This window comes from Lichenicoccus sp. (assembly GCF_965277665.1).
Taxonomy (GTDB): domain Bacteria; phylum Pseudomonadota; class Alphaproteobacteria; order Acetobacterales; family Acetobacteraceae; genus Lichenicoccus.
In genome coordinates this window covers 3610001-3663818 of sequence record NZ_OZ255835.1, presented here as the reverse complement: position 1 = coordinate 3663818, position 53818 = coordinate 3610001, and the positions used below count along the sequence as shown (strand labels likewise).

Sequence of the window (53818 nt, the reverse complement as noted above, 5' to 3'; positions counted from 1 at the left end):
CGGCCGCGATTGTCCACCTTGATGCCGAGCACCTCAAGCCCGAGCCCGTCCACCGTCACCTGCCGCCCGGCCGCATACATCAGCATCTCCGAGCGGACCACGCGGCCGCCATCCAGGCGCACCACCACCTTGCCGTTCTCGATTGCGATCTGGTCGACCTTGGAACCGGTGCGGAGCGCCACGCCGCGGTCGCGCAGCTCGTGGGTGAGCTCGTCGATGATCTCGCGGTCGATGAAGTCGAGGAAGGTGTCGCGGCTCTCGACCAGCGTCACCTTGACGTCGAGCGCACTGAAGATGGTGGCATACTCGACGCCGATCACGCCGGCGCCGATCACCGTGAGGCTGCGCGGTACATGGTCGAGATTGATGATCTCGTCGCTGTCGAGCACCTGGCGCCCGTCGAACGGCACCCCGTCCGGCCGGCGCGGCTGCGTGCCCACGGCGATCAGTACCTTGTCCGCCGTCACCTGCCGGGTCTCGCCGGCGCTCATCGCGATCTCGACGGTATGCGGGCCGACGAAGCGCCCGGCGCCGTGCAGGATCTTGACGCCGTTGCGGTTGAACTGGTGCTCGAGCCCGTCCACCTCGAACCCCAGTGTCTTGCCGAGGCGCTCGGTCAGGTCGGCGGCGCCGATGGCGCCGCGCGCCCGGAACGCGCTGCCGTAGAAGCCGCGCTCGCGAAAGCCGGTCAGGTTCAGCACCGTCTCGCGCAGCGTCTTGGACGGGATGGTGCCGGTATGCACGCAGACGCCGCCGACCCGCTTCTCCTTTTCCACCACCAGCACCGAGCGGCCGAGCTTGGCCGCCTGCACCGCCGCCCGCCGCCCGGCCGGCCCGCTGCCGATCACCACGAAGTCGTACCGGTCGGTGCCTTGCACGTTCATGTCCATCGGCAAGTTTCCTGGCTGAGGTAGCAGCTAGTTCAGGCGTATTTCGCGCAATCGCTGCATCAGGTACTCCTGCGCGGTGATCGGCTCGGCAAAATGGTCGCCGTCCGGCCCGATGCAGCCGGGCAGCGTCCTGATCTCGTATTCCATGTTCGGTGCCAGGAAGAACGGCATCGAATAGCGGCTGACGGCGGCGGCGGCACCGGTCGGGTTGACCACCCGGTGCGTGGTCGAGGGATACACCCGGTTGGTCAGGCGTTGCAGCATGTCGCCCACATTGACCACCAGGGTGCCCGGCGCCGCCTCGATCGGCAGCCAGCGTCCCTCCCGGGTCAGCACCTCCAGTCCGGACGCGGTGGCGCCGACCAGCAGGGTGATCAGGCTGATATCCTCGTGCGCCTCGGCCCGCACCGCCGGCAGGTCGCGCGCCTCGACGGGCGGGTAGTGCAGCGCGCGCAGGATCGAGTTGCCGTGGTCGGTCACGCCCGCGAAGAAATCGCCGGGCAGGTCGAGATCGATCGCGATGGCGGCGAGCACCCGGTCGCCGGCCTGCTGCATCGACGAGTACAGGGCGAGCGCGTTGTCCCGGAACGAGGGCACCTCGGCCGGCCAGATGTTTGGCCGCAGCACCGCATCGTCGGCCGGCGCGCCGTCGCGGCCGACATGGAAGAACTCCTTGAGGTCCGGCACCGTGCTGGTCTTGGCGGTCTCGACCTTGCAGCCGACATAGCCACGCCCGGCCTGCGGCTGCGCATAGGTGCGCTTGGCGGCATCCGGCAGCGCAAAGAAGCGGCGGAAATCATCGTAGGCGGCATCGATGCGGGCCGGCGGGATGCCGTGATGGCTGAAGCAGCAGAAGCCATAGCGGCGATACGCCGCCCCGACTTCGGCCACGAACGCCGGCCGGTCATCCTCGAACCGCCGCATGTCGAGCGTCGGCACCCGCTCCTCGGTCCGCTCTTTCACAGCATCCCCTTCAGCCGCAGCAGGCCAATCGCCGCGATCGACACCATGCAAGCGATACGCCCGTCGCGGATCATCGCCTCGACTTCCGTGAGCGGGATGCGCCGGGTGATCATGTCCTGCTCGGTCACCTCGCGCGCCGTGGCCGCCTGGACCAGCCCGGTCGCCAGGAACACGTGGCCCTTCTGGTTCGAGTAGCCGGCCGCCTGGAACAGCACCCCGGCATGCTGCATGGCGGCGGCCACCAGCCCGGTCTCCTCGCGCAGCTCGCCGGCGGCGATCATCTCCGGGGTCGCGTCCGGCCGCTCCTCCCACATGCCCATCGGCAACTCCCACAGGCGCTGTCGCACCGGATAGCGATATTGCTGCACCATGGCGAGCCAGGGTTCGCCCCCGGCTTCGTCCCCATCCAGGCCGACAGCGGCGATCGCCACGAAGTCGTTGCGCTCCACCACGCCATACAGGCCTTCGGACCCGTCGCGCCGACGGATGATGTCCTCGCGCAGCCGCAGCCAGCGGTTCTCGTAGGCGACCCGGCTGGACAGGGTGACGATCTCGAAGCCCATGCTCGATCCTGCTCCGCTCGCATCCGCTCGCGCCACCCTGGGCCGCACTATTCCAGGGGGATGACGCACTGCCATGCACCCTGCCGACATTCGCAGCACTTGTCCGCACGCTTCGCACGCTCGGCGCCAGCCGCGAGGCCTCGCTGCGGGCGGCTGGCCGTCGATCAGCATTCGACCAAATTTTCGTCGGCCTGCTAAAGCTGATCCAACCGCAGCCGACAGGAGCCGCCTCGACGATGCCGTCCAACGCGTCCCAAACCCTCTGCGTCGCGGTGTTCTGCGGCTCGCGCTTCGGCAGCCGGCCCGGCTACCTGGACGCCGCGCGCGAGACCGGTGCGGGCCTGGCACGCGCCGGGATCAGGCTGATCTATGGCGGCGGCCGGGTCGGCCTGATGGGCGCGCTGGCGGATGCGGCGATCGATGCCGGAGGCGCGGTCAGCGGCATCATCCCGCATTTCCTGTCGACCCGCGAGGTGATGCACGACCGCGTTCCCGATCTCACGGTCACGGACTCCATGCACACCCGCAAGCAGGGCATGTTCGCCCAGGCCGACGCCTTCCTGGTGCTGCCGGGCGGCCTCGGCACCTTCGACGAGACCATCGAGATCATCACCTGGAGACAGCTGCGGCTGCACGACAAGCCGATCCTGATCGCCGACATCGCAGGCTGGGCGACGCCGCTGATCGCGGCCATCGAGGCTTCGATCGAGGACGGCTTCGCCGATCCCTCGGCGCGTCGGCTGTTCGAGGTGGTGCCGGATGTCGCCGCCGCGCTGACGCGCCTGGCCGGCCTCATGCCCCGGGATGCCTCGGCCGGCGGCTCGGATGCGTCCCGGCTGTAGAGCCGGACCCGGTGGCGTCTTGCAGCGCCGAAGTGCCGCCTGTATAGGGCGCTCCAGCCGGAGTGTAGCTCAGCCTGGTAGAGCACTGTGTTCGGGACGCAGGGGCCGGAGGTTCGAATCCTCTCACTCCGACCATGAAAGACCGCAGGAAACTGCGGTTTTTCGTCCCTTGGGACCTTGGTAGCGCGGTCGCTTGGTCGTGCGCATGGACACGGGCCGGGAGTTCACTCGCAGATACCCGCCGGTCTTCCAGCCGAACGCGATCGCGCCGAGACGTATCTTAAGCTCGCCAATCTGCAGGCCGGTACAGCGCTCAAGGTCTCGGACCGCACGGTGCGGGGCTGGGCTGCCGGGATGAGGTTCCTCGGGCAGGCGTTCTGTCTGATGTTCGACAGCTGATCCTTGGGAGGCAGGCCCAGCTGGTAGAGCTCGACCACCTGATGCAGCACGCGGTCCACTCGGCACCGACAGCTGAGGCTGCCGGCTAGATCACGCTGAACTTGGAAGGAGCGTTGTACGCTGCTCAATCAGGTCTTCCAGGCCGTCGCGCAAAATGCCCGCAAGGTCGCCATCGGGTCGTGTCTCAGTTTGGCTCTCGCCTTAGCAGCAATCCTCGTAAGTAGTCATTGCGAGGCCGCGCTTTGGCCAATGACTCGGGGCTCGCGCACATAGCCGAAGTCGGCCCCGCCCGACCAAGCCCGTCCGTCAGGGTAACGAAGCTCGATTCCGACGAGATCGCTTTCATCTGCCAGCGACATATTAACGCCCGTCTGGACATTGCCGAATCTCGATATGGCGCTCTGCGTCAGCGTGAAATGCGTAGTCGAACCACATCGGCCGCAGAAGTTGATTTCTGCGGCCGGATCGTCTTTGTCTTCCCGGCTATATTCTCTGGTCGCGCCCTCGATGCTGACTTCGGAGGGGTGGAAATAGGACCAGCGAGCGCCAGACTTGCTGCATAGCGTGCAATTGCACTCGTTGATGAAGTCCGGCCGCTTTGCCACTTCGATGCGGACTTGACCGCAGAGACAGGTAAGTTTCAGCATTAAGTCTTATATCAGGAGGTCCGCTCGCCTGATAGCTGCCGTTGGCTCCCGGGCAGAGCTGAACTTCAAACTGAGACGCGACCCGGCATCGCCAGCCTTTGCGCAGGGCTGCCTGAACTGGTCTTTCAAACAAAACAGCACTCTGCGCTGTCGAGGGTCTATGGCTTCCTGTTCACCTGCCTCTATCTTGTCATCGGCAGTGGTGTGTTCTGGCTCGCGTGGCTCACCCTCGTCAAAATCGGTCCGGCGCCACTGGGGGTCTGTCCGGCGCGGCGGGTGTCAGTTTTTGGCGAGATCCTGGGCGCGCTTGAACTGCGCCTGGGTGATCGGGATCATCTTGATCGCCAGCGCCTCGAGTTTGACGTTGTCGCCGAGCAGCATGTAGTCGGCATAGAGGGTCAGGGCGTTGGAGTGGATTTCAGCCTGATCGGCGACGTAGGCTTCGTCGAAGTCCCTGCCGGACTTGCCTTGCAGGGCCGTCATGCTCGCCTGATGATCCGCGTCCGGCGTCGTCGAGACCGCGGCCCCGGAGCCTGCTGCCGCAGCCTGCAGCGCCGCTTCCGCCGCCGCATGGGCCTGGACCAGCTGGCTCGCGAAGGCTCTCACCTCGGGACTGGTGGTCCGATCCAACGCCAGGCGGGACTCCGCCGTCGCGACGAGATTGCCGATGGACGCTCTGGTGACGAAGTCGATCTCGTCCCTGGCATCCCGGGCCGATGCCGAGGTGATCGACAGGACGAGCCCGACGACGCCGATCGAAACAGCCCGCATCACGTTGCAGATCCCCGGAGTGGTGGTGGTGTTGAGTGCCTCGGTCATGCTGCTTCTGCCGTCGCCGGGCAAGGTGTGGCGTTTGATCGAGGACACCTATCGGCACCACAATGCCGGGCGGCTCGCCGGACCCCCCGGGGGGCGTGCATTGCACCAGTACCTGGATGTCGGGGTGAACAGAAGGGAGCAGAAACTGGCGGGATCCCATGGCGCGATCTGTGCACAAGCCTGTGTGCAGAATCGGCTAAACACTAGATTTTGCACGCCGGAGCGCTGTGTTGCTCCGGCCACCGCCTCGCTGGCCGGAGCGGTGGTGCTGAACCTGCTCCATGCCGCAACGCCCGGCTGGGCCGCACTGCTGGTGCTGTCGCTCGGGGCGCTCGCATCGCCGGCGAGTGCCGCCACGCTGCCCTCGTTCATGCAGCAGATGCTGCGCGCGGAATTGCCCGACCCCTATCCCGCACCTGCCGACATGCCGCCGCTCGGGACCATCCGCGTCGCCGGCGTGGCCTTGGCGTTCGGCCGTACCGGGATCGACCGCCTCGCCGCCGGCCTCGGCATTGCGGTGCGCCACCAGGGCGATGCCGGCGACAGCGTGTACTGGACCTGCGCGCGCCTCGATGTCCCGGCCGGCAGCAGGAACCCACACGACGAGGCGCCGGCGCTGACCCTGTGGCTGCTCTCCGATGCCGAGGCGACCGGCCGCTCGCATGCGGTGACGGCGATCGCGCTCGACGGCATCCGCCAGGATGGCAGCACTTGCCCGGTCCCGGAGCGCGAACCGGATCTCACCCTCGATGCGCGCATCATCCGCCCCGGCACGCAGGCCGAGCGGATCGCCGGCATATACGGCCATGTCCCGAAGCGCGACGGACGCACCGCGTTCGCGCTGCCGGCGGGTGACGCCGCCTCGGGCTCGTTCACTCTGACGGTTTCGATGCGCGACGGCCGTGCCCAGACCGTCTGGCTCGCCAACACGCCGGACAACTAGCTAGACCTTCTCCCGCCCCGTTAACCGCTGCTTCACGCTTGCAGCGCAAATTGACGACGTCCAATGCAGGCCAGGAGGGTTTCGATGAGCATCGCCAGCGTCGCGGCAGCCGGATCGGCGGTTTTGACCCAGCAGATCCAGAAGCTGCAGCAGGCTGTTCCGGCGGAGCAGACCGGCATGGTGCGCGGCCATCATCATGGTGGCCACAAGGCGCCCGCACTTCCGGCAGCCGCTCAGACGGCCGCTTCCACCGCCGGCTCGACCGCGTCCTCGACCGCGTCCTCGCTGCTCGACCTGCTGGCCTGAACCCGGGCGCGCCCGCTTGGATCGGCAACCGGCTCGGCACGATGCAGCAGGAACAGCGCCTGCTCGCCGAACAGGTTGGCGAGCTGGATGGATCGCTGCCAGGGCGCCCGGTCGCCCTTGTCATCGACCGCGAGCCAGCGCTGGATCGTATAGCCCTCGCTGCCGCACAGCGAGACGAAGTCGCGGATCGTGCAGGGATGGATGTTGGGCGTTTCGTACCAGCAGGTCGCCCAGGTGTCGGTCATCGGCATGCGGCCGCGCAGCAGGAGTTGCCAGCGCAGTCGCCAGTGGCCGAAATTGGGAAAGCTGACGACGGCACGGGTGCCGATACGCAGCATCTGTCGCAGCACCTCGCGCGGCCGCTCGACCGCCTGCAGGGTACGCGACAGCACGACATAGTCGAAGGCACTGTCGGGATAATGGGCAAGATCGCTGTCGGCATCGCCATGCATCACCGGCAGGCCGTGTGCGACCGAACGTGTCACCTCCGCCATGTCGATCTCGATGCCGCGTGCATCGCAGTCGCGGGTGCGGAACAGGTGCTCGATCAGCGACCCGTCGCCGCTGCCGATATCGAGCACCCGCGAGTGCGGCACGATCATGTCGGCAATCAGCTTCTGGTCGAGACGCATGCCGATCCCTCAGACGACGAAAGGAGCTTGATCGACCGGCTGGTGCTGCAGCCCGGCATGTTCGGCGGCTCCAGCCAGGAATCCACGTATCGTCCGATCCAGCGCCGGCTCGTCGAGCAGGAACGCATCGTGGCCCTTGTCGCTGTCGATCTCGACGAAGCTGACATTGGCCGCGGCCCGGTTGAGGGCGCGTGCCACCGTGCGCGATTGCGCGGTCGGGAACAGCCAGTCCGAGGAGAACGAGATGACGCAGAAGCGTGTCGCGGTTTGGCGGAAGGCAGCCGCGAGATCGCCGTCATGATCCGCGGCGAGATCGAAATAATCCATTGCCCTGGTGATGGTCAGGTACGAATTCGCATCGAACCGGGATACGAAGCTGCTGCCCTGGTGGCGAAGGTAGCTTTCGACCTCGAACATCTCGCCGAACAGGGCGAGCGGCGCCTCGGCGTTGTACGGATCGCGCCGGAGCCGGCGGCCGAACTTCCGTGTCAGGGCCTCCTCCGACAGATAGGTGATGTGCGCCATCATGCGCGCCACCGCGAGACCGCGCGACGGGATGCGGCCGTCCGACCAGTAGCGGCCTCCCTGCCAGTCCGGATCGGCAAAGATCGCCTGCCGGCTGACCTCGTTGAAGGCGATGTTCTGGGCGGAATGAAACGGCGCGGTCGCGATCGGCACGGCGGCGAACACCAGGTCAGGATAGGTCGCGGCCCACTGCAGCACCTGCATGCCGCCCATCGAGCCGCCGACCACGGCGAACAGGCGGGCAATGCCCATCTCGGCGATGACCAGCCGCTGCGCGCGCACCATGTCGCGTATGGTGATCGGCGGGAAATCCGTGCCCCAGGGCTCGACGCCATCGCCCGGCCCGGGAGATCGGCCGCGCGGCGAACGCGGTCCGGTCGACCCCATGCAGCCACCCAGCACATTCATGCACAACACGAAGAAGCGGTCGGTATCGATCGGCCGGCCGGCGCCCACCATGCGCGACCACCAGCCCGGCTTGCCGGTCACCGGATGCGGCTCGGCGGCATACTGATCGCCGGTCAGCGCATGGCAGACCAGGATCGCGTTGTCGGCCGCCTGGTTCAGCGTTCCATAGCTGCATACGGCAATCTCGAGGCATGCCAGATGCACGCCGCAATCGAGCGTCAGGCCGCCCGGCAACGAGATGCAGCGATGAACGGTCGTGGTCGGAGCGGTCGGCTGATCCATCCGGAGGGTCTACAGCGGCAACATCGTGGGCGCATCATGCCAGATGCGGCCTGCACCGTCATCCGGGACGCACGGCTCGCCCAATCGCTGCATTGCTCGCATGACAGCACTTTACCCACAGGCTAATCACGCCTACGTTACCTAACGAATTGTTAGAGACCTCCAGCCCGGTCGGATCACGATCATGTCAGCGGAAACGGCAAGCCGTCCAGTCGCCACGGCCCCGCTCGTCGCCGACGATCCGGCAGCGCAGGGTGGCGGCGTCGCCAAGCCGCCATTCGGGGCCCTGCAGGTGATCGGCCATTCCGGCCTGTTCGACTGCGACTTCTATCTCGGCGGCAACCCGGACCTCGCCGGGCTCGGTTCCGAGGCGTTGTCGCACTACCACAACTACGGATGGCGCGAGGGCCGCAAGCCCAACCTGTACTTCGACCCGCGCTGGTACCTCTCGCAATATCCGGACGTGGCCGCCGCCTGCATCGATCCGCTGCTGCACTACATCGCGCGCGGCGAGACCGCCGGCAACCGCCCGATCGCCTGGTTCGATCCGCTGTGGTACCTGCGCACCTATGCAGTGCCGGACGGCATGCTCGGCCTGCGGCACTTCCTGCTGCATCGGGCCGACGGCGCGGTGAGCGCGCTGCCGGAGTTCGATGCCGGCTTCTACCTTCGCGCCTATCCGGATGTCGCCGCCGCCGGCCTTGATCCCCTCGAACACTACATGGTGCAGGGCTTTCGCGAGGCGCGGCGTCCGTTCGAGGGATTCGATCCGGCCTTCTACCGCAAGCGCTACCTGCGCCACGACAACGCCACCAATCCGCTGCTGCATTATCTCTCGCATCGCGACGATCCGGAGGTGCATCCGGCGCTGCCGCGCAACGAGACCAGCATCCCGCGCGAGATGCGCCGCACCACCCAGCCCGGTGCCTATTTCGAGCCGGTGCGCCCGCTGCCGAGCGGTGCCGCACGGCGGGTGCAGATGCTCGCCTACTACCTGCCGCAGTTCCACGCCGTGAAGCAGAACGACGAGTGGTGGGGCGAGGGTTTCACCGAGTGGACCAACGTGGCCCGGGGCCTCCCGCGCTTCGCCGGGCACTACCAGCCACGCATCCCGCGCGATCTCGGCCACTACAGCCTGACCGGTGTGCAGACGATGCGGCGTCAGGCGGAGATGGCGCGCAATGCCGGCATTGCCGGCTTCGTGTTCTATTTCTACTGGTTCAACGGCACCCGGCTGCTCGATGCGCCACTCGAGGCCCTGCTCGCCGACCGCTCGATCGACATGCCGTTCTGCCTGATGTGGGCCAACGAGAACTGGACCCGGCGCTGGGACGGCTCGGAGCACGACATCTTGATCAGCCAGGATTTCCGGGCCGAGGACGAGCCGGCGATGATCGACTGCTTCGGCCGGCACTTTGCCGATCCGCGCTATATCAGGCTGCAGGGGCGTCCGCTGCTGATGATCTACCGCGCCGGTCTCGTTCCGGACACAAAACGCACGATCGGACGCTGGCGCGAGCTGTTCATGCAGCGCTGCGGCGAGGACCCGATCTTCCTGATGTCGCAGGCATTCGGGGACAGCGACCCGCGCCCGTTCGGGATCGACGGCGCGATCGAATTTCCGCCGCACAAGGTGGTCGACGGGCTCGCCACCATCAATGCGCAGCTCGACCTGCTCGACACAGAGTTCACCGCGCAGGTCTATGACTACGACCAGATCGTCGAACGATCCCTGGCGGCGGCGGTGCCCGACTTCCCGCTGGTCCGCACCGCCTGCCCGTCCTGGGACAACGATGCGCGGCGCCAGGGCAGTGGCCTGGTGATGCACGGCTCGACGCCGGCGAAATACCAGGCCTGGCTCGAGGGGCTGATGCGCCAGGCGCTGGCCCACCCGTTCTTCGGGAGTGCGATCGTCTGCATCAACGCCTGGAACGAGTGGGCGGAGGGCGCCTATCTCGAGCCGGACCTGCACCACGGCGCCGCCTATCTCAATGCCACCGCGCGCGCGGTGAGCGGATACGGTGCGGCAACCAGGCCCGGGCGCATCCTGCTGGTCGGCCACGACGCCTTCCAGGCCGGCGCGCAGAGTCTGCTGCTGCATGTCGGGCGGCAACTCGCCCGCGCGCATGGCGTCGAGATCAGCTTCCTGCTGCTCGCCGGCGGCCCGATGCTGGAAGGCTACCAGGCGATCGGACCGACGCGCGTGCTGGCCGCTGACGACCCGGCGTTGCCGGGCCATCTCGAACGGCTGCGACGCGACGGCTTCGACAACGCGATCGTCAACTCCGCGGCGTCGGGCGCCGCCGGCGCCAGGCTACATGCCGCCGATATCGGTTTTGCGCTGCTGGTGCATGAACTGCCCGCGGTGATCGCCGAGAAGCACCTACAGCCGCCGCTCGCCGCCGCCGCCGCCCTCGCCCGCATTGTGGTGTTCCCCGCGACGGTGGTGCAGAACGCCGTGGGGCGCCTGCTGGCGATCCCCGACGCAAGAACCCGGCTGCTGCCGCAGGGCCTGTATCGCGACTGCCGGTATTCGGCACGCATGCGCCTGGCACTCCGCGCCCGGATCGGCATTCCGAAGGACGATCTGCTGCTGGTCGGCATGGGATATGGCGACCTGCGCAAGGGCTTCGACCTGTTCCTGCAGCTCTGGCGGACCTTGCAGGTCCCGGCGCAGGTCCCGGCGCGCAGCCGTGCGAGGTGCGGCCAGCGCGTGGCGCGCGTGCATTGCCTGTGGCTCGGCGATCTGGACCCGTCGCTGCGTCTCTACCTGCAGGCCGAGCTGGATCTGGCGCTGGCATCCGGCCGCTTCCATCTTCCGGGCCATGTGCAGAACGCGCCGGACTATCTCAGTGCCGCCGACGCGTTCGTCCTGACCTCCCGGGAGGACCCGTTGCCGAGCGTGGTGATGGAGGCGATGGCGGCCGGCCTGTCCTGCGTCGCCTTCGCCGGCAGCGGCGGCATTCCGGAGTTGATCGAACAGCATGGCGGCGGCGCGCTGGCGCCGCTCGGCGACCTTCAGGGCATGGCGGGACACGCCCTGGCGCTGGCGGCGCGGACCCACGCGCAGAGCACCGCCGCCCGGGCCGCGGCCGGCCGGCGGGCCGCGGCAAGGTTCGACTTCGCGGCCTACGTCGCCAGCCTGATGGCGCTGGCCCAGCCGGCGCTGCCGCGCATCTCGGTCGTGGTGCCGTCCTACAACTATGCCCGCTACATGAAGCAGCGGCTGGCCTCGATCCTGGCGCAGACGCAGCCGGTCCTGGAGGTGATCGTGCTCGATGACGCCTCCACCGACGACAGCGTCGCGGTGGCACGCGCCGCCGCCGCGGAATGGAACCGCGACGTGCGGGTCGTCGCCGCGCAACGCAATTCCGGATCGGTGTTCAGGCAATGGCACCGGGCGGCGACGGAAGCGCGCGGCGACTGGGTCTGGATCGCGGAAGCCGACGACGCCGCCGAGCCGCTGATGCTCGAGCGCCTGGTCCAGGCGATGCAGCAGGCCTGTGCGATCGGCCGGGAGGTGACGATGGTGTTCTGCGACAGCCAGGCCATCGACGAGGAGGGCACGCTGACGTCGGACAGCTACAAGCCGTATTTCGCCACCACCGCCGGAACCACGCTCGACCAGGACGGGCTGCACGAGGGCGCCGATTTTGTCCGCGACTGCCTGAGCGAGCGCAACCTGATCCTCAATGCGAGCGGCGTCCTGTTTTCCCGCGAAGCGCTGCGGCAGGCGCTGGCTGCCTGCGGGGAGGAGCTGTTCGCCTTCCGCATGGCCGGCGACTGGCGGCTGTATATCGAGATGCTGCGCGCGCCGGGCGCCCGGATCGCCTATGTCGCGGCGCCGCTCAACATCCACCGCAGGCACGCCAGATCGGCGACCCATCGCCTCGCCGGCCAGAAGCATCTGGGCGAGGTCGCGCGCATCCACCGTCTGGTCGGACGCGGCCCGAGCCTGCTGGATGCCGACCGGACACGCCAGCGGACCTACCGCGACCAGCTGGCGCGCCAGCTCGGACTGCGTGTGCTCGGGGAATAGACGACGTGGCAGATCGTTGTGTTCCGCCGGGCGGCCAGCGCAGGGTATGCTCGGCGCCATGACAAGCCCTCGCCGAGCATGGTTGCTCTCGCTGATCGATCTCGCCTGGCGGACCGCCTTCAGGATCGGCTTCCCGCTGGCGCGCCTCTGGTGGCGGCTGCGCCGGCCTCCGCACGAGGGCGCGCTGATCGCGATCCATGTCGGGCGCGACCTGTTGTTGCTGCGCTCGTCCTACCGCAGCCAGTGGAACTTCCCTGGCGGCGGCCTGCGGGCCGGGGAAGCCCCGGAGGCGGCCGCGCGTCGTGAACTGCTCGAGGAGATCGGTCTCTCGGCCGGCCCGCTGCACCCGGTGGGCGTCACCTCGGGGATCTATGACTGCCGGCCCGATCGCGTGCACTTCTTCGAGCTGAGGCTCGACAGCCTGCCCGAGCTTCGCCTCGACAACCGGGAGGTCGTCGGCGCCCGGCTGTTCGCGCCCGAGGATCTGCGCGGTGTCGGGCTGACCAGGCCGGTCGTGCAATATCTGGAGGCGCGCCGGGCATGACGGAAAATGCCGTGACGGAAAGCGTCTGGGACTACCCGCGGCCGCCGGCGCTGCAGCCGGTCGGACGCCCGGTCCGCATCCTGTTCGCAGGGCACACCATCGCCGCGACCACGGCAGCGTGGCGGGTGCTGGAGACCTCGCACCCGCCGGTGTACTACCTGCCGCCGGACGCCTTCACCGGCTGCGTGCTCGAGCCGGCGCCCGGGCGCAGCCTGTGCGAATGGAAGGGCGAGGCGCGCTACTGGACGATACGGGTCGGCGCGGCACGCGCGGAGCGTGCCGCCTGGAGCTATCCCGATCCGGCGCCGGCCTATGCCGCGCTGCGCGACCATCTCGCGGTCTATGCCGGGATGATGGACCAGTGCTTCGTCGGCGACGAGGCGGCAACCCCGCAGCCCGGCGGGTTCTATGGCGGCTGGATCACCAGCGATCTTAAGGGGCCGTTCAAGGGAATCCCAGGCAGCATGGGCTGGTAAGAGAGGCTGCTTGCAAACGCCTGCTGCTGGCGATCCGACGCGGCTTTCCTGCGCTACGGTGCTCACGGCCATTAAGGCCGCTCCGCTCCGGTGCTCGGAAAGTCACGCCGGGCGCGGCCCAGAAAAGGGCCGCTCTCATCCAGCATCAGGCGTTTGCAAGCAGCCTCTGCCACGGGATCAAACGGTTCGGAACCTCGGCACGCCGTCGACCGCCTGGTTCCACATTGCCAGGGGGCGCACCCAGTAGTCGCCTGTTGCGTCGCTGCGATAGGTGACGAGCCACTCCTCGGTCTCGCTGTGGCGGCCGACACAGATCACCGTGTAGAGGCCGCCCTTGTAGTGGCGGTAGGGTCCCGGTTCGGGAGGCTTCGCTGGTGCGGGCGTCATGTTTGTCTCCGTCCCGTATCGACCAGGCTGCTTGCCGGTCCTAGAATGAGCGCGTGTCGCCGCAGCCGGGATGATCGAGACGCCATGCCTTCTGTCCGCCCGCTGCTCCTGGCCGCCCTCCTGCTGTTGCCTGCGCTGCACGCCCTCGGTGCCGCAAGGCGCGTCCACCAGACCGGCGCCCCGGTGATCCTGACGCGCCAGCCCGGCACGGCGCTCGACAAGGCGGCGCGGTCGCTGAACCGGGAGGACCTGCAGGGTGCCGCAAGGCATGGCGAGGAGCCGCTGGTGCTGGTCGGCTCGGCGCCGTTGTCGGAGCACCGGGCGGACGAGGCCCTGTTCGTGCAGTTGCAGTCGGCGAGCCTGTGCGGATCGGCCGGCTGCTCCACCTCGGTCTATCTCAGGCACGACCGAAGCTGGACCAAGGTGCTGGATTCCGTCAGCGGGCCGATCCGGGTGATGGCGCAGAGCCATGACGGCCTGCATGACCTGCTGGTCGGCCGCAACGACCGCTGGAGCTGGGCCGGACACGGCTATCGCGACACCCTCGCCGCCCCCGCCCTGCTGGGCCTGAAGCGCTCCGTCGAGCAACACCGCGCGGCCGTCAGGCGCCGCGAGCAGCACGCGACGAACTGAACCCCGGCTTCACGTTGACAAACCACCAGACCGTCTGAAAACGCCTGATGCTGGATGAGAGCGGCCCAGAGGGCCGCGGCCGGCGTGCCTTTTCGAGCATCGGAGCGGAGCAGCCTTTCCGGCTGTGAGCACCGAAGCACAGAAACGGTGCGTCGGATCGCCAGCAGCAGGCGTTTGCAGGCGGTCTGGAGCGGGTGAAGGGAATCGAACCCTCGTGTGCAGCTTGGGAAGCTGCCGTTCTACCATTGAACTACACCCGCCTGAGTTCACAGAGTAAACGCGGTCTGGCACCGAGGCAACCTTGACCGCCAGCGCCGCAGGCACCACCGTATCAATGTTCCGACGTCGATGGCGCCAGGGTCCTCGTGATTTGTCCGGCCGGCTTGCGGCGAGGTTAAACAAGTGCGCTAAAGAGGCATCGGCGAGCTCTCCAATCCCCGGAGGTTCGCCCTGTCATCCGTGGCCGGCGACGTGAACGCGACCGGGATACGCATGATGAGCGACAACCGTACTCTTAAGGATGGCAGCTACCGCACCGCCACCCGCCTGATCCATGCCGGCACCGAGCGCAGCATGTTCGGCGAGACCAGCGAGGCGATGTTCCTCACCTCGGGCTTCGTCTATGACAACGCCGAGCAGGCCGAGGCGACCTTCAAGGGCGAAGCCGAGCACTACCAGTACAGCCGCTTCGGCAACCCGACGGTCGCCATGTTCGAACGCCGCCTCGCCGAGATCGAGGGCGCCGAGTCGTGCCGGGCGACGGCGTCCGGCATGGCGGCGGTGCATGCGGCCCTGCTGAGCCACCTCAAGACCGGCGACCGGCTGGTGGCCTCGCGCGCGCTGTTCGGTTCGTGCTTCTGGATCGTGTCCACGCTGCTGCCGCGCTACGGCATCGAGAGCGTGTTCGTCGATGGCCACGATCTCGACCAGTGGCGCAACGCACTCGCGATCCCCACCGCGATGGTGCTGCTGGAAAGCCCGTCCAACCCGATGCTCGACATCGTGGATTTGCAGGCGGTCGCCGACCTGGCGCACGCGGCCGGCGCCCTGGTGGTGGTGGACAACGTGTTCGCCACCCCGCTGCTGCAGCGTCCGCTCGAGCTCGGCGCCGACGTGGTGGTGTATTCCTGCACCAAGCATATCGATGGCCAGGGCCGCGTGCTCGGCGGCGCGGTGCTCGGCCGCACGCAATGGATCGTCGAGGTGCTGCAGCCGTTCATCCGCAATTCCGGCCCGACGCTGTCCGCCTTCAATGCGTGGGTGCTGCTCAAGGGGCTGGAAACGCTGGCCTTGCGGGTGAACGCGATGTGCGCCAACGCCGCCTGCATGGCCGACTGGCTGGCCTTGCAGCCCGGCATAAGCCGGGTCTGGTATCCGGCGCGTTCCGACCACCCGCAGCAGGCGCTGGCGATGCGGCAGATGAGCGCCGGCGGCTCGCTGGTGACGTTCGAGCTGGACGGCAAGGAGGCGGCGTTCAAGGTGATGAACCGGCTGCGCCTGATCGCGGTCTCGAACAACCTGGGCGACAGCCGCTCCCTGGTGACGCATCCCGCCACCACCACGCATATGCGCATCGGCGCCGAGGAGCGGGCCAGGCTCGGCATCACCGAGGGCGTGGTGCGGCTTTCGGTGGGGCTCGAGGACCCGCTCGACCTGCAGGACGATCTCGGCCACGCTCTCGGTACGCTATCCCGCCTGCAGGCGGCAGAGTAATGACCTGCCGCCAACCCCTGGTTGCTGCTAGGTAGGCATAAATGCCCGGCACGGCAGAACCGGGCGCCAGAACGGGAGGGACGCCGGCATGAAGGATAACGACCCCGCAGCCGCAGGGCTGGCGATCGGGGCCGCGGCACCCGCCGGGGAGACCAACGGACCGAGCTACGCTGCGGTCACGCGCGGCATCCGGGTCACGGTTCGGCCGTTCTTCCTCGAGGACCAGTCGCAGCCCGAGGAGCGGCAGTTCGTCTGGGCCTACCGGGTCCGCATCGAGAACCAGGGCGCCGAGGATGTCCGCCTGCTGCGCCGCACCTGGCACATCACCGACAGCCGCGGCCATACGCAGCATGTCGAGGGCAGCGGCGTGGTCGGCGAGCAGCCGCAGCTGCGTCCCGGCGCGGCGTTCGAATACATCTCCGGGGCGCCGCTCGAGACGCCCTCTGGTTTCATGACCGGCGCGTACCACATGGTGTCGACCGCAACCGGCGAGACCTTCGACGTGCAGATCCCGACCTTCAGCCTCGACAGCCCGCACCAGTCGGTCATCCTGCACTGATGGACCAGGTTGTCGTTCCGGGCATGCTGCCCCGCCATGCCGACCGGCCATCCCAGGAGGAAGCCGAGCAGGCCGTCCGTACGCTGCTGCGATGGGCGGGGGAGGATCCCGGCCGGGAGGGCCTGCGCGACACCCCGCGCCGTGTCGCCCGGTCGTACAACGAGTTCTTCCAGGGCTACGACACCGACCCGGTGGCCCTGCTGGCCACCACCTTCGCCGAGACCGACGGCTACGACGAGATCGTGCTGCTGCGCGACATACGCATCGAGAGCCATTGCGAGCACCACATGGTGCCGATCATCGGCAAGTGCCATGTCGCCTACCTGCCGCGCCGGCGCGTGGTGGGCATCAGCAAGCTGGCGCGCGTGGTCGAGGTCTATTCGAGGCGGCTGCAGATCCAGGAGCGGCTGACCGCGCAGATCGCCAACACCATCAACGAGGTGCTGGAACCGCACGGTGTCGCGGTGATCATCGAGGCCGGCCACCAGTGCATGAGCACGCGCGGCGTGCACAAGCCGGGCGTCTCGATGGTGACCAGCCGGATGCTGGGCGCGTTCCGCGACAACCCGACCACCCGAAGCGAGCTGCTGTCGATGATCAACCACAGCTCTCCGATGGCGGCATTCGACTAGAACCTGTTTCACTCTGTAGAGGCTGCTTGCAAACGCCTGCTGCTGGATGAGAGCGGCCGCTTCCGGCCGCGCCCGGCGTGACTTTTCGAGCACCGCAGCGCAGCGGCCTACTGGCCGTGAGCAGCGGAGCGGAGATAACATCGCGTCGGATCGCCAGCAGCAGGTGTTTGCAAGCAGCCTCTCAGTCGTGGCCCTTCTCGGTGATCTTGTAATCCACGATCGCATGGTTGGGCTGCGGATAGGTGGCGCTCGGCATGATCTGCGCGCCGACATTCTTCTTCTTGTACAGCGCCAGGATCGCCTGCATGTTGGTGGTCACCTTGGCCTCGTCCACGGTATCGCCCGGACGCAGGGTGATGACGCTGTCGATCGCCTCGGTGGTGATCAGGCTGTTGCCCTCGACCGTGACCTTGTCCACGCGAAGCACCGCCGGGCCTTGCGGCGCGGGGGCGGCCTGCTCGGTGATCAGGTAGGCGACCGTGGCGGCCCCCGACGGCTGGATGGTCAGGCGCTGCTTCAGGCTGGCCCCGACATTGGCGTGGCGATAGACGTCGACCACGGCGTTCTCGTTGGCCACGAGATCGGCCCGCGTCACCTTCTGGCCGACATGCACCGTCATCGCACTGTCGATGTCGGTGGTCGGGACCCGGTGGTTGCCGATCACCTCGATGCGCTGCAGCTTCATCGCGGACGGGACGCCCTGGGCGAAGGCAGGAGTCGATGCCAGGGCCGACAGCATGGCGGCACGCACGAGCAGACGATCGATCTTCACTGTGGCCGGTCCCCGGGTCGGTTGCGGAGGGCAGCATACAGACGCCTGCGATGCGGTCGACCCTTGCAGGGTTCAAACCTGCAGGTCCTGGATGAACTCCGACACCGGCCGGACCCCGGATACCAGCAGAAGGTCGCGGTAGTTCACGCTTAGCCTCGAGGGTAGACCCGCGAGCGGACGCCTCATTCCGCCTCCTGCGCCGCCCACCGCCTTCCTGCACGGATGCTCCAACGGGTGAGCAGGATCGGCAGGATGACCCAAAGGATCTGCGTCGCAGCAACAAGTGTCGCATCGGGCCAGATCGCCGCCAGCCCCGCTCGCAGCGCTGCTTCCCCGCCGAGGAACACCGCCCACACCACGGTCAGACGGCGCATCGATCGGCGAAAGATCGCCGACGCCCACTGCGCTTCGAACGCCCGTGCCTCCTCCGGCGTCGGGCATGTCGTGTCGCGTGCCAGGTAGAACAGCGCCGGCCGCTTGAGGGTAAGCGAAGCCATGAAGGCCAACGCGATCGATCCGGTCACGAACGATGGCCGGATCAGAGCGAACCAGGCCGAGCCGGATAGCGCTGTCGCCCCCAGACTTAGCGCCGTCGCGAAAATCACCAGCAGCGAAAGCCCGTTCATTCGCCTGCGTTGAACGAGACTGACCAGCGCCACGGCCGCGGGCACGACGGCACTCAAGATCAGCGACCGCGCATCGCTCTGTCCTGCGCGCTTGAGCAGGACGTATGCGGCGTAAGGCAAGACCACATTCAACACGATATCGATCGCGATCGCCCGACGGCTGCCACCGGGCCTGGCGGCCGGGTTGCCGTTCGCGGCGCCAGCCACAATCGGGCTGTTCATGACGCCTCTCCCACCCGGTTTGCCCGGAACCGTACGGACCTGCACGGGCTGCGGAGCTCTCTCCTGCGACACCGGAGCATCATTGCTGCGTCCCATCGGCAGACCGCATTCTATACGGTGTACAGATCGGTTGTAGCCTTGTCGCTACCGATCTGTCCAGTGTAAAGTCCTACCGCTCCGGTTTGCTCCTCCTGCCATGGTGTGTCTCGTGAAACGCCCCTATCACCACGGCGACCTTCCGGCCGCCCTCCTGCTCGCGGCGGGCGACATCCTCCGCACCGAAGGCCTGCAAGCTTTGACATTGCGCGCGGTCGCCCGCCGGGTCGGCGTCTCGCACATGGCGCCTACCCCGCACTTCGGCGATCTGTCAGGCCTGCTGAGCGAACTCGCCGCCGTGGGCTACCGGATGTTCAATGACGCCCTCCGGCAAGCGCAGAACAACCCTGGCGCCCGCTCCATCCCGAATGCCACAGCACGCGCCTACGTGGCTTTTGCCCGCGCGGAACCCGCCATGTTTGTGTTGATGTTCCGGTCCGAACGGCTGAACTTCGGCCGCCCCGCTTTGGCAGAAGCCGCTGCAGAGGCTTCCCGCGCGCTCATGTTTAGCGCCGGCCCCGCTGATACGCACCCGTCGGACGCCGGCCGCCTTGCCATCGTCGGCAGGGCCGTCGGCCAGTGGTCCGTCGTGCATGGCTTCGCCATGCTGCTTATCGACGGCCGCCTCGACGGCGTCCTTGCCGTCCCCGAATGCCATGGTGACGTCGACGCGTTGCTGGATATGGCTCTCGCGTCCTGAAATGTGCGGAAGCTGGAGGCGGCCGCCCGGGACGACGTGCTCGACCGAACCGGAAGTAGCTCAATCAGTACGGCTTGTAAGGCAGGAACTTGCCGCTCATCGAGATCTTGACCCGGTCGCCCTGGTTGTCGGGCTCGCGCGCCAGGTCCATGCGGAAGTCGATGGCACTCATGATGCCGTCGCCGAACTCCTCGTGGATCAGCGCCTTGAAGGTGGTGCCGTACACCGAAACCAGCTCGTAGAAGCGATAGATCAGCGGATCGGTCGGCACCGGGGTCGGCAGCGAGCCGCGATAGGGCGGCTCCTGCAGCAGCCTGATCTCGAACGGATCGAGCCCGAGATGATCGCCGATCGCCTCGGCCGCGGCTTTCGGCACCTGCATCTGTCCGAGCAGCCCGGCGGTCACGAACTCCTTTGACAAGTCAGGAGCCAGTTCCGCGAGCCCGCTCCAGCTCAGTGCGCGCTCGATCTTGATCCGCACGATTTTCTCGGTCAGCTCCGCGCGCATGCTCATGAAGTAAGATGCTCCTTCAGGCGTGGCATCAGCTCGACGAAGTTGCAGGGCGAATGGCGGCTGTCGAGCTGCCAGACCAGGATGTCGTCCCAGCCATCGCGGGCGGCGCCGGTGCTGCCCGGCAGCGCGAACAGGTAGGTGCCGTTGGCAACGCCGGCGATGGCGCGGGACTGGATCGTCGAGGTGCCGATCTTCTGGTACGACAGCATGCGGAACAGCTCGCCGAACCCCTCGATCTGCTTCTCGAGCACGCGCGCATAGGCCTCCGGCGTCACGTCGCGGCCGGTGACGCCGGTGCCGCCGGTGCTCACCACCACGTCGATCTGCGGATCGGCGATCCAGCCCGACAGCCGGCCGGCGATAAGCCCGGCATCGTCCGGCTCGATGGCGCGATCCGCCAGCACATGCCCCGCCGCCTCGATCCGGCCGGCCAGGATGTCGCCGGAGGTGTCGTTGGCGAAGCTGCGGGAGTCCGAGACGGTGAGCACCGCGATCCGGACGGGGATGAATTGCTTGCTGAGATCGAGGCGTGACATGCCGAGACTTGACCAGCGCCGACGCGGTGGCGTCAATCTCGGACCGAGGCGACCCCCGGCACGACCGCATGATCGACACCCGCTTCGCACAGGGCCCGCGCATCGGCGTCGGTCGGGGAGAGCCGCACCAGCTTGCCGCCATCGCCTGCCAGCCGCACCAGCAGCGCCGGCGCCTCCGCATCGAGCACCACGACACGCGCGGCATCGCGGCGCGCCACTTCCAGCACCGCCGGGCTCTCGGCCGCGCCATGCACGATGACATCCGCCTCGCCGAGCAGGCGCAGCGCCCGCAGGGTGAGCAGGTCGGCCGGTCCCGGCCCCGGATGCACCAGATGCACGAAGCCGCGCTGCACCGACGCACCACGCGCCGCGTCGTCCAGCGCCCGCCGATACGCCGCCTCGGCCTCCACCTCGCGCCCCTCCAGCACCAGCTCGGCGACCGGCCCGGACAGCGCCGCCTCCAGCATGCGCCGACGTTGCAGTACGTCGGGCAGCACCCGGCGGGTCTCGTCTTGCAGCCGCCCCGCGAGTGCGGCGAGCCTGCCGAACCCCGGCGGGACCAGCGTCTCGATCCTCGCCCGCAGCAGCCGGGCCAGCACCGGGGCGGCGCCCCCCGAGGAGATCGCGATCGACAGCGGCGCACGCTCCACCACCGCCGGCGTGATGAAGCTGCCGAGCTCCGGCTGGTCGACCACGTTGTGCGGAATGCCGCGCCGCCGTGCCGCCGCCGCCATCGCCCGGAGCTGCACCTGCAGCGGATGGTCCCGGGCGCGCGCGTCCTCGTCGGCAGCGCCGATGGCAATCGCGCAGCCATCCAGCAGCGCCTCGTCGAACTCGGTCGCGCGCACCAGCAGCGCGCCGCAGGCGAGCAGGGTGGCGGCCCGGCGCTCGGCCGCCTCGCCCGCGCCGAGCAGCAGCGCGCGGCGTCCGTCGAGATCGAGGAACACCGGCAGGCGGCCCGGCTGCGTGTCGCTCACCGCACCAGTTCCAGGCACTTGCGCATCAGCGACGGCAGCGCCTCGGCGCCCATCGCATCAGGCGCGCGCAGAAAACCGTCCTGCAGTAGTGCCGGCGCCACCCGCCCGACGCTGGCCGCATGCACCTGCAGGGTCAGCGCGAAGTGGGTGAACAAATGCGCCACCGAACCGACGACGCGCCAGTCCGCCGGCAGCGGCGCCGACGCCAGCACCTCGGCCGGTTCCCAGGGCGCATCCCGCCATGCGGTGCCGGGGAACTCGGTCATGCCGCCGAGCAGCCCGCTCGCCGGACGCCGCCGCAGCAGCAGCCGGCCGTCGGCATCCGACAGCAGGAACACCGCGCCGTGACGTTGCGGGCGCACCACCTTTGCGGCCTTCACCGGCAGATCGCCGGTTCGCCCCAATGCGCGCGCCGCACAGGAGCCGATCCAGGGGCAGATCGTGCAGGCCGGATTGCGCGGCGTGCAGAGGGTGGCGCCGAGATCGAACAGCGCCTGCGCGAAGTCCGACGGGCGCGCCCGCGCTTCCGGCTCGGCATTCAGCGTCGCCGCCGCCCGCGCGATCGCACGGCGCGCCAGCGGCAGCGGCGTGTCGATGGCGAACAGCCGGGCGGCGATGCGTTCGACATTGCCGTCCACCGGCACCAACGGACGCCCGAACGCGATCGCGGCGATGGCGGCCGAGGTGTAGGCGCCGATCCCGGGCAGCGAACGCAGCGCCTCGACGCTGTCCGGGAAGCCGCCGAGCGCCGCGACGGCGCGGGCGCAGGCATGCAGGTTGCGGGCGCGTGCGTAGTAGCCGAGACCGGCCCAGGCCGACAGCACCGCGCCATCCTCTGCGGCCGCGAGCGCCTGCACGCTGGGGAACAGCGCCAGGAAGCGGCGATAGTACGGCATCACCGCCGCCACCGTGGTCTGCTGGAGCATGATCTCGCTGAGCCAGACATGGTAAGGGTCGGCGGCATGGCCGGGTCCGGCACGCCAGGGCAGCACCCGCCGGTGCCGGTCGTACCAGCGCAGCAGGGCACCGGCGGGAGGCGCATCGGAATGGGCAACGAGGGCGGCTGATGCGTGCGGCACGGGAGCATCCATGACGAACCATCGGCGCCACGTCTATGGTCCGAGAACACTCGGCACGCTGCTGCCGGCGATCGTGCGGCCGGCGCTGCACAGCCGCAATGCGGCGTCGGCGCAACTGGTCGCGGACTGGGATGCCATCGTCGGCCCGGCGCATGCCGCGACCACCCGGCCACGCCGCCTGTCCGCCGGCACGCTGACGCTGGCCTGCGCCGGCCCGGTGGCGCTGGAACTGCAGCATGTGGCCGACCATCTGATCGGGCGGATCAACACCCATTATGGGCGGCAACTGGTGAGCCGGCTGCGCTTCATCCAGGACGACACCGCGCTCGCCGACCGCACCCCGCCACGCCCGGCCCCGCCTGCTGCGGTAGCGGTGGACATTCCCGACATGCCGGAGGGACCACTACGCGACGCGCTATCGGCGTTGGGCGGACGTATCGCCGCCCGCAAGCGCCGCTGATATAATGCGACAGGCAAGACCAGGGAGAGACCCAAATGAAGACCAACGGCTCGGCAGTCTGGCAAGGCGGCCTGAAGGACGGCAAGGGCGCCATCACCACCCATAGCGGCGCGCTGAAGGAATACCCGTACGGCTTCGCGGCCCGCTTCGAGGGCAAGCCCGGCACCAATCCCGAGGAGCTGATCGGCGCGGCGCATGCCGGCTGCTTCACCATGGCGCTGTCGATGATCCTGGGCGGCGCCGGCCTCACCGCCGAGCACATGCAGACCACGGCGGACGTCACCCTCGACCAGGTGCCGGACGGGTTCTCCATCACCAAGGTGCACCTGACCCTAAAGGCGAAGGTTCCCGGCGCCACGCAGGAGAAGTTCGCCGAGCTGACCGCGATGGCCAAGGCCGGCTGCCCGGTCTCCAAGCTGCTCAAGGCCGAGATCACGCTGGACGCCAGCCTGGAGTCCTAAGTTGCAAAGCAGCGAGCGGTCTGGCGTACTGCGGCGGTTTACGGAGTCGCCTCGACCATGCCGACCGTTCGCCGCCGTTCACTTCTCGGTGCAGCACTCACCCTCGGTGCGGCGCCTGCCCTGCTACTGCCGCACGCGGCCCGGGCGCAGCAGGCGGATCCGCGCATGGCCGAGCGCGCGCTTGGCCGGCCGGACGCGAAGCTCGCGGTGCAGGAATGGTTCTCGCTGACCTGCACGCACTGCGCGCGCTTCGCCGCCGAGACCTTCCCAGACGTCAAGGCGAAGCTGATCGATACCGGCCGCATCCGCTACGTGTTCAAGGACTTCCCGCTCGACCAGGTGGCCCTGACCGCCGCCATGGTCGCACGCGCGCTGCCGACCGACCGCTACGAACCGTTCGTGCTGGCGCTGCTGGCAAGCCAGGATCGCTGGGCGTTCGGCCAGAATGTCGATCCGCAGGCACAGCTGCAGCAGATGGCGGCCCTCGCCGGCATGCCGAAGGCGACGTTCGACGCCACCATCGCCGACGACAGCCTGCGCAAGGAAATCCTGGCGGAGCAGGATCGCGGCCAGAACCAGTACAAGGTCGACAGCACGCCGACCTTCGTGTTCGGCGCCGCCAGCCATTCCGGCGAGATGGACTACGACACGTTCCTCAAGCAGGTGACCGCGGCCGGAGCTTGAGAAATGGACGCTTGACCGGCACGGTCCCTCGATGAGCGTGCGCTTCGCCCGCCTGCGCATTGCCGGCTTCAAGAGTTTCGCCGAACCGGTCAGCGTGGATATCCTGCCTGGCCTCACCGGGATTGTCGGACCGAACGGCTGCGGCAAGTCGAACGTCGTCGAGGCGCTGCGCTGGACCATGGGCGAAAGCTCTGCCCGCTCGCTGCGCGGCGGCGAGATGGACGACCTGATCTTCGCCGGCACCGCGGGTCGGCCGGCGCGCAACCTCGCCGAGGTCACCCTTACGCTCGAGGAGGCGGCCGGCATCGCGCCGCCGCCGTTCGACGACCAGCCGGAACTGCAGATCTCGCGGCGCATCGAGCGCGGCGCCGGCAGTGCCTACCGGGTCAACGGGCGCGAGATGCGCGCGCGCGACGTGCAGACGCTGTTCGCCGATCTCGCCAGCGGCGCGCGCTCGTCGGCGATGGTCAGCCAGGGCCGCGTCTCCACCCTGGTCAATGCGCGGCCGGAGGAGCGCCGCTCGATCCTGGAGGAAGCCGCCGGCATCACCGGCCTGCACGCGCGCCGGCACGAGGCGGAACTGAAGCTGCGGGCGACCGAGGCCAACCTCGCACGCGCCGAGGACCTCCGCCTGCAACTCGAGACGCGGCTCTCTGAACTCGACGTGCAGTCCAGGCAGGCGCGTCGCTATCGGGAGGTCGCCGCGGGGCTGCGCGAGGCGGAGGCCGGGCTGCTGGCGCTGTTGCATGCTCGCGCCCGGGCCGCGGTCGCGCAGGCCCGCGCCGCAACGGCCGCGACGGACGCGGCGTTGTCGGCCGCCGGGCAGCGCGCCGAGCTGGCGACCATCGCCGAGCATGCCGCCGAACTGGCCCTGCCGCGGCCCCGTGAAGCCGAAGCCATGGCCCGCACCAGCCTGGAGCGCTGCCGCATCGCCGCCGAGACGCTGGCGTCCGAGGAGCAACGCGTCGCGCGCGAGCTGGTCGACGCCCAGGCCCGTCTGTCGCGCGCGCGTGCCGAAGCCCAGGCCGCGGCAGCGCGCCTGGCCGATGCCGAGCAGGCGCTGGCGGCGTTGGAGGTGGAGCTCGCCGCCGCCGAGCGCCGCCGCAGCGCGCTGCCGGAGCGGCGGCAGGCGGCGCTGCAGGCGCACCAGGACGCCCAGGCCGGACTGGCGGCGGCGAATGCGGCGCATGCCGAAGCCGTTGCCGGCGAGAACACGCTGCGCAGCCGGAGCGGGCAACTCGAGCGCGAGCATGCGGCGGCAGCGAACAGCCTGGACCGCCTGTCGGCGCAGCTGGCCGCGCTGCGCACCGATCATGACGCGGCGGCCGCGTCGCTGCCTGCGGAGACGGAGCGTGCCGCCCTGCAGGCAGCCTGCGAGCAGGCAGCTTCGGCCCTGGAGCAGGCAGCAGCAGCAGCCGAGCAGGCGAGCGAGGCACGCAACAGGGCGGCGCGGGACGCCGACCTCGCCGGGTTGCAGGCCGCCGATGCGTCGCGGGCGCATGCCGCCGCGGTCGCTTGGGAGGCGGAGGCCTCGCTGCGCGCGGCGCGGCTCGCGGCCGAACTTGCGACGATCGCGTCGGAGATCGCCGGAGCGCAAGCCGGTCGCCTTGCCGAGCAGGATGCGGCGGACGGCCGGCAGGAGGTCTCCGCGCAGGAGACTCGGCTCGAAAGGCTGCGGCACGGCCTGGCGGCGGCCGAGACGGCGCGGGCCGAGGCGCAGGAGGCGCATGCCACCACCCGCAGCAAGGCCGCGGAGGCCCGGGCTCTGCACGAGCAGGCATCGGCCGCCACTACCTCTGCGGCGGCCATGCAGGGCCGCGCCACAGACCAGCACGAGCAGATCGTCCGGGACACGGCTGCGGCGGAGGCGATCCTGGTGCCGCAGGATCGCCTCGATCGTTCTGCAAGCCAGGTAGCAGGGATCGAGTCCGTATTGGACGCGGCGCGCGCCGCGCTGGCAGCTTCAGAGCAGTCACGCGAGGAGGGCGAGCGGGAAAATGCGGCGGCCGGGCAGCGTCTCGCCTCGATCCTGGCGGAGCAGGCGCGTCTGCAGGCGCAGCTCGACGGACTGGCACCCGGGGCGGAGGAACCTGCGCCGGATGCCGAAAACTGGCAGCACCTGGCTGACGTGATGACAGTGCCGCCGGGCCTGGAGCGCGCGATCGGAGCAGTGCTGGCAGACGGGCTGGACGCCGCGCTGGATCCTGCCGCCCCGCGATATTGGCGCGACCTGGAGAGGGGATCTCCGGTCGCGCTGCCGGCGGGCGCCACCCCGCTCGCCGGGTTGCTCGACGCTCCAGCCGCGCTGGTGTTTGCCCTGTCGCATGCGGGCCTGGTCGAGGAGGCGGATGGCTCTGTGCTGCAGGTCGCCCTGCAGCCGGGACAGGCGCTGGTCTCGCGGTCAGGCTCGCTCTGGCGATGGGATGGCTACAGCGACACCGGCGGCCTGTCTGCCGAGACCACCGCCGCACGGGCGGCACGGGCGCTCGAACAGCGCAACCGGCTGCGTGAGACCAACGCGCGCCTGGAGGCCGCGGCCGGCGAAGCCGACGACGCGCGGACGCAGGCGGAGATCGTGGCGCGGACGCTAGCGGACCGCGTGGCGGCCGCAGGCGAAGCTCGCATCCGGCGCGATGAAGCGGAGGCGGCGCTTTCCGCCGCGCGTGAGGACCATCGCGCCCTGCATGGCCAGGCCGACGCCGCGGGCGCCCGGCTCGACGCCCTCGTTCCGCAGCGCGACCGCGCCGGGCAGGCGCTGCATGAGGCCGAGCAGGCGCTGGCGGCGGCGCGGTCGCAGCGCGAGGCACTCCCGGTCGTGGCTGCGCTCGAGCTGTCGCTGGACCAGGCGAGGCTGCGCGAGGCCGAGGCGGTTGCCGCCGAGAGCCAGGCGCGCGAGGCGCGGCGGCAGGCCGAACAGCGGCTTGAGGGCGGCCGGCGCAAGGTCGCAGAGCATCTGGCCCGACAGGCTGAGACCGAGAGCCGGCTCAATGCCCTGCGGCCGCAACATCTGCGCATCGCGGAAGACGAGCGGACGGCACGCGAGGAACTGGCCGCAGCCGGGGAGGCCCTGCCCGGACTGCCCGATCCGCAGACCGGCACGCTCGCCGCCGCGCGCCTGCGGGAGGCGGCCCGGACCGCGGAAGCGCTGGAGTATGCGACGCGTGCGGAATGGCGCGACGTGGCGGCACGCCTTGAGCGGCTGCAGGAGGAACGCTCGCGCCTGAACACCAGGCTGGTCGAGCAGCGCAGCCGGATGGAGGCGCTGGCCCCGCGACTGGCGGCGCTGGCAAGCGAACGGCAGGACGCGCTGGATGCACTGGCTCGCGCGCAGGCGGCGCGGGACCAATTGCCCGGGCTGGATGCGGCCGCTGCAGCCGCGGCCGAGGCGTCGGCCCGCCTGGAGGCGGCATGGGATATGGAAGCGGCGTGCCGCGACGCGCAGCTGCGGCTTGCCTCGGAGGGCGAGGCACTCGAGACCGAGGTGACGCGCCTGGCCGGGGCCCGCGCGGACTGGTCGCGCCGGGCGGCTGCCGCACGCGAGGACTGCCAGGCGGCGCGCGCCCGGCTGGCGGCCGACCAAGCGAGCCATGACGCGCTGGCCGAGGCGCCGGCCCTGGCCGGGCAGCACCGCCGCCAGCACGATGCGGCGCTGGCCGACGCGGTGCGCGAGCACCGGGCGGCGAAGCAGACGCTGGACGAATCCGACCAGGCTTTGCTGGACGCGCAGAACGAGCGCCGCAGCGCCGATGCGTCGCTGATGCAGGCGCGCGAAGCCAGGCTCCGGCTGCAGGGGCGCAACGAGCAGGCCGAGGCGATCCTGGCGCAACTGCTGGCCGAGACGCCGCCAAAAACGCCCCAAGAAGCGCCGCATGAGACGCTGACGCCCGACGATCTGAGCGACAACGCGGAGGCAAGCCTGCGCCGCCGCGTCGCCCGGCTCGCGCGCGAGTGCCACGAGATGGGGCCGGTGAACCTGCGCGCCGACATCGAAAGCGGCGAGGCGCAGGCCCGCGCCGACACGATCCTGCGAGAGTGCCGGGAGCTGGAGGCGGCGATCGCGCGCCTGCGCGGCTCGATCGGCCATCTCAATCGCGAGGGACGCGAACGGCTGCTGGCGGTGCTCGAGCAGGTGGACCGGAATTTCCAGACGCTGTTCGCCCGCATGTTCAATGGCGGCCGGGCGCATCTCGGCATGGTCGGCAACGACGACCCGCTGCAGGCCGGCCTGGAGATCTACGCGCAGCCGCCCGGCAAGAAGCTCGCCACCCTGTCGCTGCTGTCCGGCGGCGAGCAGGCGCTGACCGCCTTGTCGCTGATCTTCGCGGTGTTCCGCTGCAATCCCGCGCCGGTCTGCGTGCTGGACGAGGTCGATGCGCCGCTCGACGATGCCAATGTCGAGCGCTTCTGCGCGCTGCTCGCCGACATGGTGGCCGAAACTGGGACCCGCTTCCTGGTGGTCACCCACCACCAGTTGACCATGGCGCACATGGACCGGCTGTACGGCGTCACCATGCAGGAGCGCGGCGTCAGCCGGCTGCTGTCGGTGGACCTTGCCGCGGCGTCGGAGATGACGGAGCGGCAGCGCGAACCGGCCTGAGAGCCTGTTTGAAAACACCTGCTGCTGGCGATCCCCCTTTTTCCAAGGATGGGCGCCTTTCCTGTGCTCCACTGCTCACGGCCAAACGGCCGCTGCGCTGCGGTGCTCGGAAAGCCACGCCGGGCGCGACCCTTCGGGCCGCTCTCATCCAGCATCAGGCATTTTGAAACAGGCTCTGGGCGACTTCTCTGAGACACCGGGATTTCCTGGACAAGCACGCCGGATGCGCCCACTGCGATCTGCAGGAACCTCCGGTCCCGGCGCCATGCAATGGTACTTCTGCGTAACCGGCAATACGCTCACCGCCAATGTCGAACAGGGTTTCCCGGACATGATCCGGGCCGCGGTCGCCTCCGCCGCCGCGAACACCGACCTGCGGCCGCACATGATCTTCGACGGCGAGGCGTGCGACTTCACCCGGGAGATGGCCGACGCGGGTGTCACGGTGATCTTCCGGCGGCTCTCGTTCTATGCCGAACTGGAACACGCGCAGCGCCGGCTGCTGCCTGGCATGACGCAATGGATGGCGACGGCGGCGGGTGCCTTCCTGCGGCTCGACATTCCACGCATCGAGCTGGTCGAGGACTTCGTGTTGTACACGGACTGCGACGTCATCTTTCTGCAGAACCCCGACCTCGGCCGCTTCCGCCCGACGACATTCGCCGCCGCCAGCCAGTTCGATCTCTACGGCCACGACATCCGCCATCCCAGCAGGCAGAACTATGCCGAGCTCAATTCCGGCGTCATGTTGATGAATGTCGACAGGATGCGGAAGGACCTCCCCGCGTTGATCGACCTCGCCTGCGACATGCTGCATACGATACGCGGCTACGACCAGGGCGCGCTCGAACAGTTCTACATGGGCCAGTGGACTCCGCTATCACCCAAATACAACTGGAAGCCGTACTGGCCGGGGATCGACCCGTGTGCCCGCATCATCCATTTCCATGGCCCGAAACCGGTGGCCGCCTTGAAGCTTCTTGCAGACAGGGACTACCGATTGCACGACGATAGCTTCCACGAATGGCGGGGCCTGTTCCTGCAGAACCCCGAGGCCTATGAATTCTACACCAACGCCTGGTCGGGCTTCCTTGCAGCGGGACGCGCGCCGGGTCCTTGATTCTCGATCATTTCGAGGTGTCGCCCGCGACCGGCAGCTCGACCGTGCTGCTGTCGAATATCCTGATCTCGGCGCGCCGGTAGTCGGACGGCTTGGCGTCGAAGATGTTGGCGACATAGCTCTGCGGGTTGCGGTCGTAGAGCGGGAACCAGCTCGACTGCACCTGCACCATGATGCGGTGGCCGGGCAGGAAGACGTGGTTGGCGGTCGGCAGCATCACGTGCCAGCGCTGCATCGCCCCGGGTGTCAGCGGGCGCGGATGCGCGAAGTCGGCACGGTAGCGGCCGCGCTGGATGTCGGCGCTGATCATCAGCTCGTAGCCGCCGAGGACGGGCTCGCGCCCGGCGACATCGGGATAGACGTCGATCAGCTTGACCACGAGGTCGCCGTCTGTGCCGGTGGTCGAGAGATCGATATCGGCGACCGGCCGCCCGCTGACCCGCAGCGCCCGGGTCAGCGGCGGCGTGCTGTATTCGAGCACGTCCGGGCGCCCGGACACCGTGCGCTGGTCGCTCGCCAGCCAGGTCTGCCAGCTCTCCTCGCCCTTTGGGCCGGACAGATGCACCGGGCGCGGCAGGAACGGCACCGGATTGGCCGGATCGGAGACGTAGCTGCGATAGGTCGGGGCACCGCCGGCGCCCGGAGAAAATCCCAATCCGGCCTCCGGCCCCAGATGCAGCGACTGCATGTGCACGCTACCTGGCCAATCGGCGCGCTGCTCCCAAAGGTCGATGCCGGTGACGAAGTCGGTCACCGGCGGTGTCGCCGGTGCCTGGGTGTCGTCCTTGAGCGTGCGGTCGAAGAACGGCTTGAGGATATGGTCGCGGAAATAGGCGGAGGTGTCGGAGCCGAAGCGGATCGGCCCGATCGCGCTGCCGTCCAGGCGCTCCTGGTGGTGGAACCACGGCCCAATCGCGAGATGCAGCAGCCCGGCCCGGTCGTCCGGCTTCACCGCGTTCCAGACCGCGATGTTGCCGTAGATATCCTCCTGGTCCCACAGGCTGTGCACCAGCAATGTCGGCACGCCGAGGCCCTGCCTGGCCAGCAGCCGGTCGATCGCCTGCTGCTGCCAGAACCCGTCATAGGCCGGGTGCGCCAGCAGCTTGCCGAAGTAGCCGGTCTGCTGCAGACCGTGCGAGCGGCCGAGGGCGCCGGCGGAGCCCGCGCGCATCAGTTCGGTATAGTCGTCGTAGGCGCTCGACCACCAGTGCAGGTCGCTGCCGCGGGTGGCCTCCTGCTCGTAGATGTAGGCCAGCGAGCCGGTGCGGAACGCGCCCTGGTGGAACCAATCGTCGCCCATCCAGCCATCGACCATCGCATTGATCGGCACCGCCGCCTTGAGCGCCGGGTGAGGATGCAACAGCGCCATCAGCGAGGTGAAGCCGTCATAGGAGATGCCGAGGATGCCGACCCGGCCATTGCTCTGCGGCGTGTGGTGCACCAGCCAGTCTATGGTGTCCCAGGCGTCGGTGGATTCGTCCACGCCGGTCGGGTTGAGCGGCCCCGCCAGCGGCCGGGTCATCACGTAGTCGCCCTCCGAGCCGTGCTTGCCGCGCACGTCCTGCAGCACCCGGATGTAGCCGTCCTCGGTCACCAGGCGGTCGACGACGTCGCCATCGCCGAGCACGCCGGCCAGGCTGGAACTGGGGTTCTCGCTCACCTTCTCGAGGGCGTCGTATGGCGTGCGGGTCAGCAGGATCGGCGCATGCGCGGCGCCGCGCGGGATCAGGATCACCGTCCTGAGATGCACGCCGTCGCGCATCGGGATCATGACGATGCGCCTGCTGTAGTCGAAGCTCTGCTCCTGCGGCTGGAAATGCGACGCCAGCTCGCTCGGCAGCGCAGGCGTCGCGGTCGGGGCGGGAGCCGCCGCAGCGACGGCAAGCAGGCTCAGGGCGGCGAGCGCCGAGGGTGCAGGTCGCGGCAAATCGGTCTCCGTGGCGTAAAGCGGGCGGCGGAAAGCGGGCGGGCGGAAAGCGCGGCCCTGTAGCACAGGTCAGCGGATCGTGCGCGCGGCCGCGCCGCTCTCGCGTTTCGCGGCACCCGCGCCTGGGCTAGAGATGGCGCATGAGTTCATCTCGCCGCCGCCGGGGCTGGCTGGTGCCCGCCGGGCTGCTGGCCATCGTCGCCGTCATGCTGACCATCGTCTCGTTCTCGGTGCCGCTGTACCGGATGTTCTGCGCGGCGACCGGCTCTGGCGGCACCACCCAGCGGGCGCTGGCCGCAAGCGGCACGCTCGGTCGCCTGGTCACGGTGGATTTCTCCACCGGCACGGCGAAGGGCCTGCCCTGGCGGTTCCGGCCGATCCAGGGGCGGGTCCGGGTGCGGCTCGGCCAGGAGAGCCTGGTGTTCTTCGAGGCGGAGAACCTGTCCGACGCGCCGATCGTGGGCCACGCCAGCTTCAACGTGACGCCGGACAAGGTCGGCATCTACTTCAAGAAGATCCAGTGCTTCTGCTTCACCGAGGAGCGCCTCGGCGCACACCAGAAGGTCGAGATGCCGGTGACCTTCTTCGTCGATCCGCGCCTGGCGACGGACCCGTCGACGACCGAGGTCGACAACATCACCCTGTCCTACACCTTCTTCCGCTCCAGCCGTCCGAAGCACGCCGCCGACCTCGCGCGCTTCGCCAATGCGCCGCCCGACGCCGCCGCCGGACACACGCTGTTCGTCTCGAACTGCTCGGGCTGCCATGCGCTCGACCATGCGCCCGACCACGCGACCGAAGGACCGAAGCTGGCGGGCGTCTATGGCCGCCGCGCCGGCTCGGTGCCCGGCTACCCGTACACCCCGGCGCTGGCCGCCGCCCATCTCACCTGGGACAGCACGACGCTGGAGCGCTGGCTGTCGGGACCGCGCGCGTTCATTCCTGGCACCGCAATGCCCGACGCCATCGACGATGCGGTCGGCCGCCGGGACATCATCGCCTACTTGCATAGCCTTTCGCCGGCCAGCGGCAGTTGAGGCGGATCAGCTTGCACTCCGCCTGAGCACGCTGACGACCATGAGGCCGAACAGCGCCGCGGCGCCGGTGAACACCACCAGCACGATGCGCAGGCGCAGCGCGATGTCGCCGCCCTGCTGCTGGAAATGCTGCGTGAGCACGCTGTGCGCGTGCGCGATCCGGTTTGCGATATCGCCCGTGCTGTCGAAGGCGCCGGTGCCATCATCGCCAAGTGCGTCGCGCAGCCGGTCGAGTTGCGCCAGAGCGTCCGGAGCATTCCGGGCGGCATCGAGCCTGGCGTCCGCATACAGGGCGCGTTGGTACGGGAGTTGCGCGGCATAGGTCGAGAACAGGCCGCACAGGCCGAGCACGATGAAGGCCATGACGAGGAAGCCGCCCCAGGCCGAGCCCTGTCTCTTGTTGCTCGTTCCACCCTGCATGCGCGCCATGCGAGGTGCTTAGGGCAGAAGGCGGATGAGGGGAATGCACTTGACCGGGCCAGATGCCGCCGCTAGTCAGCCTCTCCCCCCGGCGCTGCCCGCGCGCGGAACCGTCACTTTTGGCCCGCGCCGGGCTGTTGAACCAGGGTCGTGTCATGAAGATCAGAAACAGCCTGAAGTCGGCGAAGGTCCGCGACAAGGATTGCCGCGTCGTCCGCCGGCATGGCCGGGTCTATGTGATCAACAAGAAGAACCCACGCATGAAGGCCCGCCAGGGCTGAAGGCGGCTTCCTCCGATCCGGGGGCCGGTTCCTCGGGAACCAGAGCATGCGGGCGCAGCCGCACCTGATCGCGAAGCGGGCGTTCAGGTGGCGGCTGTTTGCGCTTGCCGCGATGTCCTGCTGGGGGGCGTCCGCGATCGCCGCCGCACCCGACCCGCCTCTCGCGAGCCTGGCCACCCAATTGGCCCAGGCGCACGATCCCGGCCAGGCGCAGGCGCTGGCCGCCCGAATGGAGGCGCTGCGCGAGCAGGCGGTACAGCCGGCGGTCCGTCTGCTGCTGCGGCGCGCGCAGCGCGAGATGACGGCAGGCCAGCGCCGGGCCGCGATCGGCGACCTCGACGACGCCGTGGCGCTGCAGCCCGACAACGCCCTGCTCTGGCGCGAGCGGGCGGCGGCGTACGATCTCGACGGCAACCTCGACGCCGCGGTGCAGGATCTCGGCGGCTCGCTCTCGCGCGACGCCGGCGACGTGCTTGCCTGGCAGGCGCTGGCGGCGGTCGAGGAGCAGCGCGGCACGGCGGCAGCGGCCTACAAGGCCTGGCAGCATGTGCTGACCCTGGACCCGATGATCGAGGACGGCGGCAAGCGCCTGGACCGGCTCCGGCGGCGTGCCCTGGGGCAGCCGGCATGATTCCGACCGGCCCCCGAGGCGACCGGCAACGCGACTGGCTCGACGCCGCCGCTCTCAGAGTGCTGCCGGTGCGCGATCCGCTGCACGGTCGGGTGCGTCCGCCCGGCAGCAAGTCGATCACCAACCGGGTGCTGCTGCTCGCGGCGCTGGCGCACGGCCCCAGCCGCCTCAGCGGCGCGCTCAAGAGCGACGATACACGCACCATGGCGGCCGCCCTGCGCACCCTCGGGATTGCCATCGAGGAGCCGGACGCGACCTCGTTCCTGGTGCACGGCAATGGCCGGCTGGACGTGCCGGAGGGTCCGCTGTGCCTCGGCAATGCCGGCACCGCCACCCGCTTCCTGACTGCCGCCGCCGCGCTGGTCGCGGGCCCGGTGCTGCTGGATGGCGACGCCCACATGCGGGTGCGGCCGATCGCCCCGCTGGTCGAGGCGCTGCGCAGCCTCGGCGTGCGGGTGGATTGCCCGACCGGCTGTCCGCCGGTGCGCGTGCACGGCACCGGCCGGCTGCCCGCGGGACGGGTGGAGGTGGATGCCTCCCTGTCGAGCCAGTACGTCTCGGCGCTGCTGATGACGGCCGCCTGTGGCGACGGTCCGGTCGAGGTGGCGTTGCGCGGCGACGCGATCGGTGCGCGCGGCTATGTCGAGCTTACACTGGCCGCGATGCGCGCGTTCGGCGCCGACATCACGGCACCTGCACCGGGGGCGTGGCGCATGGCGCCGACCGGCTATCGCGCCCGCGACCTGCTGGTCGAGCCGGACGCGTCGGCGGCGACCTATCTCTGGGCCGCCGGGCGGCTGACCAATGGTGCGATCGATCTCGGCATCGCGGCCGACGCCTTCACCCAGCCGGACGCCGCCGCCGCCTCGCTGATTGCGATGTATCCGGCGATGCCGGCGGTGATCGACGGCGCGCAGATGCAGGACGCGGTGCCGACGCTCGCCGTGATGGCAGCCTTCAACCACCATCCGGTGCGCTTCACCGGGATCGCCAACCTGCGCGTCAAGGAATGCGACCGGGTGCGGGCGCTGGCGGACGGCCTGTCGCGTATCCGGCCCGGGCTTGGCACCGAGCATGGCGATGACCTGCTGGTCGCCGCCGATCCGCGGCTTGCCGGACAGACGCTGCCGGCGCGCATCGACACCCGCAACGACCACCGGATCGCCATGAGCTTCGCGCTGGCCGGTCTGCTGATCCGGGGCATCACGATTCTCGAGCCGGGCTGCGTCGCGAAGACTTATCCTGGCTACTGGAGCGCGCTCGAGACGCTCGGCGTCGAGCTGGAGGAAGGTGCATGATCGTCATCTGTGGCGACTCGCTGATCGATTTCCTGCCGGTGCAGAGCGAGGATGGCGGCCAGGCGGCCTATCTCCCGGTGCCGGGCGGCTCCTGCCGGAACATCGCGGTCGGGCTGGGCCGCCTCGGCGCCACCGTCGGCTTCATGGGCGGCATCTCGAATGACTTCTTCGGCGACCAGATCGTCTCCTCGATGCAGGTCTCCGGGGTGTCGATGCAATATGTCGCGCGTCTCGACAACGCGACCACGCTCGCCTTCGTCAAGCTTGGCGACGGCGAGCCGGACTATGCCTTCTTCGACGAGGCGAGCGCGTCGCGCTGCTGGACCCGGGCGGCGAGCCCGGCACTCGGCGAGGATGTCGGCGCGCTGCATGTCGGCTCGCTCGGGCTGATCTCGCCGCCTGTCGCCGACGAGTGCCTGGCCCTGATGCGCGAGCAGAAGGGCCGGCGGGTGTTGTGCATCGACCCGAACTGCCGCCCGACGCTGACCCATGATCTGGCCGCATATCGCGCGCGGATGGCCGAGGCGCTGGCGCTGGCCGACATCATCAAGCTGTCGCGCGCCGATCTCGACTACCTGATCCCGGGTGCCGAGCCCGAGCGCATCGCACGCGCGTGGATCGCCGCCGGCACCTCGCTGGTGATCGTGACCAAGGGCGGCGACGGCGCCACCGCCTGGGTCGGCGGCGGCTCGGTCGATGTGCCGGTCGGCGAGACGAGGGTGGTGGACACGGTCGGCGCCGGCGACAGCTTCATCGCCGCCGTGCTGTGCCACCTGGACCGCATCGGCCGGCTCCGCGCGAACCGCATCGGCGGCATCGATGCGGCGGATGCCGAAGGCGCATTGCGCTTCGCGGTGCGCGTCGCGGCCTTCACCTGCGGCCGCGCCGGCTCCAACCCGCCCTGGGCGAGCGAGCTGCAGGAGAGCGCCACCCCGGCATGAGCCCGTCTCAGCGGTCGGTCAGGCGCAGCTCGATGCGGCGGTTGCGCGCATAGGCATCCGGTGTGCTGGCGTCATCCAGTGGCTGGTATTGCGAAAAGGCGGTGGCGGCGAGATGTCGCGGATCGACGCCTTGCTCCATCAGCAGCTTCACCACGGTGATCGCGCGCGCCGAGGACAATTCCCAGTTGGTGGCGAAGTGCTGGGCGTTGACCGGCTGGCGGTCGGCATGGCCATCGACGCGCAGCACCCACGGGACGTCGCCGGGGATCTCGCCGGCGATGCCCTTGAGCGTCTGCGCCAGTGCCTTCATCTGGTCCGCGCCGGGCTTCGACAGGTCGGCACTCCCAGGGGGAAACAGCACCTCGCTCTGGAACACGAAGCGGTCGCCCACCACCGCGATGCCGGGGCGGTTGGCGAGCACCTTGCTCAGCCGCTCGAAGAATTCCGAGCGGTAGCGCTTGAGCTCCTCGACCTTGTCGGCGAGTGCCAGGTTCAGCTTGTTGCCGAGGTCGGCAAGCTTGGCATCACGGTCCTTCACGTCCTTCTGCGAGATGTCGAGCGCCTGGGTGATGGCGGCGAGCTGCTTCTCGAGCTCGACGAGCTGCTGGTTGAGCTGGTTGACCTGCGCCTGCGCGTCGGCGCTCAGCTTGTCCTGCGAGGCCTTCTGCGCGGCGATCACGCCGGTTTCCTTCGCGACCTCGGCATTCAGCGCCTGCGCCTGCGCCGCCAGCTGCTGGCGCGCCGCCTCGGTCTGGTTGCGCTGCGCGGTGAGGGTCGCGATCGACAGGCCGAGATCGTGCGTCTTGCCGCGCTCCAGCGACAGCAGCTCGGTCAGTTGCGCCATCTCGTGCTGCAGCCGGTCCAGCACATGCTGCCGCCCGTTCAGCGCCACCGACAGGAACGCCTGCGCCAGCACGAACACCAGCAACACGAAGATGATCACCATCAGCAGCGTGGACAGCGCATCCACGTAGCCGGGCCAGGCGTCGAGCCCGTTATGGACGCTGCGGCGGCGCCTCATTGGTTTGTTCCTGTCAGAAGGGCTCTGCCCTTGACCCGCTGGGGCGGCACGCCCCAGACCCCGATTCGTCCAGAGGCAAAGCCCATGGCCTTAATTGACCGGGTTGCCGCCGATGGCGGCGATCGTTCGGGTCAGCAGCCGGATGTCGCCACGCAGCTCCGTGGTGCTCTGCGCACGGCCCTGCTCGTTCTCGCTCAGCATGCGGCCTAGCAGGCGCTCGATGGCACGCATGTGCTCGCGGGTCTCGCGCGAGCTGTCGCTCTCGACATGGGTGTCCTGGGCATCGGCCAGGCGTCGCAGCACCGGGGCCAGCGCCGCCTGGCCTTCGGCGACGCGCTGCATCAGCGTCTGGTTGACGCGCATCATCTCGGCGAGGTCGCCGATGCGCTCGGACAGCACGTTGAGCGTATGGGTCTGCGACGAGCGCGCCTCGTCGTTGCGCGACAGCACCGTCTGCAAGCCGTCGAGATTTTCCGCGGTCTGTTCGAGGAGTGCCTGAACATAGTGCGGCATCGGCGCCTCGCCCTCGCCGCCGAAGCCGCCGGAGAAGCGGGTGATGCCGGCGAGCCATTCCTCCAGCTCGTTGAAGAAGCGGTTCTGCGCCTGCCCGGCGGTGAGGTCGAGGAAGCCGAGCACCAGCGCGCCGGCGAGGCCGAACATCGAGCCGGAGAACGCCGTGCCCATGCCGTGCAGCGGTCGCGCCAGCCCGGACTTGAGCTGGTCGAACATCAGGTTGACGTCGCCGGTGCTGATCGAGAGGTTGGCGATCACCTCGGAGATGGCGCTCACCGTCAGCAGCAGGCCGTAGAAGGTGCCGAGCAGGCCGAGGAAGATCAGCAGCCCGATCATGTAGCGCGACAGCTCGCGGCTCTCGTCGAGGCGCGACGAGAGGCTGTCGAGCAGCGAGCGCATCGCCGGCGTCGACAGGGTGAGCCGGTCGGCGCGGTTGCGCGACGCGATCATCGAGGCCATCGGCGCCAGCAGCTTGGGCGAGGCCGGCGGGGCGAGGCCGGCGCGCGGATGCCGCAGCGTCTCCAGCCAGCGCACCTCCGGATTGAGCCGTGCGACGGTGACCAGGTTCCACAGGATGCCGAGCGCCAGCACGCCGAGGATCAGGCCGTCCAGCAGCGGGTTGTTGTTGAAGGCGGCGATCAGGGTCGGCCCGAGCAGCGCGGTGACCGCGGCGACCACCACCAGGAACACCAGCATGCGGACGAGATAGGTCAGTGGTTTGGTCATGGCACTTTCGCCGGAGGGTTGGAGACGGCTGTAGCCGTGCTGGGCGCCGGAGGGTTCGAGGCGGCTGCAGCCGTGCTGGGCGCCGGAGGGTTGGAGGCGGCGGCAGCGGTCGTGGGCGCTGCGTCGAGGTCGGAGCGGGTGAGGTCGGTGCGGTCGGCAGGACCGCCATCGCTCGGCCGGCCGATGGCGCGCACGTAGATGCGCGTGGACGGGATGCCGGCATTGATCAGGACCGCCCGCGCCGCGAGCCCCCGGGACAGCGAGAGCCGACGCGGGGTCGAGGGGTCGTCCGGGGTGCCGTTGCCGTAGGCGTCGATCTGCGCGCGGGCTTCGGGGTCGGCCTTCAGGCTAACGGCGAAGTCGCGGATCGCCTGCATGTTGGCGGCGTTCAGGTCGGCGCTGCGGTCGCCGAAGGTCAGTCGGGTGCCGCCGTGGATCGGGCTCGGCTCGCCGCGGGCGCTGGCGACCACCGGCACCGGCGGCGGCGGCGGCTCCGGATGCAGCGGGACGTTGATGACCGGCGCCTTGATGATGGGCGGCGCGGGTGGTGTGGTCGGCACCGGTGGCGGCATCTTGACGCCGGCCGGCATGTGCGAGGCCCCGGTGTCGGCAGCGGGGCCGGCGTTGGCGGAATGTGCCGGATGATGGGCGGCATGGTGATGCGCCGGGTGCGCCGGCTTCGGCTGCTGGGCCGGCTTCGGCGGGGTCAGCGAGTCCAGGGCACGCTGGTCGCCTTTGGCCTGGGCCCGGGCGGGTGCCGCGGCAGAGAGGGCACTGCCGCTCAGCAGGGCTACGAGCAGCGCGCGTCGGACGTTGCCGACCAGGATCATCGATGGACGCATTGCCCTGACGCTAGACGACACCGGCCCGATGCTCAACCGGGCGCAGGAATCGGGGTAGCTACCAGAGCAGGCCGGAGGACAGGCGCCAGCGTTCGCAACCCCCGGACATGCGCCAGCGGCAGGCCGGAGCTCCCGGCTGCGCCATGGCGACTACGGGGGTGCCGGGAGCCTGCGTGACGACCTTAAGGGGGTGGAAGCTGTCTTCATCGAACCGGCCTGGTCAGGGCCGTGCATCAGCATGGTCCGTTCCACCAGTCAGCATGGTCCCCAGACAGCTTCCCAAGCCGGGGCCTGATGTCGTTCCATGTGCCCAGGCGGTTTGCTCTGCCGACCATGGCTTCTATCATGCCTGTCGCGACCGCTATTATCAGGTCCTCGTCGCCGCTCGCCATGGCACCTTCGATTTCAAGTAATAGTTGATCATTTATCGCATCGCCGACAGAAGGAAAGTCGTCGACAATCTGCCTCCCTAGATCAGCCAGCAGTGTTGTGTCTGGCGGCTCGTCAGGATCCCAGTATGCCACAGTCTTACGAAAAGCGGATTGGGCTCCAGGAGATAATGTTAATAGCCGATTTACAAACGAGACTACGTACTGATCCATTACTCGCCCTTTAGCGCGTTTTGCGTGTGATGATCACATTTTCGGCCGCGGCTCGATCACCAGGCGAAGCAGTCGGGTTGTTGCGCAGCCACCTGTTCAGGGTTCGAATGGTGTTGACGGCCTTGACCGAGTGAAAGGCTCCTTTGACACGCTCACCTGTGGCCAATTCATGCCTGACGGCCGCTGCGGTGCTGCCACTGCCTATGGTAGCTCTGTCTCGGTAGAGGTCGTCCATGATCGCTTTGAGATCCGGATCAGAAGTCGCTGGTTTCGTCATCGCAGCTCGCAAACCGTCCTTGTGGGCCTCGACGGTCGTCGGGTTTGAGGCACCTCCCACGACCTCACTCTCGCCAGCTTCCACATCGGATACCGCGCCCGCTGCCTCAGTGGTCGTGCCAAGGGTGCTGCTTCCTTCGGAGGCGGAAGCACTCGCAACCTTCGCGATCTCAGTCGCACGCCCGACATCGCCGACGGCCTCGGCGACTTCCGCTTCGGCGCCGCCCGGGATCATCGCGCCCATCGCCAGCACAGAGCCCTGACCGGCAAGCATGCCGAGAAACTCGGTGCCATTGCCTCGCGCCTCCGCCTGCCGATAGGCCGCCGAGACTTTGTTCCCGGCGCTGCTCGTTGCCTCGACGACCCGACCAACTGCCTGCTTCGGGTCGGTCAGCGCCGTCCGCACGAAATGACCGACCGACTGTGTATCCTCGACGGCGGCGCTCCAGGACTGTTGTCTCGCATCGGCGCTCGTCGCCAGGGCGTAAGCCCCGGTGGCCAGGCTGCCGAACCCCTCGACCGTGTCGGGGGCGCCGTCCCGCAGGCCTTGGCCGAAGCCATGCGCGAACTGGCCGGCCTGTCCGATCGGGCTGACGGATTCGGAGCCGAGCCCGCCGCTCGCGGCTGCCGGGTGCACGCCTTCCGGATCGCCTGCGACCATGATTGCACTGGCGCGGGTGGCGCCAGACGCGGGAGGCACCGCCTCGTCTCGCCCCACTTCCAAAGCCGCTGCCGGCTTGACCTGTGCCGCGCCTGTCGACGAGCTCCTGGCGACGATCCGGGGCAGCTCGACATCCGTGCTGTCGATCGGCTCCACGACCGGCAGCGTCGGGGCGCTTTGGCGCTGCCCGCTTCGTGTCGCCTTGAGCATGTCGCGGAAGGCCGCGCCGCCTTCGTTCGCGGCTGGTGCGAGCATCGTGCGGAAGCTGCTGGCGCTGGTCGCGGAGCCGGCTGAACCTGGAAACCGACCCCGCCTATGCCGCCCGTCGGCTCCGGGGTCCGCCGCGGCGGATGGCGCTCCCGTTCCTGATGCGCCGGCGGCGGTTCGGGTCGCCGCGAGCAGATGCGAGGGGATCATCACGTTGAGGGTGATCGGAATGCGGACCATGCCCGGCTCGTCGGGCCGGAGGGCATCCGCTGCCGGCGCTTCGTGGCTGACCTCGACCTGCATCGTGAACGGAATGCTCTCGCCGCCGATGGACATCGCAAGGTGTCCAGGCACGTCTTGGTCGCCCAAAGCCATCCGCCGCTCCCAGGCTGAGGCGTAAGGCTACCGTGTCCCAACCATCTCGTAGCGAGCCGCGTCGGCGGCCTGCTAGCCGTCCAGGCCGTGCGCCACCGCCTCGCGCAGCTTCTCGTGCAGGCCGGTGTTCGCGGCGACGACGTTGCACTCCATGTCCATCGCGTTCTGCTCCTGGCCGTACGGGTCGGTCGCATAGCCGCCGGCCTCGCGCACCAGCAGCAGTCCGGCGGCAACGTCCCAGGGCTTCACGCCCAACTCCCAGTAGCCATCGAAGCGCCCGGCCGCGACCCAGGCGAGATCGAGTGCCGCGGCCCCGAAGCGCCGGATGCCGGCAACCTGGGGCATCAGCACACCCAGGGTGCGGGCGAACGGCAGCCGGCGCTGGGCCGGGATCGCCGCGAACGGGATGCCGGTGGAGAACACCGCCTCCGCGATGTCGCGCCGCGCCGACACCCGCAGCCGGCGCTCGTTGAGGTAGGCACCCGCACCTTTCTCGGCCCAGAACATCTCGTTCGCGGCCGGGTTGTACACCACCGCCGCCGCGACCTCGGCGCCGCCGTCCGGCAGCCGCTTCTGCAGCGCGATGCTGATCGCCCAGTGCGGCATGCCGTGCAGGAAGTTGGTGGTGCCGTCGAGCGGATCGACCACCCAGCGCCAGGCCCAGTTCTCGGAGCCGGACGCGCCGCTCTCCTCCATCAGGAAGGCGAAGCCGGGGCGCGCGCGGGCCAGCTCCTCGCGGATCGTCGCCTCCGCCCGCAGGTCGGCCTGGGAGACGAAATCCGACGGTCCCTTGATGCTGACCTGGAGCTGCTCGACCTCGTTGAAGTCGCGCAGCAGCCGCTTGCTCGCCTTCTGGGCCGCGTTCTGCATGACGGTGATCTGCGGCGAGAGGCGCGGCGACATCCAACTAGCCCTTGGCGCGTTCGACGTAGGTGCTGTCGTCGGTGCGCACCACGATGCGCTCCCCGGTCTCGATGAACGGCGGCACCATCGTCTTGACGCCGTTCGACAGGCGGGCCGGCTTGTACGAGGAGGTCGCGGTCTGGCCCTTGGTGACCGGGTCGGCCTCGACGATCTCCAGGACCACCGTCGCCGGCAGGTGGATCGCCACCGGATCGTCTTCGACGAGATCGACGATCACGGTCATGTTGTCCTGCAGGAACGGCAGCTGCTCGCCCAGGATGTCGGCCGGAATCAAGGCCTGCTCGAAGGTCTCGGGGTCCATCAGCACCAGGTTGGTGCCGTCGAGGTAGGAGTACGTGTACTCCTTCTCCTCGGTCATCAGCCGCTCGACGGTGTCGGCGGTGCGCCAGCGCTCGTTGGTCTTGTTGCCGGTCTTGAGGTCGCGCATGTCGACCTGGATGAAGGCGCCGCCCTTGCCCGGGCTGATGATCTGCTGCTTCAGCACGGTCCAGCGCCGGCCATCATGCTCGATGACCTGTCCGGCGCGAATGAGGTTGGCCTGCTGCTTCATGGTCCTGGATCTCTGCTGTGCGGAAGGGCCGGCTGGCGGTGCTGACGGAGCGCGGGTGTCTATCCCCTCGGACGGTCCCGGGCAAGCTGATGGGACCTGCCGGAGGGATCGCGCACCAGGCCTGCGGACGCATCGACATAGTCCGGGCCGATCGGAACCTTGCCGTGGCCGCCCGGAATGTCGAGCACATAGGTCGGCCAGGCGAGGCCGGTGACGCGGCCGCGCAGGCCGGCGAGCAGGCGCTGCCCCTCCTCGATCGGCACATGGAAGCGGCTGGTGCCGGGGGCGGCGTCGAGCTGGTGCAGGTAGTATGGCTTGATCCGTAGCCGCACCATGGCGCGCAGCAGCGCCTCCAGCGCCGCCTCGTCGTCGTTCACGCCGCGAAGCAGCACCGACTGTCCGAGCACCGGGATCGCACGGGCCTGCAGCCGGCGGATCGCGCTGGCGGCCGCCGGCGTGAACTCGCTGGCGTGGTTGGCGTGCAGCACCAGCCACATCGCAAGGTCGGTCTGCATCGCGTCGGCCAGCGCCTCGGTGACGCGTTCGGGGTCGGCCGCCGGAACCCGGCTGTGAATGCGTATCGTGGTGATGTGCGACATGCCGCCGAGAGCCCGCACGATCCGGGCAAGGCGGCGCGGCGACAGCATCAGCGGGTCGCCGCCGGTCAGGATCACCTCGCTGATCGCAGGACTGCCGGCCAGCCAATCCAGCGCGCGCTGCAGCGCCGCCTCGCCCAGCACGCCGCCGCCCGGCCCGACATGCTCGCGGCGGAAGCAGAACCGGCAATAGAGCGGGCAGACCAGCAGCGGCTTGAGCAGCGCGCGGTCGGCATAGCGGCGGACGATCCCCGGGACCGGGGAGAACGCCTCGTCGCCGATGGGATCGGCCTGCTCATGCGGAGCGGTTCGCAACTCGTCGGGGTGCGGGACCACCTGCAGCCCGATCGGATCGTCCGGCCGATCGATCAGCGCGCCAAAGGCAGGCGGGATCAGGGTGGCATAGCGGGCGGCGACCGCATCGAGGGCAGCGCGCTGCGATGCAGCCGCGAGACCCGACGCGATCAGGGCCTCGACGCCCGCAATGGAGGTAGCCGGCTTGCTGCTGTGCATGTCCCGCTTGCTGCTGCGCATGGCCCACTTGCCGCTGCGCGTGGCCCACTTGCCGCTGCGCGTGGCTGGGCTGTACTGCCGTGCCCATGTCGCCGCAACCGCCAGCACCCGTCCCGCAGGCCTCGGTCGCCGACCGGCTGCCGCTGCTGCGCCGGCGCGCGATGCTGGTCCGCGGCGTCCGCGGCTTCTTCGAGGCGCGCGGCTATCTCGAGGTCGAGACGCCGTTCGCGGTGCGCACGCCGGGCGAGGAGGTGCACCTGCACCCGTTCGCCACCAAGTGCCTGGCGCCCGACGGCACAAGCGAGCGCCTGTTCCTGCACACCAGCCCGGAATTCGCGATGAAGCGCCTGGTGGCGGCGACCGCGCAACCGGTGTTCCAGCTGGCAAGGGTCTGGCGCAATGGCGAGGCGGGTCCGCTGCATGCCGCCGAGTTCACCATGCTCGAATGGTATCGACCCGGCGCTGGGCTGGCCGGCCTGATGGACGAGACCGAAGCCCTGCTGCGGGCCTTGCTGCCGCCGATGGTCGAGCGGGACGGCGCGCGCTGCCGCATCGATGCGCCGTTCGAGCGGCTGACGCTGCAGGAGGCGTTCGCCCGCCACACCGGCGCCGACCTGCTGGCGACACAGGAGGACGCGCCGGCGCTGGCCCGGCAGGCCGGCGTGCGTCTGCGTGATGGCGAAGGGCTGCGTGATCGGGAAGGACGGGGCGAGACCTGGGAGGATTTGTTCTTCCGGCTGCTGCTGAGCCATGTCGAGCCACAGATCGGGCGGCAGCGGCCGACCTTCCTGACGCATTGGCCGGCGGCGCAGGCCGCCCTCGCCCGGCGCGACCCGGACGATCCACGCGTCGCGCTGCGCTTCGAGCTGTATGCCTGCGGCCTGGAACTCGCCAACGCCTTCGACGAGCTGACCGACCCGGCCGAACAGCGTGCACGGTTCCTGCATGACCGCGCGCGTCGCGCCGCACTGCCGCCCCCTGTACCGGGCTGGACCGTGGGAGAGTGGCCGATGGACGAGGCGCTGCTGGCAGCCCTGCAGCAGATGCCGCCCTGCTCCGGCATCGCGCTCGGCTTCGACCGGCTGGTGATGCTCGCGACCGGGGCCGCGCGGATCAACGACATCCTGTGGCTGGGAGGCGCCCGCTGATTTTTTTGTAACGCACAAACTCGCAGGCCATCCGGATGGCGTGGCAGAGCGTTCACGCCCGGTCTGTCGTTCCCTCCTCGAAGAAGGGCCTGCAACCATGTCCGCTCGAAATCTTGTCTCGCTCGCCGCCTTCGCGGTCCCCCTGCTTGCGCTTGCGGCCTGCGAGACGCCCTCCCCGGCCCAGCGCCGCCTGCTCGATTCCATGATCGGCCACTCGCAGGTCGATCTCGTCCGCGCCTTCGGCGTGCCGACCCGGACCTACACCGCAGACGGCCACAGCTTCCTCGCCTATATCGACAACGAATCGAGCTACAGCCCGGGGATCGGTCCCGGCTGGGGCTGGGGGTGGGGCGGCTATGGCTGGGGCGGCGGCGGCGGCTTCGGCTATGGCGGGTTCGGCGGCTACGGTGGCTATGGCGGTTTCGGCGGCTTCCCGCCGACCTACTACAACTCGGTCTGCGCCACGACCTTCGAGGTCACCAACGACCGCGTCTCGTCCTGGGCGCTGCGCGGTGACGGCTGCTGATCGCGCTCATCCGAAGCGGTCGCGCCTTGGTTGCGCATCCTGTATGAACGCCAGGGGACGGATGGGCCTGATGGCCGGAACAAGAGGGGCAGCATGAGACGTGTGAAGGCGTTGGCAGGGCGGGCGCTCGTGGTGGCTGGCATGCTGGCCGGGCTGGCGGCCTGCGAGAGCGGGGCGCGGCAGGACCCGCTGCCGATCATCGGCAGCTCCGATGACATCGTGTTCGCCGATGTGCCGGTCTATACCGACCGCACGGTCGACGAGAGCATCGTCGGCTCGCTCGAGCTGACCGACTATGCGCTCTGCCTCTACCGGACCGGCCTGCTCACTGTCCTGCAGCGGAACGGTCCCTTCACCGTGTTCGCGCCGCCCAATACGCCGCTTGAGCAGCAGCAGCAGGCGGCCGGCGGCCAGTTGCTGGCGCCCACCGATGCGCCGTTCCTGCAGCGGCTGCTGGCCTACACGATTGTGCCCGGCGCGTATTCCGAGCAGCGGCTGCGGACGATGATCGCGCACCAGCACGGTCCCGTTGCCTTGCGGACGCTGAACGGACGCGACGTGCTGACCCTCTCCATCGAGCCCGCGACCGGCCAGCTGCTGCTGGGCGACGCGCGTGGCCACATCAACCGGATCTGGCTGTCGAACGTGCCGCAATCCAATGGCGTGCTCTACGTGACGCAGTCGCTGCTGACGCCAGACATCCAGCTCGCGTCCAGTGCCGGCGCGTCGATTGCGGCCGGCGCGCCTCTGACCTACGTGCCGGGCGACTACACTACCGGGGTCGGCGCCCGCCACTGATCCCCACAGCTCCTGATCCCCGGGGCTCCTGATCGGGTCCCCGGATCGCGTCAGGCCGCAGCGATCGCCTGGTTCATCGCGCGCACCCCGGCGGCCGGTCCGCCGGGATGGTCCCACACCGCGCCGACCACGGCGAGAAAGTCGGCGCCGGCTTGCACCAGGCCGGCGCAGTTCGCCGGCGTGATGCCACCGATCGCCACCACCGGCAGCTGCATCACCTCCGACCACCATTCCAGCAGGTCTGGCTCGGCCCGGATGTCGGTCCGCTTGGTGCCGCTGGCGAAGAACGCCCCGAACGCCACGTAGTCGGCGCCATTCTCGCCCGCCAGCATGGCGGCGTCGCGGCTGTCGTAGCAGGAGACGCCGAGCTGCAGGTCGCCGAGCAGCGTGCGCGCCCGGGCAGCCGGCATGTCGTCGGCACCGACATGCGCGCCGTCACAGCCATGCTGGTGCGCGAGGTCGGGCCGGTCGTTGAGGATGAAGCCGACGCCGCGATCCTGCACCACCGGACGCAGCACCTCGATGGCGCGGACCACCGCCGCGTCCGGGACGTCCTTGAGGCGAAGCTGCACCGCGGCGACGTCGCCGGCATCGAGCGCCTCGGCCAGCCGGTCACGAAACACCGCGGGGTCCAGTGCCGGCGGGGTGACCAGGTAGAGCCTGCAGCCATCCGGTGCGGCCTGTTGAACGGGCGCCATGCTTCAGTGTCCGGCCGAACGATTCAAGCGAGGAGAGCTAGACGAAACCGTGCCTTGTGTCACGGCGGCGCGGCGCTCCTGCAGAGCCAGTCCCGCAACAGGCCGGCCCGGTCGTACCGAGCATCGAGGCTGCCCAGATCGAGACAGGCGGGCCGCTCGGCGACCAGTTCGGCGCCGAGCGCCTCGCCGCGCAGCCGGACGGCCTCGAATTGCGGGCAATCCGGCGCCAGCACCAGCCGTCGCAGCCCGATCCGCAGCGCCTCCATGCTGCGGCCGGCCGAGGCGCCGCAATCGAGCATGCTGCTTGCCTCGGCGGCCAGGATCTCGCCTTCGAGGCTGTGCATCAACGCCGCCCACCAGAGCGGCCCCATGAAACAGGCGGCACTCTCGGCCGACAGCAGCAGCAGCCGGGGAGCGGGTGCGGCGGCCTGCAGCGCGAACAAGGCGTGATCGCGTCCGTGGATCACGACCGCACGCTCTGGCGCGCGCCCTGGGGTGCGTGTGGCACCGCCGGAGGCTGCCTGGTTCATGCCTGCCTGCCTTGCTGCTTGACGTTCAAAGTGTTGCACGCGATCTGTGCAACGACATCGGTGCTTCGGAGGATGTTCGCATTGTCGCAGTACCAGGATCGAGTGCCGCAGGGTGGGGATCGAGTGCCGCAGGGTGGGCCCGGCGAGCGTCCGGAACAGGATCCGGCCGAGCGGCTGGCGGCGGCGTTGGGCCGCATCGCCGTTGCCGTCGAACGTCGCGAGGCGATGGCTGCCGAGGTCGAGGCGACCGGGGCCCGGGCCCTGCGCGACGTCGAGGCCGCCGCGGGGCAGGCCCGCCTGGACGCCGAACGGGCAGGATCGGCGCTGCGCGAGGCCAATGCGGTCCCCTCCGTCGATCTGCCGGTGCTGGTCGCTAACCTGGACGCCTTGATCGTGCGGCTGCGCGACGTCTTGGGTGAATCCGGCGCGAAGGAGCATCCTGCCGGCGACCCGACGCATCAAGGCGGGGCGCTCTAGAGCCTGATCGTCTCAGGCTTTATCAGCCTAAGACGTGAATCAGTCTCTATTACAATAGGATAGAGCAAGTTAATCGGCTCTGTCAGAGCCGATCTTGCTCTAACGGGCGGCAAGAGCAGGGCTGGAGGCGGCGATGGCGCAGGTCACGATCAGGATCAATGGCTACGCGTATGCCGTCGGCTGCGAGGATGGCCAGGAGCAGCATCTGCAGCAGATGGCGTCGCAGGTGGACCGCAGGGTCGAGCGCATCAAGGCGATCGGCGGACAGAGCGGCGAGGCGCGGCTGCTCGCCCTGGTGGCCCTGCTGATGGCCGACGAGCTGCACGACATGGCGGCCGACCGCATGCCGGCCGGCACCGCCGCCCTGATCGAGGAGGCGGAGGCGGTGCGTGCGCAGGCGGACTGGCGAGAACGCCAACTGGCCAACCTCGCCGAACGCGCGGAAGCCATTGCAGCGGCGCTCGAGCATGACTAGCTTGATGGGGCGGGGCTGCCTGGTGCGTCAGGCAATTCAACCCCCGGGCCGATAAGCACTTCCACGGGAGCTGGCTCTGTCATGGCTCTTGGCCATGTTACCCGGCGCCCACCTGCACTTGCGGGTTCTGGGAGGCTGACAGTCCAACGGCCGAGGCGGCTCCGCACCTGCCCGCAATGATGCCCCTGGACTCGCAGAAGCGGGCGCTCCGCATTCAGCTATTGCGCAGCCGGACAACCGATCCTGCCGCAGACGCCCGGCTGTCCCGGGCGCTGCTCGCCCATGTGGCCATGCCGCCCGGCGCGCGTATCGGCGGCGTCTGGCCGCTGCCGGACGAGCCCGACCTGCGACCGCTCTGGCACAGACTGCATGAGCGCGGCTGTGCGGTGCTGCTGCCAGAGACGACGCCACGCGGCTCGGCGCTGCGGTTCCGCCCCTGGTCGCCCGGTTGCGCGATGGAGGCCGGGCCGCATGGCACCGCGCATCCTGCGGGGCCCGCATCCGATGTGCCGGAGATCGTGTTCGTGCCGATGCTGGCCTTCGACCGCCAGGGCTGGCGGCTCGGCTATGGCGGCGGCTATTACGATCGCACCCTGGTCGGCCTGCCGCAGGCGCGTGCCATCGGGTTTGCGCTGTCCAGCCAGCAGGTCGAAGCGGTGCCGCACGGCGCCTTCGACATCAGGCTGCCGATGATCGTGACCGAGCAGGGTCCGGTTCGGCTGCACCGACAACCGGAGGGGTGAGACGCCGTGCGTATCCTGTTTCTCGGCGACGTGGTGGGGCGCGCGGGACGTGACCTGGTGGAGGCGCGGCTGGCCGCACTCCGCGAGCGGCTGCGCATCGACCTGGCGATCGTGAACGCCGAGAACGCGAGCCATGGCTTCGGCCTGGCACCCGCCATGGCCGACAGCCTGTTCGCCGCCGGCACCGATGTCATCACGCTGGGCAACCATGCGTGGGACCGCAAGGAACTAATCGGCCATATCAGCCAGGCGCCGCGCATCATCCGGCCGATCAACTTCCCGCCCGGCACGCCCGGCGCCGGCAGCGTGCTGGTGACGCTCGCGGATGGCCGCCGGGCAATGGTGATCAACGCGATGGGCCGGCTGTTCATGGATGCACTCGACGATCCGTTCCGGGCGGTGGGCGAACTGCTGTCGCGGCACCGCCTCGGGGTCACGGTCGGTGCCATCGTGGTCGACATCCATGCCGAGGCAACCAGCGAGAAGATGGCATTCGGGCATCATTTCGACGGGCGCGTGTCGCTGGTCGTCGGCACCCACACCCACACGCCGACCGCCGACCATCGCATCCTGAAGGGGGGCACCGCCTTCCAGAGCGATGCCGGCATGTGCGGCGACTATGACAGCGTGATCGGCATGGCGAAGGTGCCGGCGGTAGCACGCTTCGTGCGCAAGATGCCGACCGAGCGGCTCGGCCCGGCCGAGGGCGACGCGACCCTTTGCGGCCTGTTCGTGGAGACCGATGACCGCACCGGCCATGCCATGCGGGTGGCGCCGGTGCGCCTGGGCGGCAGGCTGTCGGAGACGCTGCCTGACGCTGCCTGATGGAACACACTCGTGTCGGAGAGGCACGCCTGCCCTCTTGCGCATGCGCTCACCGATTGGGTTCATCCGGACCAGCCGCGATATGCCTCGTGTCCGGTTTGACGGCGGCAGCGCCACCCGGCAGCCACAAGGCGTCGACGGCCAGGCTGATGGCGATCAGCCACCCGAGCGCCACACCGCTGCCGAGCAGGAACCCCAGGCCGAGAAGGCAGAGGCTCACCGCCATGCCAACGAGCCCGGTCAGCAGGCAGAACGCGCCGTCCAACCCGGTCGACCAGCCAGATCGCCACCATGGTCATGACGACGTTGACCACGCCTATGCCGGCGGTCGCGAGGATCGCTGCCGACGCGGACGAGAGTCCGGCGGCCTGGAAGATGACCGGAGCAAAGTAGATGACCGTGTTGATCCCGGTCACCTGTTGGAAGATCGCAAGACCGACGCCGACGATCAGAGGCAGCATCGCGGCCTTGTGGGTAAGCCGGCTTTCCGGCATCGCACACACTTCAGGCTTGAGATCAGGCCGGAGCAAGGCAAGTTCGGCCCTGATATCGACATGGCGTCCGCGCAGGCGGGCAAGTGCCGCCTGAGCGCGATCGGCGTGCCCAGGACCTGCCAGCCAGCGCGGTGTCTCCGGGAGAAGCAGCATGCCGATGAAAAAGACGACGCCTGGCACGCCGCCAAGCCCCAGCATCCAACGCCAGGAGCCCGTGGTGGCAAAGGCGTATCCGGCCAGTTAGGAAATCAGGATGCCCAGCGTCACGGCGAGCTGGTTGAAGGAGACCAGCGCGCGACGTTCGCGGGCGGAGGCGATTTCTGCAAGGTAGAGCGGGGTCAGCATGGAGGCGCCCCCGATGCCGATACCCACCAGCAGGCGGCCTGCAAGCAGCATGGCAAGATCGACCGCCACTGCCGACACGAGCGCGCCTCCGACAAAGACCGCCGCGGTGAGCTGCAGGACCGGGCGACGTCCGAACCGGTCGGCGAGCAGGCCAGCGCAGGCGGCGCCCCCTGCTGCGCCGGCGAGTGCTGCGCTCGTCACGACGCCCAGCATCAGGTGGGACAGTTGGAAGGCTTTGCCGAGAAACAGCAACGCCCCGGAAATCACGCCGGTGTCGTAACCGAACAGCAAGCCGCTGAGAGCCGCAGTAGCCGCTATGATGGCAACATGCATGGGGTTCCTTGACGGCAATGCAGACCGGTTGATCTACGACTATTTCCAAGGTGGTTCAAAAACTGGCCGTTGCTGCGGGGTGCGCTTGCGACGATCCTGGCCCTGGCATCGGCGGCGCGCGGCCCAACGAAAAACTCCCCGCGCCTTGTGGCACGGGGAGTCAACGATTGGTGGTTGCGGGGACAGGATTTGAACCTGTGACCTTCAGGTTATGAGCCTGACGAGCTACCGGGCTGCTCCACCCCGCGGTGGTGAGGCTGCTGTGAGTATGCGGCCTCGATGTGTGTGTAATAGGTTGGTTCGGAAGACCTGGCGGCGACCGACTTTCCCGCATCTTGAGATGCAGTATCATGGGCGCTGGGGGTTTTCACGGCCGAGTTCGGGATGGGATCGGGTGGATCATTCCCCGCCATGGCCACCAGGTCGTCCGAGCCAACCTTTGGGGGAGGTTCGGGCGAGTGAGTGGGTTGGTGCGCGGTGTTGTGTGATGTGGATGACTGCTGTGCGTGTGGTGGTGTATTTGTGTTTTGAGCCTATTGGGCGATTAGGACCAGTTAGCTGAGTGCATTGCTGCACGTATACATCTGGCCTATCGACGTGATGGTCTATCACGGCCCTCTGGGAGACCTGGTTTTGAGGTAAGTTTCTCGCTTAGATGCTTTCAGCGATTATCTTGTCCGCACGTAGCTACCCGGCGGTGCCGCTGGCGCGACAACCGGTGCACCAGAGGTGCGTTCATCCCGGTCCTCTCGTACTAGGGACAAATCCTCTCAAGTCTCCAACACCCACGGCAGATAGGGACCGAACTGTCTCACGACGTTCTAAACCCAGCTCACGTACCACTTTAATCGGCGAACAGCCGAACCCTTGGGACCTGCTCCAGCCCCAGGATGTGATGAGCCGACATCGAGGTGCCAAACCTCCCCGTCGATGTGGACTCTTGGGGGAGATCAGCCTGTTATCCCTAGAGTACCTTTTATCCGTTGAGCGATGGCCCTTCCACGCGGGACCACCGGATCACTATGGCCGACTTTCGTCTCTGCTCGAGCTGTCGCTCTCGCAGTCAGGCGGGCTTATGCCATTGCACTCAGCAGCCGATGTCCGACCGGCCTGAGCCCACCATCGCGCGCCTCCGTTACACTTTGGGAGGCGACCGCCCCAGTCAAACTGCCCACCATGCAGGGTCCCGGTCCGGGCTGACCGGACGCGGTTAGACATCAGAAAAATTCAGGGTGGTATTTCAAGGATGGCTCCACCTGAGCTAGCGCCCCGGCTTCATAGCCTCCCACCTATCCTACACAGCATTTTCCTGATGCCACTGCAAAGCTGCAGTAAAGGTTCATAGGGTCTTTCCGTCTGACCGCGGGTACCCCGCATCTTCACGGGGAATTCAATTTCGCTGAGCCGATGCTGGAGACAGCGGGGAAGTCGTTACGCCATTCGTGCAGGTCGGAACTTACCCGACAAGGAATTTCGCTACCTTAGGACCGTTATAGTTACGGCCGCCGTTTACCGGGGCTTCAATTCAGTGCTTGCACACCTCCTCTTAACCTTCCGGCACCGGGCAGGCGTCAGACCCTATACGTCGTCTTTCGACTTCGCAGAGCCCTGTGTTTTTACTAAACAGTCGCTACCCCCTGGTCTGTGCCACCACCGCATGGTTGCCCACACGGTGGTCTCGCTTATCCCGAAGTTACGCGAGCAATTTGCCTAGTTCCTTCAGCATCGTTCTCTCAAGCGCCTTGGTATGCTCTACCAGTCCACCTGTGTCGGTTTAGGGTACGGTCTGTATGCCAGAGCTATTTCCCGGAATGCTCAAAAAGCCGGATCAATCCGATAAGACCCGACAACATCTCGCATTCGTCACTTCTGGCAGGCTGAGGAATATTCACCTCATTCCCATCGACTACGGCTTTCGCCCTCGCCTTAGGAGCCGGCTCACCCTGCGCGGATTAACCTTGCGCAGGAACCCTTGGACTTTCGGCGACAGTGTTTCTCGCACTGTTTGTCGCTACTCATGTCAGCATTCGCACTTCCGA

The 53818-nt window shown here is 68.7% G+C and carries 53 protein-coding genes, 3 tRNA genes, 2 rRNA genes, 1 other RNA gene, 2 pseudogenes and 1 riboswitch (2 of these 62 cut by a window edge); of the genes and pseudogenes, 30 read left to right on the top strand and 31 right to left on the bottom strand.

Annotated features, from left to right (window positions below; all coding sequences use genetic code 11):
* The 3 genes in view from sthA to ACQY4O_RS17145 are tightly spaced (at most 27 nt apart) and all read right to left on the bottom strand, a layout consistent with a single transcriptional unit that may run on beyond the window.
* Positions 1-890, bottom strand: the 5' portion of a protein-coding gene (gene sthA, locus ACQY4O_RS17155; protein ID WP_428377541.1) for a Si-specific NAD(P)(+) transhydrogenase. Its footprint begins 517 nt before the window's first position; only the first 890 of its 1407 coding nucleotides appear in the window; it begins with the start codon at positions 888-890; the stop codon falls past the left edge of the window.
* A 27-nt stretch (positions 891-917) separates the two neighbouring features.
* Positions 918-1853, bottom strand: coding sequence for an isopenicillin N synthase family dioxygenase (locus tag ACQY4O_RS17150; RefSeq protein ID WP_428377540.1), 936 nt, complete (start codon positions 1851-1853; stop codon positions 918-920).
* A complete protein-coding gene (locus ACQY4O_RS17145) occupies positions 1850-2416 on the bottom strand; it encodes an NUDIX domain-containing protein (protein WP_428377539.1) in 567 nt (188 codons plus the stop codon). The genes ACQY4O_RS17150 and ACQY4O_RS17145 overlap by 4 nt, the downstream gene beginning before the upstream one ends.
* Positions 2417-2652: 236 nt before the next feature.
* Between ACQY4O_RS17145 and ACQY4O_RS17140 the strand changes: the two genes are divergently transcribed.
* Both ACQY4O_RS17140 and ACQY4O_RS17135 read left to right on the top strand, forming a co-directional pair.
* Positions 2653-3258, top strand: a complete 606-nt coding sequence (locus tag ACQY4O_RS17140; RefSeq protein ID WP_428377538.1) for a TIGR00730 family Rossman fold protein — start codon at positions 2653-2655, stop codon at positions 3256-3258.
* Between the two features lie 58 nt (positions 3259-3316).
* Positions 3317-3393 (top strand) — tRNA-Pro (locus ACQY4O_RS17135).
* A 488-nt stretch (positions 3394-3881) separates the two neighbouring features.
* Here ACQY4O_RS17135 and ACQY4O_RS17130 read toward each other — a convergent pair.
* Together ACQY4O_RS17130 and ACQY4O_RS17125 are read right to left on the bottom strand one after the other, a co-directional pair.
* A complete protein-coding gene (locus ACQY4O_RS17130; protein ID WP_428377537.1) occupies positions 3882-4304 on the bottom strand; it encodes a GFA family protein in 423 nt (140 codons plus the stop codon).
* 279 nt (positions 4305-4583) lie between these two features.
* Positions 4584-5123, bottom strand: coding sequence for a DUF4142 domain-containing protein (locus tag ACQY4O_RS17125; protein WP_428377536.1), 540 nt, complete (start codon positions 5121-5123; stop codon positions 4584-4586).
* A 265-nt stretch (positions 5124-5388) separates the two neighbouring features.
* Between ACQY4O_RS17125 and ACQY4O_RS17120 the strand changes: the two genes are divergently transcribed.
* Both ACQY4O_RS17120 and ACQY4O_RS17115 read left to right on the top strand, forming a co-directional pair.
* Entirely contained in the window at positions 5389-6066 is a 678-nt protein-coding gene (locus ACQY4O_RS17120) for a hypothetical protein (RefSeq protein ID WP_428377535.1), read from the top strand.
* A gap of 84 nt (positions 6067-6150) precedes the next feature.
* The gene (locus ACQY4O_RS17115) at positions 6151-6372 is read left to right on the top strand and encodes a hypothetical protein (protein WP_428377534.1); all 222 of its coding nucleotides are present in this window, start codon (positions 6151-6153) and stop codon (positions 6370-6372) included.
* A gap of 38 nt (positions 6373-6410) precedes the next feature.
* Here ACQY4O_RS17115 and metW read toward each other — a convergent pair.
* Both metW and metX read right to left on the bottom strand, forming a co-directional pair.
* Positions 6411-7004: pseudogene (gene metW, locus ACQY4O_RS17110) on the bottom strand (methionine biosynthesis protein MetW); the annotation flags it as partial.
* Between the two features lie 9 nt (positions 7005-7013).
* Positions 7014-8219, bottom strand: a complete 1206-nt coding sequence (gene metX / locus ACQY4O_RS17105) for a homoserine O-acetyltransferase MetX (protein WP_428377533.1) — start codon at positions 8217-8219, stop codon at positions 7014-7016.
* Between the two features lie 184 nt (positions 8220-8403).
* Here metX and ACQY4O_RS17100 point away from each other — a divergent pair, with 184 nt between their 5' ends.
* The 3 genes from ACQY4O_RS17100 to ACQY4O_RS17090 all read left to right on the top strand — a co-directional run bounded on the left by ACQY4O_RS17100 (position 8404) and on the right by ACQY4O_RS17090 (position 13278).
* A complete protein-coding gene (locus ACQY4O_RS17100; protein ID WP_428377532.1) occupies positions 8404-12258 on the top strand; it encodes a glycoside hydrolase family 99-like domain-containing protein in 3855 nt (1284 codons plus the stop codon).
* Between the two features lie 82 nt (positions 12259-12340).
* Complete coding sequence (locus ACQY4O_RS17095; RefSeq protein WP_428377531.1) at positions 12341-12802, top strand: NUDIX hydrolase; 462 nt, start codon at positions 12341-12343, stop codon at positions 12800-12802.
* Positions 12799-13278: a DUF427 domain-containing protein gene (locus tag ACQY4O_RS17090; RefSeq protein ID WP_428377530.1), complete on the top strand. Its 480-nt coding sequence runs from the start codon at positions 12799-12801 to the stop codon at positions 13276-13278. Before ACQY4O_RS17095 ends, ACQY4O_RS17090 begins: the two co-directional genes overlap by 4 nt.
* Positions 13279-13455: 177 nt before the next feature.
* Here the strand turns inward: ACQY4O_RS17090 and ACQY4O_RS17085 are convergent, their stop codons facing one another.
* Positions 13456-13665 carry a DUF1653 domain-containing protein gene (locus ACQY4O_RS17085; RefSeq protein ID WP_428377529.1) on the bottom strand — a complete coding sequence of 70 codons (210 nt, stop codon included), beginning with the start codon at positions 13663-13665 and terminating at the stop codon, positions 13456-13458.
* 84 nt (positions 13666-13749) lie between these two features.
* On the opposite strand from ACQY4O_RS17085, the gene ACQY4O_RS17080 reads away from it, so the two are divergent.
* The gene (locus ACQY4O_RS17080) at positions 13750-14298 is read left to right on the top strand and encodes a hypothetical protein (protein WP_428377528.1); all 549 of its coding nucleotides are present in this window, start codon (positions 13750-13752) and stop codon (positions 14296-14298) included.
* 186 nt (positions 14299-14484) lie between these two features.
* Here the strand turns inward: ACQY4O_RS17080 and ACQY4O_RS17075 are convergent.
* Positions 14485-14558: transfer RNA gene (locus ACQY4O_RS17075), tRNA-Gly, on the bottom strand.
* 92 nt (positions 14559-14650) lie between these two features.
* Positions 14651-14730, top strand: a riboswitch (SAM riboswitch).
* Between the two features lie 63 nt (positions 14731-14793).
* Between ACQY4O_RS17075 and metZ the strand changes: the two genes are divergently transcribed.
* The 3 genes from metZ to folE all read left to right on the top strand — a co-directional run bounded on the left by metZ (position 14794) and on the right by folE (position 17202).
* Positions 14794-16011 carry an O-succinylhomoserine sulfhydrylase gene (metZ, locus tag ACQY4O_RS17070; protein WP_428378233.1) on the top strand — a complete coding sequence of 406 codons (1218 nt, stop codon included), beginning with the start codon at positions 14794-14796 and terminating at the stop codon, positions 16009-16011.
* Between the two features lie 88 nt (positions 16012-16099).
* Entirely contained in the window at positions 16100-16570 is a 471-nt protein-coding gene (apaG, locus tag ACQY4O_RS17065; protein WP_428377527.1) for a Co2+/Mg2+ efflux protein ApaG, read from the top strand.
* Positions 16570-17202, top strand: coding sequence for a GTP cyclohydrolase I FolE (gene folE, locus ACQY4O_RS17060; RefSeq protein ID WP_428377526.1), 633 nt, complete (start codon positions 16570-16572; stop codon positions 17200-17202). The genes apaG and folE overlap by 1 nt, the downstream gene beginning before the upstream one ends.
* Positions 17203-17383: 181 nt before the next feature.
* Here folE and ACQY4O_RS17055 read toward each other — a convergent pair whose 3' ends face one another.
* Positions 17384-17974, bottom strand: a complete 591-nt coding sequence (locus ACQY4O_RS17055; protein ID WP_428377525.1) for a POTRA domain-containing protein — start codon at positions 17972-17974, stop codon at positions 17384-17386.
* A 182-nt stretch (positions 17975-18156) separates the two neighbouring features.
* Entirely contained in the window at positions 18157-18822 is a 666-nt protein-coding gene (locus ACQY4O_RS17050) for a VC0807 family protein (protein WP_428377524.1), read from the bottom strand.
* Positions 18823-19018: 196 nt separating this feature from the next.
* On the opposite strand from ACQY4O_RS17050, the gene ACQY4O_RS17045 reads away from it, so the two are divergent.
* The gene (locus ACQY4O_RS17045) at positions 19019-19618 is read left to right on the top strand and encodes a TetR/AcrR family transcriptional regulator (protein ID WP_428377523.1); all 600 of its coding nucleotides are present in this window, start codon (positions 19019-19021) and stop codon (positions 19616-19618) included.
* Between the two features lie 64 nt (positions 19619-19682).
* On the opposite strand, the gene cynS is transcribed toward ACQY4O_RS17045, so the two are convergent.
* Genes cynS through ACQY4O_RS17025 form a run of 4 tightly spaced genes read right to left on the bottom strand, consistent with a single transcriptional unit; the run spans position 19683 to position 22736 of the window.
* Positions 19683-20132, bottom strand: a complete 450-nt coding sequence (cynS, locus tag ACQY4O_RS17040; protein ID WP_428377522.1) for a cyanase — start codon at positions 20130-20132, stop codon at positions 19683-19685.
* Positions 20129-20668, bottom strand: coding sequence for a molybdenum cofactor biosynthesis protein B (gene moaB / locus ACQY4O_RS17035; RefSeq protein ID WP_428377521.1), 540 nt, complete (start codon positions 20666-20668; stop codon positions 20129-20131). Before moaB ends, cynS begins: the two co-directional genes overlap by 4 nt.
* 32 nt (positions 20669-20700) lie before the next feature.
* Entirely contained in the window at positions 20701-21645 is a 945-nt protein-coding gene (locus ACQY4O_RS17030; RefSeq protein ID WP_428377520.1) for a siroheme synthase, read from the bottom strand.
* Entirely contained in the window at positions 21642-22736 is a 1095-nt protein-coding gene (locus tag ACQY4O_RS17025) for an A/G-specific adenine glycosylase (protein ID WP_428377519.1), read from the bottom strand. The genes ACQY4O_RS17030 and ACQY4O_RS17025 overlap by 4 nt, the downstream gene beginning before the upstream one ends.
* Between ACQY4O_RS17025 and ACQY4O_RS17020 the strand changes: the two genes are divergently transcribed.
* From ACQY4O_RS17020 to ACQY4O_RS17000, 5 genes are all read left to right on the top strand, one after another.
* On the top strand, positions 22735-23184 hold the full coding sequence (locus ACQY4O_RS17020; RefSeq protein WP_428377518.1) for a DUF721 domain-containing protein: 450 nt from the start codon (positions 22735-22737) through the stop codon (positions 23182-23184). The genes ACQY4O_RS17025 and ACQY4O_RS17020 overlap by 2 nt on opposite strands.
* A 35-nt stretch (positions 23185-23219) precedes the next feature.
* Entirely contained in the window at positions 23220-23645 is a 426-nt protein-coding gene (locus tag ACQY4O_RS17015; RefSeq protein ID WP_428377517.1) for an OsmC family protein, read from the top strand.
* A 57-nt stretch (positions 23646-23702) separates the two neighbouring features.
* The gene (locus ACQY4O_RS17010; RefSeq protein ID WP_428377516.1) at positions 23703-24329 is read left to right on the top strand and encodes a thioredoxin domain-containing protein; all 627 of its coding nucleotides are present in this window, start codon (positions 23703-23705) and stop codon (positions 24327-24329) included.
* A gap of 31 nt (positions 24330-24360) precedes the next feature.
* On the top strand, positions 24361-28926 hold the full coding sequence (locus ACQY4O_RS17005; protein ID WP_428377515.1) for an AAA family ATPase: 4566 nt from the start codon (positions 24361-24363) through the stop codon (positions 28924-28926).
* Positions 28927-29191: 265 nt separating this feature from the next.
* Complete coding sequence (locus ACQY4O_RS17000) at positions 29192-30046, top strand: hypothetical protein (RefSeq protein WP_428377514.1); 855 nt, start codon at positions 29192-29194, stop codon at positions 30044-30046.
* Positions 30047-30053: 7 nt separating this feature from the next.
* On the opposite strand, the gene ACQY4O_RS16995 is transcribed toward ACQY4O_RS17000, so the two are convergent.
* Complete coding sequence (locus tag ACQY4O_RS16995) at positions 30054-31973, bottom strand: CocE/NonD family hydrolase (RefSeq protein ID WP_428377513.1); 1920 nt, start codon at positions 31971-31973, stop codon at positions 30054-30056.
* Positions 31974-32113: 140 nt separating this feature from the next.
* On the opposite strand from ACQY4O_RS16995, the gene ACQY4O_RS16990 reads away from it, so the two are divergent.
* A complete protein-coding gene (locus ACQY4O_RS16990) occupies positions 32114-33010 on the top strand; it encodes a cytochrome c oxidase assembly protein (RefSeq protein ID WP_428377512.1) in 897 nt (298 codons plus the stop codon).
* Positions 33011-33016: 6 nt separating this feature from the next.
* On the opposite strand, the gene ACQY4O_RS16985 is transcribed toward ACQY4O_RS16990, so the two are convergent.
* On the bottom strand, positions 33017-33439 hold the full coding sequence (locus tag ACQY4O_RS16985) for a hypothetical protein (RefSeq protein ID WP_428377511.1): 423 nt from the start codon (positions 33437-33439) through the stop codon (positions 33017-33019).
* Between the two features lie 146 nt (positions 33440-33585).
* Here ACQY4O_RS16985 and ykgO point away from each other — a divergent pair, with 146 nt between their 5' ends.
* From ykgO to ACQY4O_RS16965, 4 genes are read left to right on the top strand one after another with little or no spacing between them, the layout of a single operon-like run.
* Entirely contained in the window at positions 33586-33711 is a 126-nt protein-coding gene (ykgO, locus tag ACQY4O_RS16980; RefSeq protein WP_077807834.1) for a type B 50S ribosomal protein L36, read from the top strand.
* A gap of 46 nt (positions 33712-33757) precedes the next feature.
* Positions 33758-34342, top strand: coding sequence for a hypothetical protein (locus ACQY4O_RS16975; RefSeq protein WP_428377510.1), 585 nt, complete (start codon positions 33758-33760; stop codon positions 34340-34342).
* A complete protein-coding gene (gene aroA / locus ACQY4O_RS16970; protein WP_428377509.1) occupies positions 34339-35640 on the top strand; it encodes a 3-phosphoshikimate 1-carboxyvinyltransferase in 1302 nt (433 codons plus the stop codon). Before ACQY4O_RS16975 ends, aroA begins: the two co-directional genes overlap by 4 nt.
* Positions 35637-36581: a carbohydrate kinase family protein gene (locus ACQY4O_RS16965; protein ID WP_428377508.1), complete on the top strand. Its 945-nt coding sequence runs from the start codon at positions 35637-35639 to the stop codon at positions 36579-36581. Before aroA ends, ACQY4O_RS16965 begins: the two co-directional genes overlap by 4 nt.
* 7 nt (positions 36582-36588) lie before the next feature.
* Here the strand turns inward: ACQY4O_RS16965 and ACQY4O_RS16960 are convergent, their stop codons facing one another.
* The 8 genes from ACQY4O_RS16960 to ACQY4O_RS16925 all read right to left on the bottom strand — a co-directional run bounded on the left by ACQY4O_RS16960 (position 36589) and on the right by ACQY4O_RS16925 (position 44387).
* Positions 36589-37602 carry a peptidoglycan -binding protein gene (locus ACQY4O_RS16960; protein WP_428377507.1) on the bottom strand — a complete coding sequence of 338 codons (1014 nt, stop codon included), beginning with the start codon at positions 37600-37602 and terminating at the stop codon, positions 36589-36591.
* Between the two features lie 90 nt (positions 37603-37692).
* Positions 37693-38841, bottom strand: a complete 1149-nt coding sequence (locus ACQY4O_RS16955; RefSeq protein ID WP_428377506.1) for a flagellar motor protein MotA — start codon at positions 38839-38841, stop codon at positions 37693-37695.
* Positions 38838-39683, bottom strand: coding sequence for an OmpA family protein (locus tag ACQY4O_RS16950; RefSeq protein WP_428377505.1), 846 nt, complete (start codon positions 39681-39683; stop codon positions 38838-38840). Before ACQY4O_RS16950 ends, ACQY4O_RS16955 begins: the two co-directional genes overlap by 4 nt.
* A 233-nt stretch (positions 39684-39916) precedes the next feature.
* Positions 39917-40207, bottom strand: a complete 291-nt coding sequence (locus tag ACQY4O_RS16945) for a hypothetical protein (RefSeq protein ID WP_428377504.1) — start codon at positions 40205-40207, stop codon at positions 39917-39919.
* Between the two features lie 88 nt (positions 40208-40295).
* Positions 40296-41765: a hypothetical protein gene (locus tag ACQY4O_RS16940; RefSeq protein WP_428377503.1), complete on the bottom strand. Its 1470-nt coding sequence runs from the start codon at positions 41763-41765 to the stop codon at positions 40296-40298.
* A 111-nt stretch (positions 41766-41876) separates the two neighbouring features.
* A complete protein-coding gene (locus ACQY4O_RS16935) occupies positions 41877-42707 on the bottom strand; it encodes an inositol monophosphatase family protein (RefSeq protein WP_428377502.1) in 831 nt (276 codons plus the stop codon).
* Positions 42708-42711: 4 nt separating this feature from the next.
* Positions 42712-43278, bottom strand: coding sequence for an elongation factor P (efp, locus tag ACQY4O_RS16930; RefSeq protein WP_428377501.1), 567 nt, complete (start codon positions 43276-43278; stop codon positions 42712-42714).
* Positions 43279-43337: 59 nt separating this feature from the next.
* Positions 43338-44387, bottom strand: a complete 1050-nt coding sequence (locus ACQY4O_RS16925; protein WP_428378232.1) for a lysine-2,3-aminomutase-like protein — start codon at positions 44385-44387, stop codon at positions 43338-43340.
* A gap of 86 nt (positions 44388-44473) precedes the next feature.
* Between ACQY4O_RS16925 and epmA the strand changes: the two genes are divergently transcribed.
* The 3 genes from epmA to ACQY4O_RS16910 all read left to right on the top strand — a co-directional run bounded on the left by epmA (position 44474) and on the right by ACQY4O_RS16910 (position 46859).
* The gene (gene epmA, locus ACQY4O_RS16920) at positions 44474-45535 is read left to right on the top strand and encodes an EF-P lysine aminoacylase EpmA (RefSeq protein ID WP_428377500.1); all 1062 of its coding nucleotides are present in this window, start codon (positions 44474-44476) and stop codon (positions 45533-45535) included.
* A 97-nt stretch (positions 45536-45632) separates the two neighbouring features.
* A complete protein-coding gene (locus tag ACQY4O_RS16915) occupies positions 45633-46061 on the top strand; it encodes a hypothetical protein (protein WP_428377499.1) in 429 nt (142 codons plus the stop codon).
* 93 nt (positions 46062-46154) lie between these two features.
* Positions 46155-46859, top strand: coding sequence for a fasciclin domain-containing protein (locus ACQY4O_RS16910; protein ID WP_428377498.1), 705 nt, complete (start codon positions 46155-46157; stop codon positions 46857-46859).
* 50 nt (positions 46860-46909) lie between these two features.
* On the opposite strand, the gene thiE is transcribed toward ACQY4O_RS16910, so the two are convergent.
* Both thiE and ACQY4O_RS16900 read right to left on the bottom strand, forming a co-directional pair.
* Positions 46910-47557, bottom strand: a complete 648-nt coding sequence (gene thiE / locus ACQY4O_RS16905) for a thiamine phosphate synthase (RefSeq protein ID WP_428377497.1) — start codon at positions 47555-47557, stop codon at positions 46910-46912.
* Positions 47558-47616: 59 nt separating this feature from the next.
* Positions 47617-48087 carry a hypothetical protein gene (locus tag ACQY4O_RS16900; protein WP_428377496.1) on the bottom strand — a complete coding sequence of 157 codons (471 nt, stop codon included), beginning with the start codon at positions 48085-48087 and terminating at the stop codon, positions 47617-47619.
* A gap of 18 nt (positions 48088-48105) precedes the next feature.
* Here ACQY4O_RS16900 and ACQY4O_RS16895 point away from each other — a divergent pair, with 18 nt between their 5' ends.
* From ACQY4O_RS16895 to ACQY4O_RS16875, 5 genes are all read left to right on the top strand, one after another.
* The gene (locus tag ACQY4O_RS16895) at positions 48106-48564 is read left to right on the top strand and encodes a hypothetical protein (protein WP_428377495.1); all 459 of its coding nucleotides are present in this window, start codon (positions 48106-48108) and stop codon (positions 48562-48564) included.
* Between the two features lie 133 nt (positions 48565-48697).
* A complete protein-coding gene (locus tag ACQY4O_RS16890; protein ID WP_428377494.1) occupies positions 48698-49039 on the top strand; it encodes a cell division protein ZapA in 342 nt (113 codons plus the stop codon).
* Positions 49040-49048: 9 nt separating this feature from the next.
* Positions 49049-49205: non-coding RNA, 6S RNA (gene ssrS / locus ACQY4O_RS16885), on the top strand.
* Positions 49206-49215: 10 nt separating this feature from the next.
* Complete coding sequence (locus tag ACQY4O_RS16880; RefSeq protein ID WP_428377493.1) at positions 49216-49782, top strand: 5-formyltetrahydrofolate cyclo-ligase; 567 nt, start codon at positions 49216-49218, stop codon at positions 49780-49782.
* A gap of 6 nt (positions 49783-49788) precedes the next feature.
* Positions 49789-50607, top strand: a complete 819-nt coding sequence (locus ACQY4O_RS16875; RefSeq protein ID WP_428377492.1) for a TIGR00282 family metallophosphoesterase — start codon at positions 49789-49791, stop codon at positions 50605-50607.
* 62 nt (positions 50608-50669) lie between these two features.
* Here ACQY4O_RS16875 and ACQY4O_RS16870 read toward each other — a convergent pair.
* The 4 genes and pseudogenes from ACQY4O_RS16870 to ACQY4O_RS16855 all read right to left on the bottom strand — a co-directional run.
* A pseudogene (locus ACQY4O_RS16870) lies at positions 50670-51779 on the bottom strand (sugar porter family MFS transporter).
* Between the two features lie 171 nt (positions 51780-51950).
* Positions 51951-52027 (bottom strand) — tRNA-Met (locus ACQY4O_RS16865).
* Between the two features lie 59 nt (positions 52028-52086).
* Positions 52087-52202, bottom strand: a 5S ribosomal RNA gene (rrf, locus tag ACQY4O_RS16860).
* Between the two features lie 100 nt (positions 52203-52302).
* A 23S ribosomal RNA gene (locus ACQY4O_RS16855) occupies positions 52303-53818 on the bottom strand; it runs 1225 nt beyond the window's last position.

Excerpts from the sequence above, each read along its gene's own strand:
- ACQY4O_RS16880 (WP_428377493.1), top strand. The coding sequence starts at position 49,216 with ATGATGCCCCTGGACTCGCAGAAGCGGGCGCTCCGCATTCAGCTATTG.
- cynS (WP_428377522.1), bottom strand. The coding sequence starts at position 20,132 with ATGAGCATGCGCGCGGAGCTGACCGAGAAAATCGTGCGGATCAAGATC.
- ACQY4O_RS16925 (WP_428378232.1), bottom strand. The coding sequence starts at position 44,387 with ATGCACAGCAGCAAGCCGGCTACCTCCATTGCGGGCGTCGAGGCCCTG.
- ACQY4O_RS16975 (WP_428377510.1), top strand. The coding sequence starts at position 33,758 with ATGCGGGCGCAGCCGCACCTGATCGCGAAGCGGGCGTTCAGGTGGCGG.
- ACQY4O_RS17010 (WP_428377516.1), top strand. The coding sequence starts at position 23,703 with ATGCCGACCGTTCGCCGCCGTTCACTTCTCGGTGCAGCACTCACCCTC.
- ykgO (WP_077807834.1), top strand. The coding sequence starts at position 33,586 with ATGAAGATCAGAAACAGCCTGAAGTCGGCGAAGGTCCGCGACAAGGAT.
- efp (WP_428377501.1), bottom strand. The coding sequence starts at position 43,278 with ATGAAGCAGCAGGCCAACCTCATTCGCGCCGGACAGGTCATCGAGCAT.
- moaB (WP_428377521.1), bottom strand. The coding sequence starts at position 20,668 with ATGTCACGCCTCGATCTCAGCAAGCAATTCATCCCCGTCCGGATCGCG.
- metX (WP_428377533.1), bottom strand. The coding sequence starts at position 8,219 with ATGGATCAGCCGACCGCTCCGACCACGACCGTTCATCGCTGCATCTCG.
- ACQY4O_RS17145 (WP_428377539.1), bottom strand. The coding sequence starts at position 2,416 with ATGGGCTTCGAGATCGTCACCCTGTCCAGCCGGGTCGCCTACGAGAAC.
- ACQY4O_RS16965 (WP_428377508.1), top strand. The coding sequence starts at position 35,637 with ATGATCGTCATCTGTGGCGACTCGCTGATCGATTTCCTGCCGGTGCAG.
- ACQY4O_RS17125 (WP_428377536.1), bottom strand. The coding sequence starts at position 5,123 with ATGACCGAGGCACTCAACACCACCACCACTCCGGGGATCTGCAACGTG.
- ACQY4O_RS17000 (WP_428377514.1), top strand. The coding sequence starts at position 29,192 with ATGCAATGGTACTTCTGCGTAACCGGCAATACGCTCACCGCCAATGTC.
- ACQY4O_RS17100 (WP_428377532.1), top strand. The coding sequence starts at position 8,404 with ATGTCAGCGGAAACGGCAAGCCGTCCAGTCGCCACGGCCCCGCTCGTC.
- ACQY4O_RS16960 (WP_428377507.1), bottom strand. The coding sequence starts at position 37,602 with ATGAGGCGCCGCCGCAGCGTCCATAACGGGCTCGACGCCTGGCCCGGC.
- epmA (WP_428377500.1), top strand. The coding sequence starts at position 44,474 with ATGTCGCCGCAACCGCCAGCACCCGTCCCGCAGGCCTCGGTCGCCGAC.
- ACQY4O_RS16915 (WP_428377499.1), top strand. The coding sequence starts at position 45,633 with ATGTCCGCTCGAAATCTTGTCTCGCTCGCCGCCTTCGCGGTCCCCCTG.
- ACQY4O_RS16940 (WP_428377503.1), bottom strand. The coding sequence starts at position 41,765 with ATGTCCATCGGCGGCGAGAGCATTCCGTTCACGATGCAGGTCGAGGTC.
- ACQY4O_RS16910 (WP_428377498.1), top strand. The coding sequence starts at position 46,155 with ATGAGACGTGTGAAGGCGTTGGCAGGGCGGGCGCTCGTGGTGGCTGGC.
- metZ (WP_428378233.1), top strand. The coding sequence starts at position 14,794 with ATGAGCGACAACCGTACTCTTAAGGATGGCAGCTACCGCACCGCCACC.
- ACQY4O_RS16900 (WP_428377496.1), bottom strand. The coding sequence starts at position 48,087 with ATGAACCAGGCAGCCTCCGGCGGTGCCACACGCACCCCAGGGCGCGCG.
- ACQY4O_RS17020 (WP_428377518.1), top strand. The coding sequence starts at position 22,735 with ATGACGAACCATCGGCGCCACGTCTATGGTCCGAGAACACTCGGCACG.
- ACQY4O_RS17050 (WP_428377524.1), bottom strand. The coding sequence starts at position 18,822 with ATGAACAGCCCGATTGTGGCTGGCGCCGCGAACGGCAACCCGGCCGCC.
- folE (WP_428377526.1), top strand. The coding sequence starts at position 16,570 with ATGGACCAGGTTGTCGTTCCGGGCATGCTGCCCCGCCATGCCGACCGG.
- ACQY4O_RS17085 (WP_428377529.1), bottom strand. The coding sequence starts at position 13,665 with ATGACGCCCGCACCAGCGAAGCCTCCCGAACCGGGACCCTACCGCCAC.
- ACQY4O_RS17090 (WP_428377530.1), top strand. The coding sequence starts at position 12,799 with ATGACGGAAAATGCCGTGACGGAAAGCGTCTGGGACTACCCGCGGCCG.
- aroA (WP_428377509.1), top strand. The coding sequence starts at position 34,339 with ATGATTCCGACCGGCCCCCGAGGCGACCGGCAACGCGACTGGCTCGAC.
- ACQY4O_RS16955 (WP_428377506.1), bottom strand. The coding sequence starts at position 38,841 with ATGACCAAACCACTGACCTATCTCGTCCGCATGCTGGTGTTCCTGGTG.
- ACQY4O_RS17025 (WP_428377519.1), bottom strand. The coding sequence starts at position 22,736 with ATGGATGCTCCCGTGCCGCACGCATCAGCCGCCCTCGTTGCCCATTCC.
- ACQY4O_RS17045 (WP_428377523.1), top strand. The coding sequence starts at position 19,019 with ATGGTGTGTCTCGTGAAACGCCCCTATCACCACGGCGACCTTCCGGCC.
- ACQY4O_RS17015 (WP_428377517.1), top strand. The coding sequence starts at position 23,220 with ATGAAGACCAACGGCTCGGCAGTCTGGCAAGGCGGCCTGAAGGACGGC.
- ACQY4O_RS16990 (WP_428377512.1), top strand. The coding sequence starts at position 32,114 with ATGAGTTCATCTCGCCGCCGCCGGGGCTGGCTGGTGCCCGCCGGGCTG.
- thiE (WP_428377497.1), bottom strand. The coding sequence starts at position 47,557 with ATGGCGCCCGTTCAACAGGCCGCACCGGATGGCTGCAGGCTCTACCTG.
- ACQY4O_RS16935 (WP_428377502.1), bottom strand. The coding sequence starts at position 42,707 with ATGTCGCCGCGCCTCTCGCCGCAGATCACCGTCATGCAGAACGCGGCC.
- ACQY4O_RS16985 (WP_428377511.1), bottom strand. The coding sequence starts at position 33,439 with ATGGCGCGCATGCAGGGTGGAACGAGCAACAAGAGACAGGGCTCGGCC.
- ACQY4O_RS17140 (WP_428377538.1), top strand. The coding sequence starts at position 2,653 with ATGCCGTCCAACGCGTCCCAAACCCTCTGCGTCGCGGTGTTCTGCGGC.
- ACQY4O_RS17005 (WP_428377515.1), top strand. The coding sequence starts at position 24,361 with ATGAGCGTGCGCTTCGCCCGCCTGCGCATTGCCGGCTTCAAGAGTTTC.
- ACQY4O_RS17115 (WP_428377534.1), top strand. The coding sequence starts at position 6,151 with ATGAGCATCGCCAGCGTCGCGGCAGCCGGATCGGCGGTTTTGACCCAG.
- ACQY4O_RS16950 (WP_428377505.1), bottom strand. The coding sequence starts at position 39,683 with ATGCGTCCATCGATGATCCTGGTCGGCAACGTCCGACGCGCGCTGCTC.
- ACQY4O_RS17080 (WP_428377528.1), top strand. The coding sequence starts at position 13,750 with ATGCCTTCTGTCCGCCCGCTGCTCCTGGCCGCCCTCCTGCTGTTGCCT.
- ACQY4O_RS16890 (WP_428377494.1), top strand. The coding sequence starts at position 48,698 with ATGGCGCAGGTCACGATCAGGATCAATGGCTACGCGTATGCCGTCGGC.
- apaG (WP_428377527.1), top strand. The coding sequence starts at position 16,100 with ATGAAGGATAACGACCCCGCAGCCGCAGGGCTGGCGATCGGGGCCGCG.
- ACQY4O_RS17130 (WP_428377537.1), bottom strand. The coding sequence starts at position 4,304 with ATGCTGAAACTTACCTGTCTCTGCGGTCAAGTCCGCATCGAAGTGGCA.